General features: G+C 70.8%; 52 protein-coding genes (1 of these 52 only partly in view). 19 read left to right on the forward strand and 33 right to left on the reverse strand.

Going from position 1 to position 56,718, the window contains the following annotated elements; all coding sequences use genetic code 11:
* Positions 1-194 precede the first annotated feature (194 nt).
* The 3 genes from ACWGDB_RS11205 to ACWGDB_RS11215 all read left to right on the forward strand — a co-directional run bounded on the left by ACWGDB_RS11205 (position 195) and on the right by ACWGDB_RS11215 (position 4,815).
* Positions 195-1,580: a class II fumarate hydratase gene (locus ACWGDB_RS11205; protein ID WP_453822190.1), complete on the forward strand. Its 1,386-nt coding sequence runs from the start codon at positions 195-197 to the stop codon at positions 1,578-1,580.
* A gap of 72 nt (positions 1,581-1,652) precedes the next feature.
* Positions 1,653-2,348 (forward strand): cytidylyl-2-hydroxypropylphosphonate hydrolase, encoded by a 696-nt coding sequence (gene fomD / locus ACWGDB_RS11210; protein WP_453822191.1) that lies wholly within the window; start codon positions 1,653-1,655, stop codon positions 2,346-2,348.
* A gap of 310 nt (positions 2,349-2,658) precedes the next feature.
* Positions 2,659-4,815, forward strand: coding sequence for a SpoIIE family protein phosphatase (locus ACWGDB_RS11215; protein ID WP_453822192.1), 2,157 nt, complete (start codon positions 2,659-2,661; stop codon positions 4,813-4,815).
* 112 nt (positions 4,816-4,927) lie between these two features.
* Here the strand turns inward: ACWGDB_RS11215 and ACWGDB_RS11220 are convergent, their stop codons facing one another.
* Positions 4,928-7,324, reverse strand: coding sequence for a transglycosylase domain-containing protein (locus tag ACWGDB_RS11220; protein WP_453822193.1), 2,397 nt, complete (start codon positions 7,322-7,324; stop codon positions 4,928-4,930).
* Between the two features lie 277 nt (positions 7,325-7,601).
* Here ACWGDB_RS11220 and ACWGDB_RS11225 point away from each other — a divergent pair, with 277 nt between their 5' ends.
* The 5 genes from ACWGDB_RS11225 to ACWGDB_RS11245 all read left to right on the forward strand — a co-directional run bounded on the left by ACWGDB_RS11225 (position 7,602) and on the right by ACWGDB_RS11245 (position 12,603).
* Positions 7,602-8,537, forward strand: coding sequence for an SPFH domain-containing protein (locus ACWGDB_RS11225; protein WP_453822194.1), 936 nt, complete (start codon positions 7,602-7,604; stop codon positions 8,535-8,537).
* Positions 8,534-8,791, forward strand: a complete 258-nt coding sequence (locus ACWGDB_RS11230) for a hypothetical protein (RefSeq protein ID WP_328879572.1) — start codon at positions 8,534-8,536, stop codon at positions 8,789-8,791. The genes ACWGDB_RS11225 and ACWGDB_RS11230 overlap by 4 nt, the downstream gene beginning before the upstream one ends.
* A gap of 268 nt (positions 8,792-9,059) precedes the next feature.
* The gene (locus tag ACWGDB_RS11235; protein WP_453822195.1) at positions 9,060-9,584 is read left to right on the forward strand and encodes a PadR family transcriptional regulator; all 525 of its coding nucleotides are present in this window, start codon (positions 9,060-9,062) and stop codon (positions 9,582-9,584) included.
* Positions 9,581-10,270, forward strand: a complete 690-nt coding sequence (locus ACWGDB_RS11240; RefSeq protein WP_453822196.1) for an ABC transporter ATP-binding protein — start codon at positions 9,581-9,583, stop codon at positions 10,268-10,270. The genes ACWGDB_RS11235 and ACWGDB_RS11240 overlap by 4 nt, the downstream gene beginning before the upstream one ends.
* A complete protein-coding gene (locus ACWGDB_RS11245) occupies positions 10,267-12,603 on the forward strand; it encodes an ABC transporter permease (RefSeq protein WP_453822197.1) in 2,337 nt (778 codons plus the stop codon). Before ACWGDB_RS11240 ends, ACWGDB_RS11245 begins: the two co-directional genes overlap by 4 nt.
* A 258-nt stretch (positions 12,604-12,861) precedes the next feature.
* On the opposite strand, the gene ACWGDB_RS11250 is transcribed toward ACWGDB_RS11245, so the two are convergent.
* Positions 12,862-13,812, reverse strand: a complete 951-nt coding sequence (locus tag ACWGDB_RS11250) for a LysR substrate-binding domain-containing protein (RefSeq protein ID WP_453822198.1) — start codon at positions 13,810-13,812, stop codon at positions 12,862-12,864.
* Between the two features lie 170 nt (positions 13,813-13,982).
* Between ACWGDB_RS11250 and ACWGDB_RS11255 the strand changes: the two genes are divergently transcribed.
* Positions 13,983-14,537 (forward strand): peroxiredoxin, encoded by a 555-nt coding sequence (locus ACWGDB_RS11255; protein ID WP_370264283.1) that lies wholly within the window; start codon positions 13,983-13,985, stop codon positions 14,535-14,537.
* Between the two features lie 5 nt (positions 14,538-14,542).
* Positions 14,543-15,082 (forward strand): alkyl hydroperoxide reductase, encoded by a 540-nt coding sequence (locus ACWGDB_RS11260; protein WP_383603432.1) that lies wholly within the window; start codon positions 14,543-14,545, stop codon positions 15,080-15,082.
* 24 nt (positions 15,083-15,106) lie between these two features.
* Here ACWGDB_RS11260 and ACWGDB_RS11265 read toward each other — a convergent pair whose 3' ends face one another.
* From ACWGDB_RS11265 to ACWGDB_RS11280, 4 genes are all read right to left on the reverse strand, one after another.
* A complete protein-coding gene (locus ACWGDB_RS11265; protein WP_453822199.1) occupies positions 15,107-16,528 on the reverse strand; it encodes an AI-2E family transporter in 1,422 nt (473 codons plus the stop codon).
* 147 nt (positions 16,529-16,675) lie between these two features.
* On the reverse strand, positions 16,676-17,368 hold the full coding sequence (locus ACWGDB_RS11270; RefSeq protein WP_369273147.1) for an aggregation-promoting factor C-terminal-like domain-containing protein: 693 nt from the start codon (positions 17,366-17,368) through the stop codon (positions 16,676-16,678).
* A gap of 417 nt (positions 17,369-17,785) precedes the next feature.
* Positions 17,786-19,111, reverse strand: a complete 1,326-nt coding sequence (locus ACWGDB_RS11275) for a PhoH family protein (protein WP_369273146.1) — start codon at positions 19,109-19,111, stop codon at positions 17,786-17,788.
* A gap of 304 nt (positions 19,112-19,415) precedes the next feature.
* Complete coding sequence (locus ACWGDB_RS11280; protein ID WP_328879582.1) at positions 19,416-20,189, reverse strand: isoprenyl transferase; 774 nt, start codon at positions 20,187-20,189, stop codon at positions 19,416-19,418.
* Between the two features lie 929 nt (positions 20,190-21,118).
* On the opposite strand from ACWGDB_RS11280, the gene ACWGDB_RS11285 reads away from it, so the two are divergent.
* Complete coding sequence (locus ACWGDB_RS11285; RefSeq protein WP_453822200.1) at positions 21,119-22,306, forward strand: winged helix DNA-binding domain-containing protein; 1,188 nt, start codon at positions 21,119-21,121, stop codon at positions 22,304-22,306.
* Positions 22,307-22,323: 17 nt separating this feature from the next.
* Here ACWGDB_RS11285 and ACWGDB_RS11290 read toward each other — a convergent pair whose 3' ends face one another.
* Positions 22,324-23,109 (reverse strand): class I SAM-dependent methyltransferase, encoded by a 786-nt coding sequence (locus ACWGDB_RS11290; protein WP_453822201.1) that lies wholly within the window; start codon positions 23,107-23,109, stop codon positions 22,324-22,326.
* Positions 23,110-23,160: 51 nt separating this feature from the next.
* On the opposite strand from ACWGDB_RS11290, the gene ACWGDB_RS11295 reads away from it, so the two are divergent.
* Complete coding sequence (locus tag ACWGDB_RS11295; protein WP_453822202.1) at positions 23,161-23,658, forward strand: DinB family protein; 498 nt, start codon at positions 23,161-23,163, stop codon at positions 23,656-23,658.
* 31 nt (positions 23,659-23,689) lie between these two features.
* On the opposite strand, the gene ACWGDB_RS11300 is transcribed toward ACWGDB_RS11295, so the two are convergent.
* Positions 23,690-24,568 (reverse strand): LLM class flavin-dependent oxidoreductase, encoded by an 879-nt coding sequence (locus ACWGDB_RS11300; RefSeq protein ID WP_453822203.1) that lies wholly within the window; start codon positions 24,566-24,568, stop codon positions 23,690-23,692.
* A gap of 60 nt (positions 24,569-24,628) precedes the next feature.
* Between ACWGDB_RS11300 and ACWGDB_RS11305 the strand changes: the two genes are divergently transcribed.
* Positions 24,629-24,991: a DUF192 domain-containing protein gene (locus tag ACWGDB_RS11305; protein WP_453822204.1), complete on the forward strand. Its 363-nt coding sequence runs from the start codon at positions 24,629-24,631 to the stop codon at positions 24,989-24,991.
* A gap of 28 nt (positions 24,992-25,019) precedes the next feature.
* Here ACWGDB_RS11305 and ACWGDB_RS11310 read toward each other — a convergent pair whose 3' ends face one another.
* The 14 genes from ACWGDB_RS11310 to ACWGDB_RS11375 all read right to left on the reverse strand — a co-directional run bounded on the left by ACWGDB_RS11310 (position 25,020) and on the right by ACWGDB_RS11375 (position 36,220).
* Entirely contained in the window at positions 25,020-25,643 is a 624-nt protein-coding gene (locus ACWGDB_RS11310) for an OmpA family protein (protein ID WP_453822205.1), read from the reverse strand.
* 7 nt (positions 25,644-25,650) lie between these two features.
* Complete coding sequence (locus ACWGDB_RS11315; protein ID WP_453822394.1) at positions 25,651-26,229, reverse strand: hypothetical protein; 579 nt, start codon at positions 26,227-26,229, stop codon at positions 25,651-25,653.
* Positions 26,230-26,245: 16 nt separating this feature from the next.
* The gene (locus ACWGDB_RS11320; RefSeq protein ID WP_453822206.1) at positions 26,246-26,878 is read right to left on the reverse strand and encodes a pilus assembly protein TadG-related protein; all 633 of its coding nucleotides are present in this window, start codon (positions 26,876-26,878) and stop codon (positions 26,246-26,248) included.
* Entirely contained in the window at positions 26,875-27,069 is a 195-nt protein-coding gene (locus ACWGDB_RS11325; RefSeq protein ID WP_451169122.1) for a Flp family type IVb pilin, read from the reverse strand. The genes ACWGDB_RS11320 and ACWGDB_RS11325 overlap by 4 nt, the downstream gene beginning before the upstream one ends.
* A 133-nt stretch (positions 27,070-27,202) precedes the next feature.
* Complete coding sequence (locus ACWGDB_RS11330; protein WP_453822207.1) at positions 27,203-27,928, reverse strand: response regulator; 726 nt, start codon at positions 27,926-27,928, stop codon at positions 27,203-27,205.
* Positions 27,925-29,319, reverse strand: a complete 1,395-nt coding sequence (locus tag ACWGDB_RS11335) for a sensor histidine kinase (RefSeq protein WP_453822395.1) — start codon at positions 29,317-29,319, stop codon at positions 27,925-27,927. The genes ACWGDB_RS11330 and ACWGDB_RS11335 overlap by 4 nt, the downstream gene beginning before the upstream one ends.
* 21 nt (positions 29,320-29,340) lie before the next feature.
* Positions 29,341-30,243: a DUF5936 domain-containing protein gene (locus ACWGDB_RS11340; RefSeq protein WP_427840149.1), complete on the reverse strand. Its 903-nt coding sequence runs from the start codon at positions 30,241-30,243 to the stop codon at positions 29,341-29,343.
* 34 nt (positions 30,244-30,277) lie between these two features.
* A complete protein-coding gene (locus ACWGDB_RS11345) occupies positions 30,278-31,222 on the reverse strand; it encodes a type II secretion system F family protein (protein WP_383603478.1) in 945 nt (314 codons plus the stop codon).
* A gap of 10 nt (positions 31,223-31,232) precedes the next feature.
* Entirely contained in the window at positions 31,233-32,570 is a 1,338-nt protein-coding gene (locus tag ACWGDB_RS11350) for a CpaF family protein (RefSeq protein WP_453822208.1), read from the reverse strand.
* Between the two features lie 12 nt (positions 32,571-32,582).
* Positions 32,583-32,954 (reverse strand): TadE/TadG family type IV pilus assembly protein, encoded by a 372-nt coding sequence (locus ACWGDB_RS11355; RefSeq protein ID WP_453822209.1) that lies wholly within the window; start codon positions 32,952-32,954, stop codon positions 32,583-32,585.
* A 1-nt stretch (position 32,955) separates the two neighbouring features.
* Positions 32,956-33,276 carry a pilus assembly protein gene (locus ACWGDB_RS11360; RefSeq protein WP_363037962.1) on the reverse strand — a complete coding sequence of 107 codons (321 nt, stop codon included), beginning with the start codon at positions 33,274-33,276 and terminating at the stop codon, positions 32,956-32,958.
* A gap of 65 nt (positions 33,277-33,341) precedes the next feature.
* Positions 33,342-34,604, reverse strand: coding sequence for an AAA family ATPase (locus ACWGDB_RS11365; protein WP_453822210.1), 1,263 nt, complete (start codon positions 34,602-34,604; stop codon positions 33,342-33,344).
* Positions 34,605-34,613: 9 nt separating this feature from the next.
* Entirely contained in the window at positions 34,614-35,321 is a 708-nt protein-coding gene (cpaB, locus tag ACWGDB_RS11370; protein ID WP_453822211.1) for a Flp pilus assembly protein CpaB, read from the reverse strand.
* Positions 35,322-35,410: 89 nt separating this feature from the next.
* Positions 35,411-36,220, reverse strand: coding sequence for a hypothetical protein (locus ACWGDB_RS11375; protein ID WP_453822396.1), 810 nt, complete (start codon positions 36,218-36,220; stop codon positions 35,411-35,413).
* Between the two features lie 276 nt (positions 36,221-36,496).
* On the opposite strand from ACWGDB_RS11375, the gene ACWGDB_RS11380 reads away from it, so the two are divergent.
* Positions 36,497-38,230, forward strand: coding sequence for a chitinase (locus tag ACWGDB_RS11380; protein ID WP_453822212.1), 1,734 nt, complete (start codon positions 36,497-36,499; stop codon positions 38,228-38,230).
* Positions 38,231-38,245: 15 nt separating this feature from the next.
* Here the strand turns inward: ACWGDB_RS11380 and ACWGDB_RS11385 are convergent, their stop codons facing one another.
* Entirely contained in the window at positions 38,246-38,677 is a 432-nt protein-coding gene (locus ACWGDB_RS11385) for a hypothetical protein (protein ID WP_453822213.1), read from the reverse strand.
* Between the two features lie 132 nt (positions 38,678-38,809).
* Here ACWGDB_RS11385 and ACWGDB_RS11390 point away from each other — a divergent pair, with 132 nt between their 5' ends.
* Complete coding sequence (locus ACWGDB_RS11390; RefSeq protein WP_453822214.1) at positions 38,810-39,325, forward strand: SigE family RNA polymerase sigma factor; 516 nt, start codon at positions 38,810-38,812, stop codon at positions 39,323-39,325.
* 50 nt (positions 39,326-39,375) lie between these two features.
* Positions 39,376-40,620: a hypothetical protein gene (locus ACWGDB_RS11395; protein WP_453822215.1), complete on the forward strand. Its 1,245-nt coding sequence runs from the start codon at positions 39,376-39,378 to the stop codon at positions 40,618-40,620.
* Positions 40,621-40,630: 10 nt separating this feature from the next.
* Here the strand turns inward: ACWGDB_RS11395 and ACWGDB_RS11400 are convergent, their stop codons facing one another.
* The 4 genes from ACWGDB_RS11400 to ACWGDB_RS11415 form a co-directional block, all read right to left on the reverse strand.
* Entirely contained in the window at positions 40,631-41,950 is a 1,320-nt protein-coding gene (locus ACWGDB_RS11400) for an Nramp family divalent metal transporter (protein ID WP_453822216.1), read from the reverse strand.
* 66 nt (positions 41,951-42,016) lie between these two features.
* Positions 42,017-42,508, reverse strand: coding sequence for an ATP-binding protein (locus tag ACWGDB_RS11405; protein ID WP_453822217.1), 492 nt, complete (start codon positions 42,506-42,508; stop codon positions 42,017-42,019).
* Between the two features lie 99 nt (positions 42,509-42,607).
* Positions 42,608-43,522 (reverse strand): anti-sigma factor RsbA family regulatory protein, encoded by a 915-nt coding sequence (locus tag ACWGDB_RS11410; protein ID WP_453822218.1) that lies wholly within the window; start codon positions 43,520-43,522, stop codon positions 42,608-42,610.
* Positions 43,523-43,587: 65 nt separating this feature from the next.
* A complete protein-coding gene (locus tag ACWGDB_RS11415; RefSeq protein ID WP_453822219.1) occupies positions 43,588-46,545 on the reverse strand; it encodes a LuxR C-terminal-related transcriptional regulator in 2,958 nt (985 codons plus the stop codon).
* Between the two features lie 384 nt (positions 46,546-46,929).
* On the opposite strand from ACWGDB_RS11415, the gene ACWGDB_RS11420 reads away from it, so the two are divergent.
* Positions 46,930-48,279, forward strand: coding sequence for a M14 family metallopeptidase (locus ACWGDB_RS11420; protein ID WP_453822220.1), 1,350 nt, complete (start codon positions 46,930-46,932; stop codon positions 48,277-48,279).
* Here ACWGDB_RS11420 and ACWGDB_RS11425 read toward each other — a convergent pair whose 3' ends face one another.
* From ACWGDB_RS11425 to ACWGDB_RS11445, 5 genes are all read right to left on the reverse strand, one after another.
* Positions 48,280-48,933, reverse strand: coding sequence for a hypothetical protein (locus ACWGDB_RS11425; RefSeq protein WP_453822221.1), 654 nt, complete (start codon positions 48,931-48,933; stop codon positions 48,280-48,282). It lies immediately after the preceding gene.
* Between the two features lie 137 nt (positions 48,934-49,070).
* Positions 49,071-50,549 (reverse strand): GntP family permease, encoded by a 1,479-nt coding sequence (locus tag ACWGDB_RS11430; protein ID WP_369276314.1) that lies wholly within the window; start codon positions 50,547-50,549, stop codon positions 49,071-49,073.
* Between the two features lie 124 nt (positions 50,550-50,673).
* Complete coding sequence (locus ACWGDB_RS11435) at positions 50,674-51,084, reverse strand: RidA family protein (protein WP_453822222.1); 411 nt, start codon at positions 51,082-51,084, stop codon at positions 50,674-50,676.
* 9 nt (positions 51,085-51,093) lie between these two features.
* Positions 51,094-51,870, reverse strand: a complete 777-nt coding sequence (locus tag ACWGDB_RS11440; protein ID WP_328879610.1) for an IclR family transcriptional regulator — start codon at positions 51,868-51,870, stop codon at positions 51,094-51,096.
* Positions 51,867-52,943: a sugar kinase gene (locus tag ACWGDB_RS11445; RefSeq protein WP_453822223.1), complete on the reverse strand. Its 1,077-nt coding sequence runs from the start codon at positions 52,941-52,943 to the stop codon at positions 51,867-51,869. The genes ACWGDB_RS11440 and ACWGDB_RS11445 overlap by 4 nt, the downstream gene beginning before the upstream one ends.
* A gap of 136 nt (positions 52,944-53,079) precedes the next feature.
* Between ACWGDB_RS11445 and ACWGDB_RS11450 the strand changes: the two genes are divergently transcribed.
* Both ACWGDB_RS11450 and ACWGDB_RS11455 read left to right on the forward strand, forming a co-directional pair.
* On the forward strand, positions 53,080-54,351 hold the full coding sequence (locus ACWGDB_RS11450) for an amino acid deaminase (protein WP_453822224.1): 1,272 nt from the start codon (positions 53,080-53,082) through the stop codon (positions 54,349-54,351).
* Between the two features lie 21 nt (positions 54,352-54,372).
* Positions 54,373-55,995 carry an N-acyl-D-amino-acid deacylase family protein gene (locus tag ACWGDB_RS11455; protein ID WP_453822225.1) on the forward strand — a complete coding sequence of 541 codons (1,623 nt, stop codon included), beginning with the start codon at positions 54,373-54,375 and terminating at the stop codon, positions 55,993-55,995.
* Between the two features lie 43 nt (positions 55,996-56,038).
* Here ACWGDB_RS11455 and ACWGDB_RS11460 read toward each other — a convergent pair whose 3' ends face one another.
* On the reverse strand, positions 56,039-56,718 hold the 3' portion of the coding sequence (locus ACWGDB_RS11460; RefSeq protein ID WP_453822226.1) for a S1 family peptidase. Its footprint extends 250 nt past the window's final position; 680 of the gene's 930 nt are visible here — the last part of the coding sequence; its start codon lies off the right edge, out of view; the stop codon is at positions 56,039-56,041.

Consider the following 56,718-nt stretch of genomic DNA (forward strand, 5'->3'; position numbering starts at 1 on the left):
CCCGGGTGGTTGGTTTTCTTCCGTCGCGCGTCCGCCCCGCCCGCGCCCGGGGGGGGGGGGGGGGGGGGGGGGCCCCCCCCCCCCCCCCCCCCCCAGGACGGGAAGGGTAGGGGCGGCGGGGGCGAAACCCTTCGGTGGAACCCGGATGGGCCACGCGCAGGAACAACCCCGCCGCCCCGCACGCTTACTCAGGCATGAGCGACTACCGCATCGAGCACGACTCCATGGGCGAGATCCGGGTGCCCGCCGACGCCAAGTGGCGGGCCCAGACCCAGCGTGCCGTCGAGAACTTCCCCATCTCCGGGCAGCGCATCGAGCGGGCCCATATCGAGGCCCTGGCCAGGATCAAGGGCGCAGCCGCAAAGGTGAACGCCGAATTGGGCGTGCTCGACAAGGACATCGCCGAGGCCGTCCAGGACGCCGCCGCGGAGGTCGCCGAGGGGCGGTGGGACGAGCACTTCCCGGTCGACGTGTTCCAGACCGGTTCCGGGACCTCGTCCAACATGAACACCAACGAGGTCGTCGCCACCCTCGCCACCGAGCGGCTCGGGCGTGACGTGCATCCCAACGACCACGTCAACGCCTCGCAGTCCTCCAACGACGTCTTCCCCTCCTCCATCCACATCGCCGCCACCGCCGCCGTCACCCGCGACCTGATCCCGGCGCTGGAGCACCTCGCCGGGTCGCTGGAGCGCAAGGCCGAGGAGTTCGCCGATGTCGTCAAGTCGGGGCGGACCCACCTCATGGACGCCACGCCCGTGACGCTGGGGCAGGAGTTCGGCGGTTACGCCGCCCAGGTGCGGTACGGCGTCGAGCGGTTGCATGCCTCCCTCCCCCGGCTCGCCGAACTCCCCCTCGGCGGCACGGCCGTGGGCACCGGCATCAACACGCCCCCCGGGTTCTCCGCCGCCGTCATCGCGGAGGTGGCCCGCGCCACCGGGCTGCCGCTCACCGAGGCGCGCGACCACTTCGAGGCACAGGGCGCCCGCGACGGGATCGTCGAGACCAGCGGGCAGCTGCGGACCATCGCCGTCGGACTGACCAAGATCGCCAATGATCTGCGGTGGATGTCCTCCGGGCCGCGTACCGGCCTTGCCGAGATCAGCCTCCCCGACCTCCAGCCGGGGTCCTCGATCATGCCCGGCAAGGTCAATCCGGTCATTCCGGAGGCCGTCCTCATGGTCGCCGCGCAGGTCGTCGGCAACGACGCCACCGTGGCCACCGCCGGCGCCGCGGGCAATTTCGAGCTGAACGTGATGCTTCCGGTCATCGCGAAGAACGTCCTGGAATCCATCCGCCTGCTCGCCAACGCGTCCCGGCTGCTGGCCGACCGCACCGTCGACGGCATCGTCGCCCACCGCGAACGGGCCCTGGAGTACGCCGAGTCGTCACCCTCCGTCGTCACGCCGCTCAACAAGTACATCGGGTACGAGGAGGCGGCGAGGGTCGCCAAGAAGGCCCTCGCGGAGCGGAAGACCATCCGCCAAGTCGTCGTGGAGGGCGGGTACGTGGAGCGTGGTGACCTCACCGTCGAGGAGTTGGACGAGGCCCTCGATGTCCTGCGGATGACACGGCCGTAACCGTTGGGCACGACGGTGTGAACCGTGACGGACACCGCAGCGTCGTATGCCTGCGGCACCTAATATCTGTCCATGGAAGACGGTGGAGCGGTGACGACGGAAGTGGAAGCAGGTGGGTCGACCCGCTTCTGGGCGCCCGGGACCCAGATCCTGTGGCGGTACCGGGAGAACGCGGGCCGGCGCTTCCACATCGCGCGTCCCGTCACCGTCGTACGGGACGACGACGAGATCCTCGCCGTATGGCTGGCTCCGGGCACCGAGTGTGTGAAGCCCGTGCTCGCCGACGGGACGGCCGTGCACCTGGAACCCCTGGAGACGCGGTACACCAAGCCGCGCGCCGTCCAGCGCGACCGGTGGTTCGGGACCGGTGTGCTGAAGCTCGCGCGGCCCGGCGAGCCGTGGTCGGTGTGGCTGTTCTGGGAGCCGGGATGGCTGTTCAAGAACTGGTACGTGAACCTCGAGCAGCCGCTGGCCCGTTGGGCGGGCGGGGTGGACTCCGAGGACCACTTCCTCGACATCTCGGTGCACCCGGACCGCAGTTGGCACTGGCGGGACGAGGACGAGTTCGCGCAGGCCCAGCGGGACGGACTGGTGGACGACCGGCTCGCCGCGCGGGTGCGCGAAGCGGGGCGCGGCGCGGTCGAGGTGATCCGCGCCTGGGGACCGCCGTTCTCGGACGACTGGCAGCACTGGCGCCCGGATCCCACCTGGGCTGTACCTTCTTTGCCTGAGGACTGGGATCGCACGCCCGCGCACATGTCCTCATGAGACCCTTGATGCGCCCCCGGGCAACAAACGTAGGATCGTCCTCCGCAAGGGCGCACTTGGGCGGCAACTACCGGAGTGCGCGCCGGGCTTGACCGATCGTCACCGAGGGGCGGCAGGACGTGAGCGAGGGTTACCAGGGCAACGCCGCCAGGGCCGGCGGGGCTTTCGACGCCGGTCCTGGGAGCAGACGCCCCACCGGCGGCACAGGAACCGCCCCTGGCCACGCGGGAATTCCGTTCCTGGGGCACGTATTGCGGGTATCGGAGTTTCGGCGGGACGAACTGCACGCGCGGCGCGCAGCCCCGGACGGATGGATTCGAAAGGCGTGACGGAGCAGCCGACCTCCTTCGAACGCCCCGAGACGGGCGTCGACCCCGCGGAGTCCCGCGGGGCGCTCGTGCGTACCTCGACACAGTCGACACCGCACCCCACGCCTGGGCCCTCCACGCCGTCGCACAGCCCTGCCGGCGGCGCAGGCGCAGGCACCCCCTTACCCGCGCAGGCACGCACCGGAGAGACCCCCTCCACGCCGGGCACCACCGCACCGTCCGGCCCGAGCAAGGAGCCCTCAGACATCGCCGGCAACGGCCCCGAGCACTCGCAGCCCTCCGTCGCCGCCGAGCCCGACACGCACCGGCCGCGGCCCGTTCCGGAGGCCATTCCGCCACAGCCCGGCGCCGAGCCGCCGAAGTCGTCCGCCGAACGGCGCACCGGACAGGGCGTGGTGCCCGGCCGGCCCACGCCCATGCGGCGGGACGGTGACCGGCTGCGCTTCGTGGGCGCCGCCACCCGGCGGATCGCCCGCGGCATCGACCTGGACGAGATCGTGATGGGGCTGTGCCGGGCGACCGTGCCGACCTTCTCCGACGCGATCCTGGTCTATCTGCGCGACCCGCTGCCGGTCGGCGACGAGCGGCCCACGGGGCCCGTCGTGCTGCGGTTGCGCCGCACCGACCGGATCCCGGAGGAGCGGGACACCGAAGGCAGCTTCCTGCCCTCGGGGGCGCAGCAGCCGGAGCCGACCGAGCTGTCGGAACTGTCCGCCCTCACCGCCGAACTGTGCGAGGTGCGACCCGGCGGCGCGCTCGCCGAGGTGCTGCGCGGTGTGCGTCCCGTCTTCGCCGACGCGCCCGCCGCCCGCGCCGCCCTGCCCGAACTGCTCGGCGACGACGGCGAGTTGATCATCCCCGACGGTCAGCGCGCGATCCTCGCCCCGCTGCGCGGCCGGCGCCGTGTCATCGGCGCCGCGGTGTTCCTGCGCCGCCCGGAGCGCCTCGCCTTCGAGCCCGACGACCTCCTCGTCGCCGCCCAGCTCGCCACGCACAGCGCGCTCGGCATCGACAAGGCGGTGCTGTACGGCCGTGAGGCGTACATCGCCGACGAGCTCCAGCGCACCATGCTGCCCGAGACGCTCCCCCGCCCGACCGGCGTACGGCTGGCGTCCCGCTACCTCCCGGCGGCCGAGACGGCCCGGGTGGGCGGCGACTGGTACGACGCGATCCCGCTGCCCGGCAGCCGCGTCGCCCTCGTGGTCGGTGACGTCATGGGCCACTCCATGACCTCGGCCGCGATCATGGGCCAGCTGCGGACCACGGCCCAGACCCTCGCCGGTCTCGACCTGCCCCCGCAGGAGGTCCTGCACCACCTCGACGAGCAGGCCCAGCGGCTGGGCACCGACCGCATGGCGACGTGCCTGTACGCCGTCTACGACCCGGTATCGCACCGCATCACCATCGCCAACGCGGGCCATCCGCCGCCCGTACTGCTGCACCTGGGCGGCCGCGCGGAGGTGCTGCGGGTGCCGGCGGGCGCCCCGATCGGCGTCGGCGGTGTCGACTTCGAGGCCGTGGAACTGGACGCACCGGCCGGAGCGACCCTGCTCCTCTACACCGACGGCCTGGTCGAGTCCCGCCTGCGTGACGTGTGGACCGGCATAGAGCAGCTGCGCGAGAAGCTCGCCGCGACCGCGCAGCTCACCGGGCCCGACCATCCGCCGCCCCTCGAGGCCCTGTGCGACGAGGTCCTCGACATGCTCGGCCCGGGCGACCGCGACGACGACATCGCACTGCTCGCCGCCCGCTTCGACGGGATCGCACCCAGCGACGTGGCGTACTGGTTCCTGGAGCCGGAGGACGCCGCCCCCGGGCGCGCCCGGCGCCTGGCCCGCCGCGCCCTCGCGCGCTGGGGCATGGAGGAACTCACCGACTCGGTCGAGCTGTTGGTCAGCGAGGTCGTGACCAACGCGGTGCGCTATGCCTCTCGGCCGGTGACCTTGCGCCTGCTGCGGACCGATGTGCTGCGCTGCGAGGTCGGGGACGACGTGCCGCAGTTGCCACGGCTGCGGCAGGCCCGGGCCACGGACGAAGGCGGCCGGGGGCTCTACCTGGTCAATCGGCTGGCCCGGCGCTGGGGCGCGACCCGGTTGAGTACCGGCAAGGTCGTGTGGTTCGAGTTGAATCGCGGCTAGCCGCCGCAGGCGGGACCGCGCGGTCCCGCCTGCGGGTTCGTCGTGGCTTGTCGCGCCCGCGCGGCGGAACCGCATGTCAAACGCAGCCCCGCGCCCCTTTCGGGGCGCTGCACTACCGATCGTCGTTGGGTCTGGCCGGGTCCAGGGTGATGTCGCCCGTCGGCTCGTCCGTGGGCTCGTCCGTCGGCTCGTCCGTCGTCGGCTCGTCCGTCGGCTCCTGCGTCGTCGGCTCGTCCGTCGGCTCCTGCGTCGTCGGCTCGTCCGTCGGCTCCTGCGTCGTCGGCTCGTCCGTCGGCTCCTCGGTCGTCGGCTCCTCGGTCGGAGTCGGGGTCCAGGTCGGCTGGACGGCCGCGCCCTGGTCGGTGTCGAGGTCGAACCTCGCGTCCGTGTCCGTCACGCCGAACATGTACGCCGCCCAGACCTGCGCGGGGAACCCACCGCCATTGACGCGGTCCTCGCCGCCCGCGCCGTACATCTTGGTCTGGGCGTGGGTCTTGGCGTCCTCGCCGAACAGGCCCACCGAGGTGACCAGGTCGGGCGTGTAACCGGTGAACCAGGCCGACTTGTTGTCGTCGGACGTACCGGTCTTGCCGGCGACCTTCTGGCCGTCGCGCTTGGGGTTGTTCGCCACGGACGTGCGGGCCGTACCGTCGTCGACCACGCCCGTCAGCACCGAGGTCACCGTGTCGGCGGCCTGTGGGCTGATGACCTGCTCGCCGATCGGGTCCGGGAGCTCGACCGCGCGGCTGTTGTGCTCGGCCGACTTGAGAATGCTCGGCGTGACCTTCTTGCCGTGGTTGTCGAGGGTGGCGTAGACCCCGGCCATCTGCAGCGGGCTCGCGCCCATGGTGCCCAGGGTCTGGGCGGGCACGGCCTGCTCGTTGGTGGTGTCCATGCCGAGCTTGCCGGCCACGTCCATGACGTTCTCCATGCCGACGTCGACGCCCATCTGCGCGAAGACGGAGTTGACGGACTTGTTCATCGCCGTCTGGACGGTGACGTCGCCGTAGTCCTGGTCGTCCTCGTTCTCGGGCGCGAAGCCGACCTTGCTGCCGCCCTTGACGACCGGCCGCTTGCTGGTGCCGTCGTAGATCGTGTTCGCGGTGATCGGGTCGCCGTCCTGGGTCTCGGCGCTCTCCTCCAGGGCGGCCGCCAGGATCACCGGCTTGAACGTCGAGGCGGGCTGGTAGTCGGTGCGGGTGGCGTTGCTGGTGTAGTGCTTGAAGTAGTCGACGCCGCCGTACAGGGCGACGACCTTCCCCGTCTTGGGGTCGACGGAGACCGCGCCGGCCTGGACGTTCCCGTCGACCTTGCGCTTCTTCGGGTCCAGCTTGCTCGTCAGCTGCGCCTTGGCGGCCTTCTCCAGCTCGGCCTGCTTCTTCTTGTCGATGTTCAGGGTGATGGTCCAGCCCTGGTCGACGACCTCGGCCTCGGCCTGGGAGCGGGTGATGCCCTCCTGCTTCATCAGCCGGCTCACCAACTGCTGGTTGGCGAGCTCGATCAGATAGCCCTTCTGGCCCTCACGGCCGGCGGTGGGCTTCGGCTCCTTCGGCTCCTCGAACGTCATGCCCTGCCGCTCGGACTGCTCGAGCCAGCCCTCCTCGACCATGTTGTCCAGGACGTAGTCCCAGCGGGCCGTGACCAGCTTCTTGCCGGTTTCGGACGCGGCCGACCAGTCGTACTGACTCGGCGCCTGGAGCAACGCGGCGAGGTACGCGCCCTGTGCGGGGCTGAGCTTCTCGGCGTCGACGCGGTAGTAGGCCTGGGCGGCGGCCTGGATGCCGTAGGCGCCGCGGCCGTAGTAGCTGGTGTTGATGTAGCCGGCGAGGATCTCGTCCTTGGTCAGCTGGCGGTCGACCTTCAGGGAGATGACCATCTCCTTGAGCTTGCGGCTGACCGTCTGTTCCTGGCTGAGGTAGTAGTTCTTGACGTACTGCTGGGTGATCGTCGAACCACCCTGCGCGCCCTTGCCCATCACGGTGTTCAGCAGACCGCGGGCCGTGCCCTTGAGGTCGATGCCGTTGTCCTTGTAGAAGGACTTGTTCTCCGCTGCGACGAAGGCGCGCTGGACCTTCTTCGGCACCTTGGCCAGGTCCACGATCTCGCGGTTGACCTCGCCGTCGCGGGCCAGGGTGCTGCCGTCGCTGTACTTGTAGACGTTGCTCTGGCGCTGGGCGGCCTGGGCGGCCGCGTTGTCCTTGGGGATGTCGACGGCCAGATAGAGCGCGATGAAGGCGCCGATGCCGAGCAGGCACGCGCCGAGGAAGGTGCCGAGGATCTTCTTCCAGGTGAAGAGCCGGCGTATTCGGCCCTTGCCACCACCCGGGCCGCCCTTGCCGGCGCTCTTGGCCGCCCGGCGGGCCGCGGCCCGGCCGCCCTGGACGGCCGGCGGGCCCACCACGGTGGCCGACTCGCCTCCCACAGGGGCCGAGGGCATCCCGGACGGGCGCCGGGGCGCGGCGCGGCGCCCGCTTTGCTGACGCGCTCGTCTGTCTTCCGCTCGTCCCATGGGTGTGTTCCGCTCCGCTTCGCTCTTGTGTGCACTCCTGCCACACAGGTTCGCCGCTCAGGTCAGCTCAGAAAGCTAACACCGGAAGTTGTGACAAAGAGCTGTCGATCCGGTCTTTTGCGGACGTGACAATCAGCACCTGTCCCACCGGAACCGACGGCTCAGGGATGCATAGGGTTGCTCGCGCGGGGTAAAGTGATATCACTTAGCTAGTTCGAAGCTAGACGAAGCCCTCGAGGCTTCATGGATGAATGCGAACGAAACGGGGGAATCACCCATGCCCACCGACACCACACCCGTCACCGCCGACGTGCCCGAGATGCCCGCCCCACGCGTACGTGAGTTCACGGCGCACAGCATCGGCGGCGGGCTCGCCCTGCTGCTGGGTCTCGTCGGGCTGCTGGCCGGCGCGGGGTTGATCGTCAGCACCGCGGCGGTGTCCGGAGGCGGCGCCAAGGCGGCGCTGATCATCGCCGGAGTCCTGGTCGCGATCGCCGCGGTCCTCGCGATGTGCGGGCTCAACATGGTCGCGCCGGGCGAGGCGCGGGTCGTCCAGCTCTTCGGGCGGTACCGCGGGACGATCCGGGAGGACGGGCTGCGCTGGGTGAACCCCTTCACCTCCCGCACGAAGATCTCGACCCGGGTCCGCAACCACGAGACGGCCGTCCTCAAGGTCAACGACGCCTACGGAAACCCGATCGAGCTCGCCGCGGTCGTGGTGTGGAAGGTCGAGGACACCGCGCAGGCCACGTTCGAGGTCGACGACTTCCTGGAGTTCGTCTCCACCCAGACCGAGGCGGCGGTGCGGCACATCGCCATCGAGTACCCGTACGACGCCCATGACGAGGGCGGCCTCTCCCTGCGCGGGAACGCCGAGGAGATCACCGAGAAGCTCGCCGCCGAACTGCACGCGCGCGTGGAGGCGGCCGGGGTGCAGATCATCGAGTCGCGCTTCACGCATCTCGCATACGCTCCCGAGATCGCCTCCGCGATGCTCCAGCGGCAGCAGGCCGGTGCGGTGGTCGCGGCGCGGCGGCAGATCGTCGACGGGGCGGTCGGCATGGTCGAGGCGGCGCTCGCGCGGATCTCCGAGCGGGACATCGTGGAGCTGGACGACGAGCGGAAGGCGGCGATGGTGTCCAACCTGATGGTGGTGCTGTGCGGCGACAGGTCCCCGCAGCCGGTCCTCAACACCGGGACGCTCTACCAGTGACGGTTCCCTCCGAGGGCTCGGCCCCTCAGCGTCGGCCGCAGCAGCGCAAGCAGGTGCTGCTGCGGTTGGATCCGTCCGTGTACGAGGCGCTGGCGCGGTGGGCGGGGGACGAGCTGCGCTCGGCCAACGCGCAGATCGAGTTTCTGCTGCGGAAGGCATTGGCCGACGCGGGCCGGCTTCCGCGGGACACGGGGCCTCTTCCCCGTCGGGGCCGGCCCCCCGGGGGCTCCGCCCCCAGGCCCCCGTCGGCCTGAACGGCCTCGTCCTCAAACGCCGGACGGGCTGGATGTGGCCGAGCCGGTCTCGCCCGTGCACGCCGGCCGGGCCGGATGCGGCCAAGCCCGTCCCGTCCGTGCACTCCGACCGGGCCGGACGGGCGCGGGCCCATGGGGTCTCCCCCCTGCCATCGCCATGTAGCAGAACCGTGACAATCGCGTCCCACCTGCACCTTCACACCCCCCGCCATGATCTACACACTCCGCGTATACATAGGGCGTATACACCCCATGTAGTGTCCTGGTCATGTCCATCGGTCACACCCTCCTGGGGCTCCTGGAGTCCGGCCCGTGTCACGGCTACGACCTGAAGCGGGCCTTCGACGAGAAGTTCGGTCACGACCGGCCGCTGCACTACGGCCAGGTCTACTCGACGATGTCCCGGCTGCTGAAGAACGGCCTCGTCGAGGTCGACGGGATCGAGCCCGGCGGCGGGCCCGAGCGCAAGCGGTACGCCATCACGGACGCCGGGATCACCGACGTACAGACGTGGCTCGCGACGCCCGAGAAGCCGGAGCCGTACCTCCAGTCGACGCTCTACACCAAGGTCGTCCTCGCACTGCTCACCCGGCGCAACGCGGCCGACATCCTCGACACCCAGCGCGCCGAGCACCTGCGGATGATGCGGATCCTCACCGACCGCAAGCGCAAGGGGGACCTCGCCGATCAGCTGATCTGCGACCACGCCCTGTTCCACCTCGAGGCCGACCTGCGCTGGCTGGAACTCACCGCCGCGCGTCTCGACAAGCTGGCCGAGGTGGTGACCAAGTGACCCCTCCTCCCGGTTCCCTGCTCGCGGCCCAGGAGCTGCGCAAGGCCTACGGCCCGACCCTCGCGCTCGACGGGGCCGAGTTCTCGATCCACCCCGGCGAGGTCGTCGCCGTCATGGGGCCGTCCGGCTCCGGCAAGTCGACGTTGCTGCACTGTCTCGCCGGGATCGTGCCGCCCGACTCGGGGTCCATCACGTACAACGGCCGCGAACTGGCCACCATGGGCGACGCCCAGCGCAGCGCCCTGCGGCGCTCGGAGTTCGGGTTCGTCTTCCAGTTCGGGCAGTTGGTGCCGGAGCTGACCTGTGTCGAGAACGTCGCCCTTCCGCTGCGGCTGAACGGAATCTCCCGCAAGGAGGCCGAGAAGGCGGCACTGACCTGGATGGAGCGGCTGGAGGTCGACGACCTGGGCAAGAAGCGGCCCGGTGAGGTCTCCGGCGGTCAGGGGCAGCGCGTCGCCGTCGCCCGGGCCCTGGTCACCAAACCGCGCGTGCTGTTCGCCGACGAGCCGACCGGCGCGCTCGACTCCCTCAACGGCGAGCGCGTGATGGAGCTGCTGACGGACGCCGCCCGCTCGACCAACGCCGCCGTCGTCCTCGTCACGCACGAGGCGCGCGTCGCCGCCTACTCCGACCGCGAGATCGTCGTACGGGACGGCAAGTCCCGGGACATGGAGCGCGTCGTATGAGTGCCGCGTCCCAGTGGGCCAAGGATCTGGGCATGGGCGTGCGGTTCGCCTTCGCCGGCGGACGCGAGGGATGGGTCCGGGCCCTGCTGACGGCCGTCGGCGTGGGGCTCGGGGTGGCGTTGCTGCTGCTGACGACCGCGATCCCGAGCGCGCTGTCCGAGCGTGACCGCCGCGGGAGCGCCCGGGACGACTTCACGTACAGCGGGACGGTGCTGCCGAAGGCGGTTGACACGCTGATCATCGCCAACGTCGGCACGGAGTACCGCGGTGACGACGTACGGGGCCGGCTCCTGGAGCCCGAGGGGGCGCTGGCGCCGCTGCCGCCGGGCGTGGACAAGTTTCCCGCGAAGGGCGAGATGATCGCCTCGCCCGCGCTGCAGAAGCTGCTGAACTCCGACTCCGGCAAGCTGCTGCGCGAACGCATCCCCTACCGGGTCACCGGCACCATCGACCAGCCCGGCCTGATCGGGCCCACCGAACTCGCCTACTACGCGGGCGGGGCGGGGCTCGAGAACCAGCTGTCCGGAGGCACCGTCGAGCGGATCGACTACTTCGGCCCCTCCTCCAAGATGGCGGACGACCCGCTGGACCCGATCCTGATCCTGCTCATTATGATCATCTTCGTGGTGCTGCTGCTGCCCGTCGGCGTCTTCATCGCGGCGGCCGTACGCTTCGGCGGCGAGCGCCGCGACCGTCGGCTCGCGGCGCTGAGGCTGGTCGGCGCGGACGGGCGGATGGCGCGCCGGGTCGCGGGCGGCGAGGCGCTCGCCGGAGCGTTGCTCGGTCTCGTCCTCGGCACCGGCTTCTTCCTGGCGGGGCGTCACCTGGCGACCCTGCTGAAGGTGCGGGACATCAGTGTGTTCCCGAGCGACCTCAACCCGTCGATCGCGCTCGCCCTGCTGGTCGCCGTCGCCGTACCGGCCGCGGCGGTCCTGGTGACGCTGTTCGCGCTGCGCGGGGTCGTCATCGAGCCGCTCGGTGTGGTCCGTACGACGAAGCCCCCGCGCCGTCGGCTGTGGTGGCGGCTGCTGCTGCCGGTGGGCGGTCTCGCGCTGCTCTACCCGATGGTGGGGCAGGGCAACGACAACGGGAACTTCAACGAGTGGATGGTCATCGGCGGCACCGTGCTGCTGCTGGTCGGCGTCACCACACTGCTGCCCTGGCTGGTCGAGGCCGTGGTGGCCCGGCTGAACTCCGGGTCGGTCTCCTGGCAACTGGCGATCCGCAGGCTGCAGTTGAGCAGTGGCTCGGCCGCCCGCATGGTCAACGGCATCGCGGTCGCGGTGGCCGGGGCGATCGCGCTGCAGATGCTGTTCTCCGGGGTCGAGGGCGACTACAGCAAGCAGACGGACAACGACCTGAACCGCGCCCAGATGACGATCTCCGTGCACGGCGACGTCCCGCTGAACGACGTCGCCCGGCAGTTGGGGGAGACCGAGGGCGTGCGCCGGGCGTCGGCCCTCTCGCTGGGCACGCTCGGCTCGACGGCGAAGGAACCGGAAAACTCGCTCGAGGCGGCCGTCGGCAGCTGCGCCGAGCTGCGCGAGGTGGCGCGTCTGAAGTCCTGCCGGGACGGGGACATCTTCCGGATCGTCGGCGGCGAGTACGACGACGGCTCGGAGAAACTCGTCAAGGCGGGCGGCACCCTGTACTTCGACCCCGGCTACAGCGGGATGACGAGTCACACGGTGGCGTGGAAGGTGCCGGGCGGCGTCAAGACGGCGGCGACGCGCGAGGATCCGACCGGCTACGAGCGCGGCGGCCTGCTGCTCACGCCGGGCGCGCTGCCCGAGGGGGCCGAGGCCGGCCTCGTGCAGCGGGTGTTCCTCTCGCTGGACTCGTCGGTGCCGGACGCCGCGGACTACGCGCGCAACACCGCCGCGCGGATGGACCCCCTGGCCGACGTGTTCACGATGGCCGCCACCCGGGAGTCCCTGGAGTTCCGCTCCATCCGCAACGGGCTGTTCGTCGGCGCCACCTGCGTCCTGCTGCTGATCGGCGCGAGCCTGCTGGTCTCCCAGCTGGAGCAGCTGCGCGAGCGCAAGAAGTTGCTGTCGTCCCTGGTCGCCTTCGGCACCCGGCGCCGCACGCTCAGCCTGTCGGTGCTCTGGCAGACGGCGATCCCCATCGCGCTGGGCCTGGTGCTGGCGTCGACCGTCGGGCTGACGCTGGGGGCCGTCCTGCTGAAGATGGCCGGGGCCTCGGTGACCGTGGACTGGGCGAGCGTCCTGGCAATGACGGGCATCGGCGCCGGAGTCGTCCTCGCGGTGACCCTCCTCAGCCTGCCTCCGCTGCTGCGACTGATGCGCCCGGACGGCCTGCGCACGGAGTGATCAACGGGGTGTCAACGAGGTGATCAAGGGGGCCGGGTCTCAGAACCCGGCCCCCAAAGCCGTACGCGCAACGGTCACAGCACCTCGCACGGATCAGGCCCGCCCCCGACCGCAGGCTGCGCGAGCCGCGTGCCGGAGCACCCCGGCACGACCGCCGCCCCCACATCGCCCGCGATGACCCTCCTCGGCTCCCCACAGCGCCGCACCCGACGCGGGCCCGCGAGCCCGCACACCGAGTGGGCACCCGCGCCCGGGAAGTCAGCCGCCTCCGGCCCCCAACACCCGCACCGGCAACGGCCGCAACGCATCCCGCAGTGCCGACGCCAGTTCCTCGTACTCCGCCGCGCGTGCCGCTCCCGTTCGCATGGCGAGGGCGACGCGGCGGGTGGGGGCCGGGTCGGCGAAGTAGCCGGTGAGGAGTTGGCTGCTGCGGGTCGTCTCCAGCTTGAGGGCGGTGCGCGGCAGCAGGGTCACGCCCATTCCGCCGGCAACCAGCTGGACCAGCGTGGACAGCCCGGCCGCGGTCGTGGTCACCGGTGCGTCCTCACGGCCCGCCTCCCGGCAGATGTCGAGGGCCTGGTCGCGCAGGCAGTGGCCCTCGTCGAGCAGCAGCAGGTTCAGCTCGCGCAGCGCCTCCCGGGGAATCCCCTCCCGGCCGCCGAGCCAGTGGTCGAGCGGGGTGACGAGCGCGAAGTCCTCGTCGAAGAGCGGGAGTTCGGCAACACCGGGCACCCCGAGCGGGACGGCGAGCAGGAGCAGGTCCAAACGGCCGGTGGTGAGGCCGTCGACCAGGCTTGCGGTCTGCTCCTCGTGCACCTGGAGGTCGAGGTGCGGATACCGCTCGTGGACGAGCCGCAGCACCGTCGGCAGCAGGTACGGCGCCACGGTGGGGATCACACCGAGGCGGAGCGCACCGGTGAACGGCGCCCGGACCGCCTCCGCCTCCTCCATCAGCGCCCCGACCTCCACCAGCACCGCCTTGGCCCGCACGGCGAGCCGCTCGCCGGCCGGTGAGAGCAGCACCTTGCGGGTCGTACGCTCCAGGAGCGTGACCCCGAGGGTCTCCTCCAGCGCGGACACGGCACCCGAGAGCGCGGGCTGGCTCATCCCGATCGCGGCCGCGGCGTCCCGGAAGTGGAGGTGCTCGGCGACGGCGGCGAACGCCCGCAGCTGGGCGAGGCTCGGCTGGCGCCTCTTGCCCACGGTCATGTCCTGCTCCCCGTCATCCCTTACCCACGGCCATCGATAGGCACCTTCGATCAACCCGACCGAGTGTAGCTATTTCCCGTATCAATGCACGTTGTGCCAGGATCGGTAAGGTCCAACCCCATGGGAGACCCCTGTACCGAACGGGTGTCTCCTCGCTGCAAGGAGAGCGTGTGCTCACTGTCGGTGACAAGTTCCCCGAGTTCGAACTGACCGCCTGCGTCTCGCTGGAGAAGGGCTCGGAGTTCGAGACGATCAACCACAAGACCTACGAGGGCAAGTGGAAGATCGTCTTCGCGTGGCCGAAGGACTTCACGTTCGTCTGCCCGACCGAGATCGCGGCTTTCGGCAAGCTGAACGAGGAGTTCGCCGACCGCGACGCCCAGGTCCTGGGCTTCTCCGGTGACTCGGAGTTCGTCCACCACGCCTGGCGCAAGGACCACGACGACCTGCGCGACCTGCCGTTCCCCATGATGGCCGACTCCAAGCACGAGCTGATGCGCGACCTCGGCATCGAGGGCGAGGACGGCTTCGCCAAGCGCGCCGTCTTCATCGTCGACCAGAACAACGAGATCCAGTTCTCCATGGTGACCGCCGGCTCCGTCGGCCGTAACCCCAAGGAGGTCCTGCGGGTCCTGGACGCCCTCCAGACCGACGAGCTGTGCCCGTGCAACTGGAGCAAGGGCGAGGACACCCTGGACCCGGTCAAGCTGCTCGCGGGAGAGTGACCCCCATGGCCCTCGACTCCCTCAAGTCCCGCATACCGGACTACGCCAAGGACCTGAAGCTCAACCTGGGCTCGGTCATCGGCAATTCGGACCTCCCGGCGCAGCAGCTGTGGGGCACGGTGCTCGCGACGGCGATCGCCTCGCGCTCCCCGATCGTGCTGCGCGAACTGGCGCCGGAGGCCAAGGCGAACCTCTCGCCGGAGGCCTACACCGCGGCGAAGTCCGCGGCCGCGGTGATGGCGATGAACAACGTCTTCTACCGGACCCGGCATCTGCTGTCCGACCACGAGTACGGCACCCTGCGCGCGGGGCTGCGGATGAACGTCATCGGCAACCCCGGTGTCGACAAGGTCGACTTCGAGCTGTGGTCGTTCGCCGTGTCCGCCATCAACGGCTGCGGCCTGTGCCTCGACTCGCACGAGCAGGTGCTGCGCAAGGCGGGCGTGGACCGCGAGACGGTTCAGGAGGCGTTCAAGATCGCTTCCGTCATCCAGGCCGTGGGTGCCACCCTGGACGCCGAGGCTGTGCTGGCCGACGTCGAGTAGGCGCGATTGCTCCGCGGACCCCGCTCACCTTTCGTGGGCGGGGTCCAGTGCGTTGTCGTGGCCGCCGTCCCCGGGGGCCGCGCCCCCGGATCCCCCTTCGGCTTGAACGGCCTCGTCCTCGATCGCCGGACGGGCCGGTTCCTGCCCACCGGTGCTCGTCGGCATCGCCTCCTGCGAATACCGCCGCAGATACCCCACGATCGTGTTCGACACGGCCACCAGCGGTACGGCCACCACCGCGCCGCCGATCCCCGCGACCATGCCGCCGGCCGCCACCGACAGCACGACCGCCAGCGGATGCACGCGGACCGCGCGGCCGAGGATGAACGGCTGCAGGATGTGGCCCTCGATCTGCTGGACGGCCAGGACCACGGCGAGAGTCATCACCGCCGTGAAGACGCCCTGCGTCACCAGCGCCACGACCACGGCCAGGGCGCCGGAGGCCACCGCGCCGACGAGCGGGATGAAGGAGAACAGGAAGATGAAGACGGCCAGCGGCACGGCCATCGGCACATCGAGGAAGTAGATGCCGATGCCGATGAAGACGGCGTCGATCAGGGCGACCAGGACGGTGCCGCGCACATACGCGGTGAGCGTCGCCCACGCGCGCGGGCCGGCGCCGGCGACACCCGGGCGGGCCGCGGCGGGCACCAGCTTCAGCGTCCACTGCCAGATGCGCTTGCCGTCGTAGAGCAGGAAGAGCGTCGAGAAGGCGGCCAGCAGAATGCCGGTGAGGGCCTCGACGACGACCGTGACGCCTTCGAGCCCGGCCGAGGTGATCTCGTCGGTGTTGGCGCCGATCGCCTCCCGGAGGTTCTCGGCGATCTCGTTGACCTGCTTGTCGGTGACGTGGAAGGGGCTGTTGAGCAGCCAGTTGCGCAGCTCGTCGATACCGTCCTGGACCTGGTCGGAGAGATTGTCGATGTTCTCCATGACCTGCCAGGTCACGAACCAGCCCATCAGCCCGATGACGACGAACCCGAGGATCGCGGTCAGGGCGGTGGCGAGCCCGCGCGGCACGCCACGCCGGGTCAGCCACACCACCGAGGGCTGCATCAGCGCGGTGAGGAGCAGGGCGATGACGAAGGCCAGCACGACGAGTTGTACGGCGCTGATGACCCGCATCAGCACCCAGACCGTGCCGGCGAGCACCAGCAGCCGCCAGCCGGCCTCCGCGGCGACCCGTACGCCCCATGGCACGACCTGCGCCGGGTCGGGCCGGGGCGGCGGTGCGGTGGGCGCGTAGTCGGGGGGCCGTGGGACGTGGTCGGAGCGCGGCGGGGCGTCCTCGACGGCCGGGTCGAGCGCTACGGCCGTGGCGGACCGCCGCTCGGGCCGGGGCTCGGTGTCCTCCCGCTCCACCGCGGCGCGGCGCTCGTCCAACCGCTCACTCATCTCGGTCAGTCCGGCGCCGAGCCGGCCGAGCCACCCTGGCACTCGCGACATGATCCGTCCTCTTCCCCCGTCTCTCCTCACCACTCCCCCTGGAGTCGCTGCGTCCGACCGTACATGGCATGTCACGGGGGAACGCGAAAGCCCCTCACCAAGAGACGGTGAGGGGCTGCGCGAAGGTTGAGCTGCGGCGGTGCCGGCTCAGTACCAGTTGTTGGCCTGCCAGAAGGACCAGGCGTCGCAGGGGCTGCCGTAGCGGTCGTTCATGTAGTTGAGGCCCCACTTGATCTGGGTGGCCGGGTTCGTCTGCCAGTCCGAGCCGACGGACGACATCTTCGAACCGGGCAGGGCCTGGAAGAGGCCGTAGGCACCCGAGGAGGGGTTGACGGCCTTGTAGTTCCAGTCGGACTCGTGGTCCACGATGTTGCTGAAGCACTGGAACTGGCCGCTCGGCACCATCTGGCGCGCCATCGACTGGATCTGCGCGATGCTGTACGAGCCCTGTACGGGGAAGTCGGAGGAGGATCGGGAGGCCTTCGCCTCGGCCTCTTCGCGCTCCTTGGCTTCCTGCGCCGCCTTCTCTGCCTTCTCGGCGGCTTCCTTCTTCTCGATCGCGGTCTGGGCGGCAGCCTTGCGGGCGGCTTCCTCAGCACCCTTCTTGGCGCTCGCGTCCGCGGCGATGGCCTGGACGTCGGCCTGCGCCGACATGGACTCGATCTGCACCTGGGCCTGCTGGCCCGCGGGTATGTCCGCGAGGAGCGTCGAATCGGCAGCCGTCGCTTCGGCGTCGTTGTTCTGCGCGGTGCTGCCCGAGGCAACGCCGACGACGCTTCCGACAGCGGTGACCGCGGTGGCCGACGCCACTGCGAATCCCCTGACCGAAATCGGACTCACACGGTTTCCTTCCAGCATCGCCCGCTTCGGTGACCCTGGCGGACGCAATCGTGCCCCTGGCTCTGGCCTCCCAACTGCGGGGTCACGGGAGGCTCGGACCCGGTGGGCAACTCCTTTGAGAGGAGCGCCGCGTGAAGACTCGGGCGGCATACGACGACGCTATGGAGTTGGCTTGGTGTTGCTGTGGTGCCGTACCGCTGGGGGTACAGATGTGTCGTATGCGGGGCCTGACAGGAGTGAGACTCTGCCGCACCCCGACGCCGCAAGGCAATTCTGTGTTGCGTGTGAAAGCTCACACCTCGTTTGTCCCAGGGGTTTTACGGAAAGCCGCACACGCCGAGGCGCCGCCCGGATAGGCTCACTGCCTTTCCGAACGGCGCCAACCAACGAGTAGCTACCGCAAGTTGAGCACTTGGGTCAGATCTGCCCGTCCTCCAGCATTTCGGTCACAAGGGCGGCAATCTGGGACCTCTCGGACCGCGTCAGCGTGACGTGGGCGAAGAGCGGATGCCCCTTCAGCTTCTCCACGACGGCGACGACACCGTCGTAGCGCCCGACCCGCAGATTGTCCCGCTGGGCCACGTCATGGGTCAGAACGACCCGTGAATTGGCTCCAATTCGGGACAGAACCGTCAGCAGGACATTCCTTTCCAGTGACTGCGCCTCGTCCACGATCACGAACGCGTCGTGCAGCGAGCGTCCGCGGATGTGGGTGAGAGGAAGCACCTCGAGCATTCCGCGCGCGGTGACCTCTTCGATGACCTCGCGGCTGGTGACCGCCGACAGCGTGTCGAAGACCGCCTGCGCCCAGGGGCTCATCTTCTCGGCCTCGCTGCCGGGCAGATAGCCGAGCTCCTGCCCGCCCACCGCGTACAGCGGCCGGAAGACCATCACCTTCTGGTGCTGACGGCGCTCCAGCACCGCCTCCAGACCGGCGCACAGTGCCAGCGCCGACTTGCCGGTGCCGGCCCGGCCGCCCATGGACACGATCCCGACGTCCGGGTCGAGCAGCAGGTCCAGCGCGATCCGCTGCTCGGCGCTGCGGCCCTTGATGCCGAACGCCTCCCGGTCGCCGCGCACCAGCCTGACGTTGCCCTCGGGCGTGATCCGGCCCAGCGCGTTGCCGCGCTCGGAGTGGATCGTCAGACCGGTGTGCACGGGCATGTCGGCGGCCTCGGGGACGAAGACGTGCCCCTCCTCGAAGAGGATGTCCACCTGTTCGCCCGGCAGGGTCAGTTCGGACATTCCGGTCCAGCCGGAGGAGTCCGTGATGGCGAGTTCGGCGCGGTACTCCTCGGCGAGGAGACCGACGGACGATGCCTTGATCCTGAGCGGCAGGTCCTTCGACACGACGGTGACGTCGAACCCCTCGGCCTGCAGATTGCGGGCGACCGCGAGGATGCGGGAGTCGTTGTCCCCCAGGCGGTAGCCGGTCGGCAGAACGCTGGGGTCCGAGTGGTTGAGCTCGACACGGACGGTCCCGCCGAGGTCCCCGATCGGGATGGGGGCGTCGAGACGGCCATGCTTCACCCGGAACTCGTCGAGCAGGCGCAGGGCCTGCCGGGCGAAGTAGCCGAGTTCGGGATGGTGCCTCTTGGCCTCCAGTTCCGTCACCACGACGATGGGGAGCACGACCTCGTGCTCGTCGAAGCGGTTCAGGGCGTTCGGGTCGGCCAGCAGGACGCTGGTGTCGAGAACGTAGGTGCGCCGGTCGGGCTTGTGGCGCTTTGTGCTGGTCACCACGGAAGGACGTACCCCCTCGGATGAGGTCGGGGAGCGACGGAGTGGAGCTGGACCGGTCGTCGGCCGCTCTGCACGGGCCGAAAACCGGCCCCCCGCGTCTTCTTCCGTGCCGTGACCGCACGGTGGGGCTGGTGCAAAGGGCCTCCCGGGCGGACGGCCCCGTGCCGTCCGCTGAGATACGACACCCGTGGTTCGGGTGTCGACCTGCTTGCCTTATGCCCTCGAACGTGCGATGCCATGCCGACGCATATGACGGCGCGCTGGTGAACTCCTTGTTACTTCTGTCCCGTGGGGGTGAGTTCGCTCAGCCGCCGTAGCGCCGGTGACGGGCCGCGTAGTCGCGCAGAGCGCGCAGGAAGTCCACCTTGCGGAAGGCCGGCCAGAAGACTTCACAGAAGTAGTACTCGGAATGGGCCGTCTGCCACAGCATGAAACCGGACAACCGCTGCTCGCCGCTGGTGCGGATCACGAGGTCGGGGTCCGGCTGGTCGCCGGTGTAGAGGTGGCTGCCGATCAGGTCGACGCTGACGGACTCGGCGAGGTTCTCCATCGAGGTGCCCTTGTCGTGGGCGTCGACGATCATCGAGCGCACGGCGTCGGCGATCTCCTGGCGGCCGCCGTAGCCGATGGCGACGTTGACCAGTATCCCGTCGATGTGCGCGGTGGCCTCCTCGGCCTCCTTGAGGCTGGTCTGCATCCCGGACGGCAGCAGGTCGGGCGTGCCCACGTGGTGCACGCGCCAGCGCCCGTCGGCGGCGAGGGTGCGGACCACGTCCTCGATGATCCCGAGGAGGGGGCCGAGCTCGTCCTGGGGCCGGTCGAAGTTGTCCGTCGACAGCAGCCAGAGGGTGACGACCTCGACGTCCGTCTCACTGCACCAGCCGAGGAACTCCTCGATCTTCTCGGCACCGGCCCGGTGCCCGTGCACGGTGGAGGAGCCCGCCGCCTTCGCCCAGCGACGGTTGCCGTCCATGATCACGCCGATGTGCTTGGGCACCTGAGCGTGGTCCAGGTGGCCCTCCACCCGGCGTGCGTACAGCCTGACCAGCAGGCCGCGCAGCTTGTCGCGCAGGTTCACGTGATTGTCAGCCCCTCCGTACGGATCGGACAGGCGCGCGGGCGCTGCGCGCGGCGCAGGCGAGGGCGGTTCCTGTCCGTATGGCGGTCCCCTACCGGCGAAGCGTACCCCTGCGGGGCTTGGGCCGTGCTTACGGGTGCGGGTGCGTTGGGGGCGCCTTGGGTGGGGGTGTCCGGCGGCCGTCGGCGGCTGCGGGTGAATGGGGGCTGGTCGCGCAGTTCCCCGCGCCCCTTGGGTGGGGACGGTCGCCGACACTCAGAGGCTTCGCCCCTTGAGCGAGCAAAAAACGGGCCGGTCCGTGGGGGGAGACGGACCGGCCCGAGGGGGGGTTTCCACCATAACCCTTCGTAAGTGATGCTGCGTGCATCGGCGTGCCACAACTACTCTCCGAAATCGCTCGGCGACGGCCCGGTAGCCGCGAGAGGGCCTCTTCGTGGCCGATTCATGGCCCGGCAGGAGTGGATTCCCAGGGGAAACGGGTGGGATGTGGCCGGATCCAGAGGGTTTGACGCATCTTGAGCCTCGGCGCGCGACTTGTCCTCGCTTCCCCCGCCCGGGTGACCCGGCCGCGAACGTCGGCTTGACGGCACCCATGGCCGCGGGAAGGAGGTGCGACTCCGACGCGACACGCGTCCAGCAGGAGCGCTTGCGGGGGCACGGCACCGCGCAGCCCCCTCCGCTGCGCGGTGCCGCCGCGCAGCTTTGCTTACGCGAATTACCTTGGTCTGAACTTACGTGAGAGGTGTGAGGAAAATCGAGTCGGTCGCCATAACAATGTGGAGAAGGTGTGGGTTCCTTGGATGCGCAGGGGGCAGCGCCCCTTCGCGCACGGATGCGTGGTTTGCACCACACGGGCCACGAGTGCCCTCGGACGACCTCAGGTGCCTCAGCGGACAGTCCCTGGCCTACATCCGGCCTAACGTCGCGCCATGACGGCGAACGCGAGCAGGTTGATCACGTGGGGCGAGGCGAGCGCACGGCGTACGGAGCGGCAGTTCCTGTCCCGTCCCGCCGCGCGCGGCACGCCGGTCGCGGATGTGGTGGGGGCGATGCTGGGCGCGCACGCGCAGGTGCTGTCCGCGGCCGAGGTGTCGGTGGGGGTACGGGCCACCGGGGTGACGCGGGCGGACGTACGGGCCGCGCTCTGGGAGGACCACTCACTGGTGAAGACGTTCGGCCCGCGCGGAACCGTGCATCTGCTTCCCGCCGCCGAGCTGCCGCTGTGGTGCGGCGCGCTGACCGCGATTTCGACGGGCCCGAGTCCGTTTCCGCCGGACATCGCCGTTACGGAGGAGCAGGCGGAGCAGATCGTGGCGGCGATCGGGGACGCCCTCGACGGGGTCTGCCTGACGGTGGAGGAACTGGGCGAGGAGGTCGTGGCACGCACCGGCCCGTGGGCCGGGGACCGCGTGATGCCCGCCTTCCAGGACCTGTGGCCGCGCTGGCGGCAGGTGATGCACCGGGCCGGCCAGTCGGGCGCCCTGTGCTTCGGCCCGAACCGGGGGCGGAAAGTGACGTACACCCGGCCGCAGGGGGTCGACCCGGTACCGGCGCCCCGGTCGGGAACGGCGGGCGAGGGGGCCCTGCGGGAGCTCGTGCGGCGGTATCTGCGTGCGTACGGCCCGGCGACTCCCCAGCACTTCGCCAAGTGGCTGGCGGCGCCCGCCGGTTGGGCGGTGGCGCTGTTTCGGGAGCTGGCGGGGTCCGGGGAGGTCGAGGAGGTGTCGTTCGAGGGGGCCGCGGCCTGGGTGGCGGCGGGTGACGCGGAGTTCCCGGCGGGGAAGGTCCGTGGCGTGCGGTTGCTGCCGTACTTCGACGCGTACGCCATCGCCGCGCAGCCGCGGCAGACGCTGTTCCCCGGGGAGGCGTACCAGCGGGCGTTGGCGGGTGGGCAGGCGGGGAACTTTCCGGTGCTGCTGGTGGACGGGGTGGTGGCGGGGGTCTGGCATCAGCGGCGCCAGGGACGTCGTACGACGGTGACGGTGGAGCTGATCGGGCGGCGCCTGACGGCGCGGCAGGAGCGGGAGCTGGGCGAGCAGGTGGAGCGGGTGGGGGAAGTGCTGGAGGCGAAGGCGGAGTTGGTGGTCGGGAAGGTGACCGTCGGACCGCATGCGTGAGTGCCCCGCCGGGCGGCTCACGTCCCGGGCTTGCGGGCCTCGAAGAGGTGGCGGGTGCTGTGCGCGACGAAGGGACCCTCGGACTCGATCTGTTCGTGCAGGGCGCGCAGTTGCGGCCGGTACGCCTCGGCGGTGAAGCCGGGGACCATCCACACGACCTTCCGCAGAAAATGCACGACGGCCGCGATGTCGTGGAACTCCATGCGCAGTTCCTCGGCGCGCAGGTCGACGATCTCCAGGCCGGCGGCCTCGGCATCGGCGCGTTCGCGGTCGGGGTGGCGGCCGCTGCGGACCTCGTCGGGCTGCGGCCCGAGGAAGTACTCGACGAGTTCGAAGACGCTGTGGGGTCCGACGTGCTGGGCGAAGTACGTGCCGCCGGGCCGGAGCACGCGGGAGATCTCCGGCCAGGGCGCCCGCACCGGGTGCCGGCTCGTGACCAGGTCGAAGGCCCCGTCGGCGAACGGGAGCGGGGCGTCCTCGGGCGAGGCGACGACCGCGACACCACGAGCGGCCAGCAGGGCGGTGGCCTTGGCGACGTTCGGCGGCCAGCCCTCGGTGGCGACGGTCAGCGGCGGGGCCTTCGGGGCCCGGCCCAGGGCGAAGTCCAGCACCTCCCCTCCCCCGGTCTGGAGGTCGAGCGCGGCGGTCGCGCCGGCCAGCCGGTCGGCCAGGGAGACGGCATACCCCCAGCTGGGCCGCGCCTCGGTGGCCCGCCCCTCGAACCAGGAGAAGTCCCAGCCCTCGGTGGGCACGGCCGCGCCCTCGGCGACGAGTTCCTCGAACGGCCTGCTGTCCTTTCCCATGCGGTGATGATCGCAGGGCACTGTCAGTGGCCGCTGCTAGTTTTCGGCGCCATGACGAACTCGACGTACACGGCGGGCGAGAAGGACACGCTCCGGGCGAGCCTCGACCACCACCGGGACGCGGTGCTGTGGAAGCTGGAGGGCCTGGACGACGAGCAGCTGCGCCGCCCGATGACCCCGACCGGCACCAGCCTGCTGGGCCTGGTCAAACACCTCGGCTCGGTGGAGTACGGCTGGTTCGTCTCGACCTTCGGCGGCGAGGTGGAGCCCCTGTGGTTCAACCCCTACAGCGCCGAGGACATGGCGGCCGACCAGGGCGAGACGACGCAGCAGATCATCGACTTCTACGGCCGTGCGCGCGCCGCGGCCGACCGAGTGATCGCCGAGCGGCCGCTGACGGACCTGGGGCAGCCGGCGTGGCGTGGCGAGGCGGTGTCCCTGCGGTGGGTGCTGGTTCACATGATCGAGGAGACGGCACGGCACGCGGGCCACATGGACATCGTGCGGGAGCTGATCGACGGGGCGACGGGGGCTCACCAGCCGGGCTGAGCCCCTCGCGTGCCGTCGCTCACGTGGTCCCTCACGGCACCAACGGCCGCACTTCCTCCGCCGCGAACCGCACGAACCCCTCCGGGTCGGGCTCGTCCCCCGTCGGCTGCAGGACCACGGTGTCCGCACCGGCGTCCGCGAGCCGCTGAACGGCCTTCGCGACGGCGCCGGCGTCTCCGGCGACGCCGAGGCCGGGGACGTCACCGACCCCCTCGGCGTCGAGCTCTGCCTTGAGCCGTGCGGGCCCGTCGGGGCCGGTGGCGGTCAGGAGGTAGACGACGACCTCGTGCGGTTCGCCTCCGGTACGTCCCGCCGCGGCCCTCCCCTCCTCGATGAGTTGCCGTGCCTTGCGCACCCCGTCGGGCGAGGTCGAGGCGGTGAGCAGGGTCCCGTCGGCCGCCTCACCGGCGAGCCGCAGCGAACGGGGCCCGGTGACGCCGGCGATGACGGGCACCGGCCCGGCGGGCGGCCAGTCGAGGGCGACGTCGTCGAGCTTGACGTATCGCCCCTCGGTGGTGACCGTCTCCCCGCCGAGCAGGGCGCGCAGGGCGACGAGATGCTCGCGCAACAGCGTCACCGGCGACTCGGCCCGCGCCCCGACCTGCCCCATCCAGTCCTGCACACCGTGCCCGAGGGCGAGGATCGGCCGTCCGGGGAACATCCGGTACAGCGTGGCGGCTTCCATCGCGGTGATGGCGACGTTCCGCAACGGGACGGGCAGCAGCCCGACGCCGACCCGCACGCGCTCGGTCCACGCCAGTGCGGCGGCAGCGGTGGAGATCCCTCCCTCCCGGAAGCAGTCCTCCCAGAGCCAGAGTTCCTCGAGGCCTGCCTCGTCCGCGATGCGGGCGACGGAACGGAGTCGCTCGGGGGCGAGTTGGGGACGGAAGATTGCGCCTAGTCCGGTCATGGGCCTTTCCTACCCGGGTGGCACTCGCCGGACAACAGGAAATCCAGGAGGTGGCTGGGGATGGGGCGGCGGTGGCGGGGCGGTCGGGGGACGCTGGTCGTGCACGGGGAGCGGGGGGACGTCTCGGTGCCCCTGGAGGTCGCCGCGTCCTATCGGGCCCGTACGAAGGGGCTGCTGGGGCGGGACTCCATCGCCGGGGCGATGCTGCTCACGCCGGCCGGCAGCGTGCACACCTTCCGGATGCGCATGCCCATCGACGTCGCCTATCTCGACCGACGGCTGAAGGTCATCGCCGTACGCACCATGGCACCGGGGCGGCTGGGCCTGCCCCGGCTTCGGTCGCGGCATGTGCTGGAGGCCGAGGCCGGGGCCATGGCCGGGTGGGGGGTGCGGGCCGGGGTACGGATGACTGTCGAGGCGTAGCCGTGGACGGGGTGACTCCCACGGCCGGTCAGTTGTCCGTGCGCGGGAAGGACACCTCCACCCGTCGGTTCTTCTTGCGGCCCGACTCGGTCGCGTTCGAGGAGATCGGGTACTGCTCGCCGTAGCCGCGTACCTCGTAGGTGACCGTGGAGTCGGTCAGCTCCGACTCCAGGACGCCCTGTACGGCGTTCGCGCGCTTCCTCGACAGGACGTCGCCGTGGGCGGAGGAGCCCAGGTTGTCGGTGAAGCCGAAGACGCGGATGCGTGTGGCGTTCTGGGTCTTGATCTCCTCGGCGATGTCCGAGATACGGGCCTTCGCCTCGCCGGTCAGCTTCGCGCTGTCCTTGGGGAAGAGAACCTCGGCCTGCAGCGCGAACTTCACGTCCGAGTTCGTGTCCTCCCGGCGTTCCTCACCGGCCTGATCCTCGACCACCTGCTTGATGTCCAGCACCTTGGCCTCCGCGAGCGTCGCCCCTTCGGGGAGCTTGAGATCGGGGTCGTTGGCGTCGACCTCCACGGGGGCGGTGGCGGTGGCTTCGGTACCGGGCGGGACGCTGGGGTCGTCGGCGGCGTGGGCTGTTGTGGCACCCAGGAGATTGGTGGCGACCATGAGGGTGGCTGCGGTGAGGGGGAGGCGGGGGGTGCGGGTCATTTTGGCCTCACCCGGAGATCTGGAGGGTGGCGGAGGCAAAGGTCGGCAGCTGGAAGCTGACCTCGTTTGTACTTGTCGGCGGGGCGGGGAACTGCATGAAAACAGGAATGGAGTCGCCGGGCTTGATTCGCGGCATGCTGGTCGTCGTCAGGGGACGACCGTCCGTGTCGCGCAGCACGTAGTACCGCTTCTTGCTCGCCGAATCGACGAGAGTCGCTCCGCCCAGCGATGTTCCGTGCCTGACGATCTCCGTCTCGTCACCCGAAGTGCGCGCCGACACGCGGGCCGCCTCGTCACCGTCGTTCTTCATTTCGCCGCTCACGGTGACGAACCCACCGGAGTCGCGCTGAGCAGAGGTGATCCTGAGGATCAGACCGTCCTCGCCCTTGAGTTCGGCAAGGAGATCATCGGTTCCCTCTTGAGCACTCGGATTGGACCCGCCGCCCTTGGAGGCTGACGCAGACGTCTCCGGCTTCTTGTCGTCGTCGCCTCCTCCTCCGCAGCCGGCCACGCCGAGGGCCAGTCCGGCCACGGCGGTCAACGCGACCATCCCCCTGCGGGCCTTCGTCGTGAACCGAATGCTCATGCCTCTGCTTCCTTCGTCACTCGTCGTTCGCTTGTGAGTCGGCCAGATGGACATCGAAGAGGTCCTCGGGGGCCGGAAGAGTGGTCGGGTCCTCCGGGTCCAGGTCCCAGTCCGTGTCGTCGCACTTGAGTTGCGGCAAGGGCAGTGTGTCGTTCCCGTCACCGTCGTCGCCGCCCTCTCCGGGAAGATCGAACGTGCAGCGAGGCTCGATCACGGCGGTGGCTGACGCCTTCGACTTGAAATCCTCCGTGCCGGGGACGATGGAGTCGCCCACGGACTTGTTGGTTTCGACATCCACCGTGTAGCCCAACGGCTCTGCCGACCCGCAGCCTTGGACATCGGCGTCGTTCTGGGCCGCCAGTTCGTAGGCCCGCCAGCATCCGTCGACCAGTTCAGTATCGCCGTCAAGGATGTCCTGCCACTTTGTCGGGTCGCCCACAACCTCCAACCAGTCCCCGGCGAGTTGGTCCCGGGACTCCTGGGCTGCCGCCAGCGCCGCCGCATCGGCGGCCGTTTGGGCACCGTTCCGATTCGCTGCGGCCTGGCCGACCGCAAGGTAGGCGAACGCGAGAAAGAGCAGGCCCCCCACCACCGTGATGTAGATGGGGAAGGCCTGCCCAGCGTCGCCGAAGGTACGGCGCTTGATCATCCGGTGAGTTCGTCGATCTGCTCCACAATCGCGTCGTAGATCGTCTGGCCGATGTCCGTCCCAGTAATCGCCAACACAATCGCCACCACCACCGCGATGATCCCCAGATACTCCACCGCCGTCTGCCCCTTGTCGTCGCGCTCGGCGCGGGAGCGCAAGTACTCGACGGTGGTGTTGATCCAGTTGCTCATGGTGTTCCCCTCTGGGCACGCAAGTCCTGTGAGAAGTCTCAGGAGAAAAGTAAGCGCGAACACCCCGAACACCAGAGGGTCCCAGGACCCAATTCCAGGCCTCGGCCGAAAACCGCCGTCGCAGCATCGCCGCTCATCCCCGTCCTGGGTGTGAACCCGGCGCCGTCCCCAGCCACTTGGCCGCGGCCTCCCCGCGGCTGCTGCTGTGGAGTTTGGCGAAGATGCGGTTGATGTGGTTCTTGACCGTCTTCTCGCTGATGAAGCAGGCGGCGGCGATCTGCTGGTTGTTCATGCCGGATGCGATGAGGTCCATGATCTCCGCCTCCCTCCTGCTCAGCCGGAACCGTGACCGATACGACGACGACTGTCCCACAGTTGGTTGCACTTGCGAAAGCGGTTCTGCGGAATTGCCTGTCGCAGTTGGGAGTTCGGCGTTTGCTTGCGCGAGTGATGCCGCTGCCGTGGGGGTGAGCCGGGGCTCCGCCGACCCCCTGCCTCGCTCGATGTCCCGCACCGCCGCCACCAGTTCGTCCGTCGTGAACTCACCGTGGACCAGATAGCCGGCGGCGCCGAGACGCAGTGCTTCGCGGACCGTCTCCGACTCCCCGCTGTAGGTGAGCATCATCACCGGGGCGATGCCGACCAGGTGCGGGAGGGCCGTGATGCCGTCCGTGCCTGGCATGCGGACGTCCAGGAGGATCACGTCGGGGCGGTGGCGGCGGGCCGCTTCCTGGGCCTCCAGGCCGTTCGCCGCCTCGGCCACCACCGTTATGTCCACGTGGGTGGAGAGGAGGGCCGTCAGGCCCGCTCGGACCACCGGGTTGTCGTCTGCCACCACTAGCCGGAGGGGGGTGTTCATGGGGTCGCCTTCGTCGTCGTCAGGGCCGCCAGCGGGAGTTCGAGGCGGACCTCCGTGCCGCGAGCGTGGGTGCCCTTGCCGATGTGGATGCCTGCGCCTATCGAGGCGGCTCGTTCGGCCATACCGATCAGGCCGAAGTGGCCCGACCGGCGGAGGTGTTCGAGGGTCGCGTCGGGGGGCATGCCCCGGCCGTCGTCCTGGACCGTCAGGCACAGCACCTCGCCCCGCGCACCCGCCCGCACGCCCGCGCGTACGTCCACCCGGGTCGCGGCCGCGTGGCGGTGGGCGTTCTCCATGGCCTCCTCGGTGATGGTGAGGAGGTGGCGGGCGACCGCCGGTGGGACCAGGAGGGCCCGCAGGGGCGCGTGGGCGGCCTCGCCCGGAGTGGTGTCGTACGTGGCTGTCATGCCCGTGCGTTTCGTGAAGGCCGCGGTACGGGCGGCCAGTTCCGGCGTGATGTCCGTCGCGTGGTCCGGGTCCGACTCGCGGCGCAGGTCCGCCAGGAGTTCGCGGGACTCGGCGGCGGCTCGGCGGGCCGCGCGAGCCACCAGTTCGGCCTGCTGGCTGACGCGGGCCGGGTCCATCGACGCCGACCCCGCGGAGAGCGCCAGGCCGTCCGCCGCCAGCGCCACGCCGTGCAGCGTCTTCGCCACCGAGTCGTGCATCTCGCGGGCCAGGCGGGCCCGTTCCGCGCCGACCGCCTCGGTCACCGCAAGCCGCGCCTGGATCGTCGTCAGTGCCTGCGTGGCCGTACCGAAGCGGAGCATGAGGTTGCGCAGGGAGGAGCCGAGCGCGCCCGTGATGACGCACAGGCCCGGGAGCAGGAGTTTCTCCGCCAGGCCGCTGCCCGCCTGCGCCTCCTTGTTGATCGCGTAGGCCAGCAGCAGGATCAGGGACTGCACGCTCGCGAACACCGCCGCGCCCCGGTAGCCGTAGACGATGCCGGCGAGCAGGGGCGTGCAGACGCTGACGTAGGCCAGCGTGGTGTCGGGGCCCGCGGAGATGAGGAGGAGGGCGGTGAAGAGGGTGTCCAGCGCCAGGAGGGTGGGGTGGCGCAGGAGGAGCGGGCCGAAGCGTTCCCAGTCGCGGAACAGGGCGTAGGAGCCCATGAACGTGACCACGACCGCCGCGCCCATCAGCCGGGTTCCCAGGCCGGGCGTCGCGTTGAGCAGGGCCGCGGGCGCGGCGAGGGCGATCATGGCGAGGCGGAAGCCGAAGACCTGCCGGCACATCGCCTGGAGGGCGTTTATCTGCAGCGGTATCGCGGCGGCTTGTCCGGCTGCCCGGGACGGCCGCAGGCGCCGCAGCAGAAGCGCCATGCCTGCCGTCGCACCCGGCGCCGAGGTCCCCCCTGCGCCTGCGCCCGTACCCGCGCGCATCCTCACCGGCATGCCTGCCATGCGGTCCTCCCCCTACTCCCCCGTCAGCGAACCGAAGTCCGTCCCGGACCCCAGCAGCAGTCCCGCCCCCAGCAGGATCATCGTGGCCGGCACCATGAACGTCGTGATCATCAGCGTGGCGCGTGGCACCGCCCTGGCCGCCTTCCGGCGGGCGTTCTGGGCGTCGGTGCGGCGCATGTCCTTGGCGAGGGCGACCAGGGTGTCGACGATCGGCGCGCCCAGTTCCTCGCCCTGCTGGAGCGCCGTCACGAACATCGCCACCTGTTCGGAGTCGTTGCGGCGGCGGAGTTCCGCGAAGGCCTGGCGGCGGCTCATGCCGAGGTCCATCTGGCGCAGGGTGATGCGGAGTTCGTCGGCCCAGGGGCCCTCGTACTTCGAGGCGACCCGGTCGAGGGCCTGACGGAAGCCAAGGCCCGCGCTCACCACGACCGCCAGGACGTCCAGGAAGTCGGGCAGGGTGCGCTCGATCTCGTCCTTCCTGATCCGGATCGCCGACCAGATGCCGACCTCCGTCCAGAAGGCGCCGAAGGCCAGCAGCAGCAAGGCCACCAGTACCTGGCCCCGGAGCAGGAACACCAGGAAGCCCAGCGCGCCCAGGAAGCCGTACACCGCGCGCCTGGCCGCGTAACGGTCGATGGTCAGGCCGCCGGGGTTCCCCGCGAGGTCGATCTTGCGGCGGTACCTGGCGACCAGCTTCGGGCCCATCAGGCGCAGTACGGCGGGGGCGTAGCGCATGCCCATGCGGTCGATGAGCGAGTCCACGGCGCCGGTGCGGGTCGCGCCGATCTCCAGGGCCAGCGCGAGATCGCTGGGCAGTTTGGCGTCCGCGCGGTACATGCGGATGCCGGCGAAGATCCCCCACACGCTGAGGGCCATCACCAGGGCCAGTACAAGTCCCAGTTGTCCGAGTCCCATGGTCCGTCGTCCTCCCTTCCTGCGCCTCGGCGCCTCAGACGTCGATCCGCGAGAGGCGGCGGATCAGGACGAAGCCCACGGCGTACAGCCCGAACGCGATCAGCACCGCCACCTGGCCGACCGGGGAGGCCGTCATACGGTCCAGGGCCCCGTCCTTCACTCCGTTCATGAGGAAGAGCGACCCCACGCCCAGCGCCGGAACGGCGTACGACGTCATGCTCACCTGGGACAGTTGTGTACGGACCTCGCGTCGCGTCTCCTTGCGCTCCTCCAGCGTCTCCGTCAGGTTCCGCAGGGCGCTCACCACCTGGCCGCCGGCCCGGTTGGACAGCACCAGCGTGGTCACCAGGACGACGAGTTCGCGGGACGGGAGGCGTTCCGCGAGCTCGCCGAGGGCGTCGTCCATCGAGGCGCCCAGCGCCAACTGGTTGGACACCTTGGCCAGTTCCTCGCCCGCCGGGGCCTCCAGCTCCTCCGCCGCCAGGCCGATGGCGGTGCGCAGGGCGAGGCCCGCGTGGGCCGCGTTCGCCAGGATGCGGGCCAGTTCGGGGAGTTGGTTGATGAACCGCTCGATGCGCTTCTGGCGTTGCCAGTTCAGGAACTGCATCGCCGCCCAGACGCCCAGCAGGCCCGCGATCGGGCCGAAGAAGGGGGCCAAGGTCGCCTGGCCGACCAGCCACAGGCCCGCCACCGTCGCCAGCATGTAGACGAAGAACTCGCCCGGCGTGACGTCCAGGCCCGTCGCCACCAGCCGCAACTCCAGCCGCTTGCCCAGCTTCGTGCGGCGCAGGCGGCGGTCCAGGTCGGCGAAGCGGCGCCGGCGCCCGGCTCCGGTGATCTGGCCGGCGGAGGTCAGACGCTCGACCAGGGCCTGGCGCTGTGCCCGGCCGGCGGCGTGGACGTGTACGCCCGCCACGGCCAGGGCGCAGGTCAGCAGGGCGACGCCGGTCGTGAGCGTGATGCGGGTCTGGAGGTCCATCAGCGGGGTCCTACCTGGCTTCTCGGGTGGCGAGCTCGAGCGGGGACTGGGCGACGCCGAAGGCCTGGGGTATCGGCTGGCTCGCCATGTAGAGGCGGTCGGCGGTGCGGCGCGGGAGGGGGAAGTACGCGAAGGCGCCGTGGACGCGGCCGTCCGGCGTCATGGGCTGGGCGTGGAAGCGGGCCACCGTGGCCAGCCGGTACGGCTCCGCCCCGTGGCTGTCCAGGATCGCGATCTCGGTGATCCTGCGGGCGCCGTCCGGGAACCGGGTCAGCTGGATGATCACGTCGACCGCGCTGTTGATCTGGTCGTGCAGCGCCTCGAAGGGGACCGACACGTCGGACATGGAGGCGAGGGTCTTCAGCCGCATCAGGGCGTCCTCCGCGCTGTTGGCGTGCACAGTGGCGAGGGAGCCGTCGTGGCCGGTGGACATCGCCTGGAGCATGTCGAGGGACTCGCCGCCGCGGACCTCACCGACGACGATGCGGTCGGGGCGCATCCGCAGGGAGTTGCGGACCAGGTCCCGGATGCTGACCTGGCCCTTGCCCTCGACGTTCGGCGGCCGCGACTCCAGCCGGATGACGTGGGACTGCTGCAGCTGGAGTTCGGCCGAGTCCTCGATGGTGATGATGCGCTCGGCCTCGGGGATCAGGCCCGACAGCGCGTTGAGCAGCGTCGTCTTGCCCGTGCCCGTCGCTCCCGAGACGATGATGTTGAACTTCGCCTGCACCAGTCCGGCCAGCAGATACACCATCGGCTCGTCGAGCGAGCCGAGGCCGGTCATCTCGTGCAGGGTGAAGGAGCGCGGGAAGCGGCGGATCGTCAGGGTCGCGCCGGTGAGCGACAGGGGCGGGATGATGACGTTCACGCGCTCGCCGGACGGCAGGCGCGCGTCCACCATCGGGTTCGACTCGTCCACGCGCCGGTTCACCGTCGAGACGATCCGCTCGATGGTCTGCATCAGCTGGTCGTGGGAGGGGAAGCGGAGCGGCAACTGCTCGACGCGGCCACCTCGTTCGACGAAGATCGCGTCCGGGCCGTTCACCATGATCTCGGTGATCGACGCGTCTTCGAGCAGCGGCTCCAGGATGCCCAGGCCGAGTGCCTCGTCGACGACCCTGCGGATCAGCTGCGAGCGCTCGACGGTCGACAGCACCGGGCCCTCGCGGCTGATGATGTGGCCGAGCACCCGCTCGAGGCGGGCCCGGCGCTCGGCCGCGGCCAGCGAACTCATCTCCGCGAGGTCGATCTCCTCCAGGAGCTTGGCCCGGTACGAGGCGACCAGGTGGCCGTCCTCGCCCCGGCCGGCGTTCTCCTCCGGGGCGTTGATGCGTGACCTCAGGCTCATGTGGATCCTCGTTCAGTGGTCGAGCGGCATGGTCGCGGTCTTCTGGGCGGCGTCGAAGTTCCAGCCGGGGACGATCGACGGGATCTCGACGGTGGCCGTGACGGTGACCGTGTCGCCGCCGGCCGCCTCCGAGCAGGCGGTCCCGTCGGCGAGCCAGCCGCTGACCGCGTTCTGGCACCCTTCCTGGGCGGCACCGGGTTCGAGCGAGGCGGCCCGCGCCCCCGCCCTGGCCGCCGTACCGGCCTGCTGGGCGGTGTAGGCGATGAGCCCGACCTGGATGCCGGCCATGGCGACGAGGATCAGGATCGGGATGAACCCGAGGTACTCGATGGCGACCTGACCGCGGTCGCGGCCCGCACGGCGGGGGAAGAGCCGGTACGACATCTCAGTCCTTCTCCTCCTGCACGGCCCCCGCGTGCCCCTCCACCGTGAACGGGAAGCCGATGGAGCCGGGGAAGAGGACGGGCACCTGGAGGGTCACGTCGGCGGTGACGAAGTCGCCGTTCGCGTCGCACTCCACGGTGGCGCCCCCCTGCCATGAATCCGGAAGGTGTTGGAGCCCTGCTTCCGCGCAGGCCGACTGCCCCTCCGACGCCGTCGCCGCCCGGGCCGCCTCGTCCGCAGCATTCCCCGCGAGCGTGAACGTGTACCCCAGCAGCACGCACTGCCACAGCAGCACCAGCGTCAGGATGATCAGCGGCGTCATGCCGAGGAACTCGATGGTCACCTGGCCCCGGTCGTCCCTGAGCCGGCCCTTGTCCCCCCGCCCCCTCACCTCCCGATCTCCTTCCGGCGCCGGAAGGTCAGCGCGGCCCGGTCCCCGCCCCGCGCCCGTCCGTTGCGGCGCGGTGAGGCCCCCTCGGTGCCCTTGACCAGGCCCAGTTCCCCCGCGAGCGCCCACAGGGCCTGCTTGACCGTCCCCCGGTTGTCCAGCTCGTGCACCCGGCCGGCGTCGACGGCGCCCTGGAGTTCCTTGAAGTTGGCGGGGATCGCGGTGGCCGCGACCGACGTGCCGGTGATCCGCTGGATCAGGGCGGGCTGGATCTCCGTGCCGCGCGAGTGGCGGTTGACGACGATCATGGTTTCCTCCGCCTTGCGGATCTGCAGGCGGTCCCACATCCGGACCGTGCGCTTGGCGCCGCGCACCGCGACCACATCCGGGGTGGTGACGAGGAGGGCCGTGTCGGCCATCTCCACGGCCGCCGCGCTCGCACCGCTCAGTTGGGCGCCGCAGTCGACGACCACGACCTCGTAGCGGGAGCGCAGGGCGGTGACGACATGGCGGGCGGCGCGGTCGGTGACCTCCTCGCCGCGTTCGCCGTCGCCGGGAGCGAGGAGCAGTGCCACCCCCGTGTCGTGCCGGAACACCGCGTCCGCCAGCACGCGCGGCGTGATGTCGCTGATGGCGGCGAGGTCGACGACCGAGCGGCGGAACTGGATGTCCAGGTAGGACGCGATGTCGCCGGTTTGGAGGTCCATGTCGAGCAGGGCGGTGCTGCGGCCCGACGCCTGGGCCGCGAGCGCCAGTTGGATGGCCGTGAGGGTGGCGCCCACGCCGCCCTTCGCGCCGCTCACCGTCACGACGGTGCCGCCGACGCCGCTGAACACGTCGCCGCCGGAGCCCAGATGCCGCCGTACCCCCACCGACCACTGGGCGACCGCGTGGACGCGGCTGGCCAGTTCCTCGTAGTGCAGCGGCAGGGCGACCAGGCCCCGGGCGCCGTAGTCCATGGCGGCCTGGAAGAGGCCGGGGCTCGCGTCGGACGTCACGAGGATGACGCCCACCGCCGGGAAGCGCAGGGCGACCTCGCGGATGAGCTCCAGGGCCGGGACGGGGCCGATGCGCTCGTGGACGACGACGACCTCGGGCAGTTCGTCGATGGACTCGGCGGCCAGGCGGGCGAGGGTGTCGACGAGTTGGGTGGAGTCGGTGACCGGGGCCACCGGCTCGGCGTCGGGGAGCTGGCTGAGCAGCGTCGTGAGGGACCGGACCGCGTCCGCGTCGCCGACGGCCGGGAGGATCCTCGTGGGCATGGGGGCCTCTCACTTGTCCTTGGCGAGTTCGTAGGTGCGGTCCGTCGCGGAGATGTCGGAGTCGGCGCCGGGTGCCACCAGGGCGAGCCGGACCTCGTCGGCGAAGGACTCGGCGTAGGTGATGCGCTGGGCGTCGACGGTGCGCAGGGCGAAGGTGATCGGGACGGCCTCGGTGGGCTGCCGGTCCCGGTCGTCCGCGTCGGGGCGCAGGGAGGTCAGCTCGCCCACGTCGATGACGCGGGCGTTCTCGACGATGAGCTTGGACTGGTCGGGATCTCCGTCGCGCTGTCCCTCGAAGGTGGCGTAGACGTTGACCGTGGAACCCGGGGTGATCTTGCCGGCCACACCTGTCGCCGCGTCGATCATGATGGCGAGTTCCTGCTCGCCCTGCTGGAGGGCGGGCTGGTCGACGATCATGTCGCTCTGCAGCAGGGAGCCCTCGAGCAGTCGGGTGACGGCGATCTTGCCCTGGATCTCACGGAGGTCGGTGACCGCGTTCTCGGACAGCCACCGCTCGGGCATCTCGATCTTCTCGAACTGGGCTGCGCTGAGCGGGGTGTAGGGATCCACGTTCCGCTTGAGCCGGTACGCGGTGACCTCTGGCCCGACCTTGGACTTCACGTCGTTGATGACGGACAGGACACCGGCGAAGGCGCCGAGGGCGCAGACGACCGACAGGAGCAGGAGTATGACGCCGCGGCGCTGACGGGAGTTCATGAACCGTGCAACCTCATTGGGGGAATCGGTCGGGTGCGTTCGGAGTGGGTCGGGCGGGGTCGGGGCTGCCGTGACGGCCGGGGTCCGGGTCAGCCCGCGCGGGCCGGTTGCTCGTGGGTGGGCGGGGTGGCGGAGCAGAAGACGCAGCGATCGCCGATGACGTCGATGCCGCACCAGTGACAGGAGTTCTGCCGTACCGAGGTGACGAGCTGGTAGAGCACCGAGAGGTCGGGCAGGAAGGAGCAGAACTCGATCAGCCGGGGCGTCCCCCACCAGGTCGTCGACTCGGCGGGCAGGACCACCTCGCGCAGGCCCTGCGCGTTCCAGGACTTGGCCAGGCCGGTGGTGACCCAGTCGGACTGGAGCTGCCCCTGGGCGACCAGCATCGAGGTGCCGAACTCCGGGCCGGGGAGGGTGACTCCGGGAGCGATGCGGACGAGTTGCGGGGCCGGGTGGGCGAGGACGCCGAACTGACTGCCGGGCATCCAGGACTTGGCGTGCGACTTGAGGTCCACGGGGATGCGGTCCAGCTTGGCGACCGAGCCGAGGAGGGCTCCGGCGTGGATGTAGTGGGTGAGCAGCCGGCCGGCGGAGGCGAGCACGCCGGGGCTGAGGTCGCAGGAGGCCAGCTGCCGCAACTGCCGGGCCAGGACGGCCAGTCCGAGCGGGGGCAGTCCGGGCCGGAACACGGCGATACGGTCGCTCTCCAGCAGGGACCGTACGGTGTGCAGTCGCTGCTGGACGCCACGGGGAACGGCCTGCGAGCAGACGACCACGACATGCCCGTGCTGCTCGATCAGCGTCTGCATGCCCGCCAACGACCGCTCCAGGGGCTCCCGGTCGAGGTCCTGGAGCACGACGGCGGGCACGGTTCGCTCGTCCTGCGCCGGTAGCGCCATGTCGGCGCTGGTCACGGCAATGGCAGTTGGCACGCGCAGCTCCCCGCTTCCCGCCCGGTCCGGTGCACGGGTGTTACTCCGGTGCACCGAGATGACTTCATTGCGTGACTATCTCAGCACTGTATCCACGGCTTGATGACCGGAGAACAGCGTTTCTGTAGCCGGGAGGGAACTCACCTCGCACAACTCACGGCAAAACGGGGCAGGTTGCGCACATCAATCCTCCATGGCCGGAATCCCTTGACAGCCGGATTGGTCTGGACCAACTTGGTTGACATGTTCATACACAGAGCACACGGGCGTCGCGGACGAGCGGCGTCCCGCACCGGCGGACCGGCCCGACTGTGGGCGGCAGCCGTCACCTCCGCCCTCTCCCTCACCCTCACCCTCATCGGCGCGGGCCACGCGTCCGCCGCGGACGTCAACAACGCCAAGAACGCCGGCTTCGAGTCCGGCCTGAGCAACTGGACGTGTTCCGTGAACAGCGGGACGACCGTCTCCTCACCGGTGCACGGCGGCTCGAGTGCACTGAAGGCGACACCGGCCGGGCAGGACAACGCCCGGTGCAGCCAGACGGTGGCCGTGAAGCCCAACTCGACGTACACGCTGAGCGCCTGGGTCCAGGGCGGCTACACCTACCTCGGCGTCACCGGCACGGGCACGACGGACGTCTCGACCTGGACGCCGGACTCGGCGTCGTGGAAGCAGTTGTCGACGACCTTCAGCACCGGCGCCTCGACGACCTCCGTGACCCTCTACACGCACGGCTGGTACGGGCAGGCCGCGTACCACGCGGACGACGTGTCGGTGTACGGCCCCGACGGCGGCGGGGGCACCGACCCCTCCCCCACGATCCCCGGCGCGCCGAGCGGGCTGGCGGTGTCGGGCACGACCTCCTCGTCCGTCTCGCTCGCCTGGAACACCGTCTCGGGCGCGACCGGCTACAACGTCTACCGCAGCGGCACCAAGGTCACCGCGGTCACCGGCACCTCCGCGACCGTGACCGGGCTCGCGGCCTCGACGTCGTACTCCTTCCAGGTCACGGCGACCAACGCGGCCGGTGAGTCGCCGAAGTCGGCGGCGGTGACGGGCACGACGAACAACCCGACCGGGCCGGGCCCCGCCCTGCCCAAGCACGCGGTGACCGGCTACTGGCAGAACTTCAACAACGGCGCCGCGGTCCAGAAGCTCGCCGACGTGCAGTCCCAGTACGACATCATCGCCGTCGCCTTCGCGGACGCGACCTCGACGCCGGGCGCGGTGACGTTCAACCTGGACTCGGCCGGGCTGGGCGGCTACACCGTCGACCAGTTCAAGGCGGACGTCCGGGCGAAGCAGGCGGCCGGGAAGAAGGTCATCGTCTCGGTGGGCGGCGAGCGCGGCACGGTCGCGGTCAACGACGCCGCGTCGGCGACGAACTTCGCGAACTCCGTGCACTCGCTGATGCAGACGTACGGCTTCGACGGCGTCGACATCGACCTGGAGAACGGCCTCAACGCCACCTACATGACGCAGGCCCTGCGGTCCCTGTCGGCCAAGGCGGGCTCGTCGCTGATCATCACGATGGCGCCGCAGACCATCGACATGCAGTCGACGTCGAACTCGTACTTCCAGACGGCCCTGAACATCAAGGACATCCTCACGGTCGTCAACATGCAGTACTACAACAGCGGTTCGATGCTGGGCTGCGACGGCAAGGTCTACAGCCAGGGCTCGGTGGACTTCCTGACCGCCCTGGCCTGCATCCAGCTGGAGGGCGGCCTCGCCCCGTCCCAGGTGGGTCTGGGCCTGCCGGCGTCGACGCGGGGCGCGGGCAGCGGGTACGTGGCGCCGTCCGTCGTGAACAACGCCCTGGACTGCCTGACCAAGGGCACGGGGTGCGGTTCCTTCAAGCCGTCCAGGACCTATCCCGACCTGCGCGGCGCGATGACCTGGTCGACGAACTGGGACGCCACGGCGGGCAACGCCTGGTCGAACGCGGTCGGGCCGCACGTCCACGGGCTGCCGTAGCGGCGCCGGACGCCGTCACCCCATCGGTCGGTACTGGCCAAGTACCCAGGCCAGCTGCGGGAACCACTCCTGCAGCCGCGTCCTGGGCTTGGCCTCCACCACGCACTCGTAGAACCGCCCGTCCAGGTGGACCACGGCGACCATCAGGGCCTTGCCGTCGGGGCTCGCCTTGTAGTGGACGCCGCCGATCTCGGGCCAGCGGAACTCGATCGTGAGCCCGGACATCTCGAAGACGACACCGGAGGCGTCGACGACGACGGCGTTGCGCTTGTCCACGGCCAGAAACTCCGGGCCGGCCGGAACCGGCTGGGGCGGCACCGCATGAGGCGGCACCGGCGGGCCCGGGACCGGGGCGTACGGGGGCTGCGCGGGCGGGTACTGCGGCGCGTACTGCGGCGGGGGCGGACCGAAGCCCGGCACGGGCGGTGGGGGTGGCTGCTCAGTCATCCGTGGTGTCCTCGGTCCTGTCCTTGCCCTGGCTGTGAACTTCTCGGCACTGCGGTGAAACATTCTCCCTGCCCCGCCGCATCAGTGAAGTGAGGGCCTCACCGACGGCCGGCACAGCAGCAGGGGGACGGAATGAGACAGGCCCGCGCCGACGACTACGCGGAGTTCGCGGTGGCCAGGGCCGGGCATCTGTACCGGTCCGCCTGTCTGCTGACCGCCGGGGACACCCACCTCGCCGAGGACCTCGTCCAGGAGACCCTCGGCCGGATCTACGTCCGCTGGGGACGGGTCTCCCGGGTGGACAACCCGGCCGGGTACGCGCAGACGGTCCTCACCCGCACCTTCCTCGCCCACCAGCGCCGGCGCAGCAGCAGCGAGCGCGCCACGGACACGTTCCCCGACCGGCCGGCGGACAGCGGCGGCCACGGTGACCTGTCGCTGCGGCTGACCCTGCTGCAGGCGCTCGCCCGGCTGCCCGCCAAGGACCGGGCCGTGGTCGTCCTGCGGTACTGGGAGGACCGGTCCGTGCAGGAGACCGCCGACACGCTGAACGCCAGTTCCGCGGCGGTGCGGACGCGGTGCACCAGGGCGCTCGGCCGGCTGCGGGAGCTGCTGGGCGAGGACCTCGGCGAGTACGCGGCTCCCTGACCCACGGCCCTCTCCTTCCCGACGCAACCCTGAGAAACGGTGGTTTCGCCATGCCTGTGGAACACGACGAGGAGCAGTTCGAGGGGCGACTCGGTCACGCCCTGCACGACGCCGGTGACCGCTTCGACGCCGACCGGACCGCGCTCGTCGCCGCCGGTCTGACGCGGGGCCGCCGGCTGCTGCTGAGGCGGCGGGCCGCGATGGCGGGCGGCGTGGCCGGGATCGCCCTCGTGGGGACGGGCGGGGCGCTGCTGGTGCCGTGGGGCGGCACTCCCGCCCCCCAGCCGTCGAGCTCCGACGTGGCCGAGCAGCCGTCCGGCAGGCCGTCCCCCGCTCCCGTGACGGCCCGCGACCTCATCGCGACCCTCGAAGAGCTGCTTCCCGAGGGCAAGGTCAGCGCGCAGGAGGCGCGGGGCGCCGCGGACGAGTTGCTGCCGCCGTACGTCCGTCTCGTCCACGACGACGGCAAGGGGCCCGCGGCCATCGGCGTCAGCCTGAATCGGATCGAGCCCGGCAGCGACCAGGCCCGGCAGACCACCGACTGCCCGGACAAGGCGCTCGTCCCGCACGACAGTTGCGTCTCCACCCGGCTCTCCGACGGCTCCCTGCTCAAGCTGTTCCAGGGCTACGAGTATCCCGACCGGCGCGTCGACACCAAGCTGTGGTCGGCCGACCTGCTCACCCCGACCGGCCGGCACATCTCGGTCAGCGAATGGAACGCGGCCGCCGAGAAGGACGCGCCGGTCAGCAGGAGCGAACCGCCCCTGTCCACCGACCGGTTGAAGGCCCTGGTGACGGCCGAGGTCTGGCGCGGGTACGTCGACTCGATCCCCGAGGATTCCAGGAAGCCGACGGCCACGCCGAGCGCCCCCGCCGAACCGACGGTCGAGGCGGTCCTGGGCACGCTCGTGCCGCTGTTGCCCAAGGACGCGAAGGTCGTCGAGAAGGGCAGCGACTACTCGTACGTCGTGGTCGACGACGGCAATGGCAGGAGCTACGTCCAGATCGACGCCCAGCACGGCATGGGAGACGTGGCCGGCGAGCTCTTCGGCGACGACGCCGAGGAGCTGCCGGACGGCACGTTGGTCTCCTTCCGGCCGAGCGGCGGCGACAAGGGCGTCGAAGGCGCCGTGATGTGGACCGTCGACACGCTGCGCACGGACGGCTTCCGCGTCGTCGTCAGCGCCTTCAACGCCGGGACCCAGCACGACGCCCCCAGCCGCGAGACCCCTGCCCTGACCGAGAAGCAGCTACGGGAGATCGCCCTCAGCCCGCGGTGGGACACGTTCCGTTAGAAGGGGTCCGCTAGAAGAAGTCCGCCCATGGCTGGTCCCAGACCTGCTTCACGCACAGCACCAGGAACAGCAGGCCGGCGACGGCCAGCATGACGTTGCTGATCGGCCCGTTGCGCCACTGGGCCGGGGTGCGGGAGGAGTTGAGGAGCCAGATCAGCGTGCCGGCGAGGAAGGGCAGGAAGGCCGCGCCCAGCACGCCGTAGATGATGATCAGGCGGAAGGGCTCGCCCTGGAAGAGCAGGACCATGGGCGGGAAGGTCAGCCACAGCAGGTAGGCGCGGAAGGACCAGGAGCGCTCCCGCTCGCCGGAGGCGACCTCCTCGCCCTTCAGCGCCTCACCGGTGCGGTAGCGGGCCACGAAGTCCGCGAACATCAGGCTCACGCCGTGCCAGACGCCGATGAGGGAGGTGAAGGAGGTGGCGAAGAAGCCGATCAGGAAGAACTTGGCCGTCGCCGTGCCGTATTCGTCCTCCAGGATGTCGCCGAGCTGGATCAGCCCCTTGTCGCCGCCGGCGATGGCGACGTTCGCGGAGTGCAGCAGCTCGGCGCCGACGAACAGCATCGAAATGACGAAGATGCCGGTGGTGGCGTAGGCGACGCGGTTGTCCAGCCGCATGACCTTCATCCAGCCGGTGTTCGTCCAGCCCTTGGCGTTGACCCAGTAGCCGTACGCGGCAAGGGTGATGGTGCCGCCGACGCCGCCGATGAGGCCGAGGGTGTTGAGGATCGAGTCCTTCTCGTCGGGCAGGACGGGCAGCAGGCCCGCGAAGGCGTCGCCGAGATTGGGCGTGACGCGGATCGCCAGGTACACCGTCACCACGAACATGACGCCCACCAGGACCGTCATGACCTTCTCGAAGACGGAGTACTTGTTGAACCAGACGAAGACCAGGCCGACCAGACCGCAGGCGATGGCCCACCATTCGAGGTCCATCACGTTCGGGAACAGCGCCTGCAGTGGCAGCGCACTCGACGACATCGCCGCCGCGCCGTAGACGAAGCCCCAGATCACGACGTAGGCCGCGAAGAACCAGGTGGTCCAGCGGCCCAGGCTCGCCCAGCCGTCGAAGAGGGTGCGGCCGGTGGACAGGTGCCAGCGGCCCGCCGCCTCGGCGAGGGAGATCTTGACCAGGCAGCCGATGATCGCGGCCCAGAGCAGGGTGTAGCCGAAGTTGCTGCCCGCGATGAGGGTGGCGACCAGGTCGCCGGCGCCGACGCCGGTCGCGGCGACGACGATGCCGGGGCCGATGTACCGCCAACTGGACTTACGTGGCCGGGATTCCGCTTCGCCGACCTGTGATGCCGCTGTGTTTCCCGTGGTGTCCGCCATGAGGGTCAAGAAATCTCAAAGGCGCCGGGGGGACAAGAGGGCGTACGCGATCTCCACCCAATGTGCTCACCAGGGTTTGAAACCGCAGTCGTCCGACCCGCAGGTGCCGAGCTCGAACCACACCGTCTTGCCCGGCCCGTCCTGATGACAGCCCCAGCGCCGGGAGAGCGCATCCACCAGGAACATGCCCCGGCCGCTCTCCGAGGCCCCCGCGTCCAGCACCACCGGAACGCGGCAGCCGCCGTCGCGGACCTCGCAGCGCAGGATCCCGTGCGCGGCGGACAGGGTGAGCCCAAAGCGGCTCGCCGAGTGCCGTACGGCGTTCGTGGCCAGCTCGCTCACCAGCAGCTCGGCCACGTCCACCAGTTCGTCACGGTCCGCGAGCCCCCACCCCTCCAGCTGCCGGCGGACCTCCGCGCGGGCCTCACGGACGGCGGCGGGACGGGGGTCGTACTCGACGCTCAGATGCCCTGCCCCCAGGGGCGGTTGGGGATAGGAGCCGAACGGGCCGTACGGGTGACCGGGATCAGGGAAGCGCGCCCCGTGGAGGTGCAGCATGGGTCCACAGTGGCTCGCGCGCGGGTGCCGCGCACGGGGAGGAATACCCGATTCCATACCTGTATCCGTGCGCCGCCATGGGGGCCGCGCCAGGCTCCGCTACCCGTACTGCAGCCGTACGCTCGTCCCCTCCCCCTCGTCGCGTACGTCCACGTACGCGCACACCTGCCGGGCGAACCACAGCCCCTGCCCGGGTTCCAGTTCCGCGCTCGGCGGCGGTACGAAGCCGGCCAGCGGGTCGTCCACGCGGCGGGCCGTGCGCAGTTCGCACACGCACGCCGGGGCCTCGCCCCACAGCAGGGCGCCGTCGAGCGGGCCGAGCGCGGCGGCAGCCTCGGTGACGGCCAGGGCGAACAGCTCCGCGTCCGCGGCGGTCAGCCCCTGCGCGGCCGCCCAGCCGCGGACCGCGTCGGCCGTGGGCGCCGGGCCGGGAAGCCGCTCCGCGTCGGCGGGAAGCGGTGGCAGCGGTACGGCGTCGAGTTCGGCGGCGAGCCGTACCGGGTCCTCGTACACGTCGGTGTCGGGGTGGGCGCGGCGGGCGGCGGCGACGATGGCGGGGCCCGCGACGCGGGCGTCGTAGGCGCACAGGGCCGTCGTCGCGAGCGGGGCGAAGAGCAGGTTGGCGAGGGCCTCGTAGCGGATCCACTCGGCGGTCTCCCGCGGGGAGCGGCCCGCTCGGCCGCCCCAGACGGGCTCCATGAGCAGATGGATACGGCCGCCGGGGCCGGCGTTCGCCGCGAGGTAACCGGCGCCCTGGGCGACCGCGTTGGCGGCGGAGCCGGTGTACCACTCGGTGTGCGGGACGAGGCCGACGCCTTTGACGTCGCTGCCGAGGGCGTCGCGCAGGAGGTCCAGGTTGTCGGGGGCGGCGATGGCGACGGGCGGCGGTTCGGCGGGGTCGGCGAGGGCTTCGGTGAGGAAGGGCAGGGCCGTGGCGAGGAACTCGTCGTCGGAGGCGAAGACGGCCATGCGGTGGTCGAAGTGGTTGTGGGGTGGGGCCGGTTGGATGGTCATGGGGTGCGCTCTCCTCGGGGCTGCTTGTCGGGGCGAAGGTGCCGAGGGCCCGATGGCCGGGCGGCTCAGCGTTGGGCCGCCACCCAGGCCGCGATCTGGCTGCGGTTGCTGAAGCCGAGCTTGCCGAGGATGCGTTCCACATGGCCCTCGGCGGTACGGCGGGCGATGACCAGACGGTCGGCGATCTGCTGGTTGGCGAGTCCCTGGGCGACGAGTTCGGCGACCTCGGTCTCGCGGCGGGTGAGGCGGATGCCGGCCGTGGCGTGGGGGGAGCCGGGGCGGCCGGTGTTCGGTTTGCGCGGGTGGGCGGGCCGGTGCGGATGTCTGCGGTCGTGCACGGCGTAGTCGACGGTCTGCGCGAGGTCGAGGCCGAGGCCGCGTTCGTACGCCCGTCGGAAGCCGGGCTGCCCCAGGGCCTCGCGGGCCCTCATCTCGCTGTCCCGGCGGGTGGACTTCAGGGCCGCCGAGCCCCAGCGGTCGCGGTCGATGCCGGCCCAGGTGTGGTCGGCGGCGCCCAGCAGGACGGCGGCCCGCTCGTGGGTGCCCGTCTCCGCGGCGGCGCGTGCCAGCAGGTCGAGGGTGAGGGCGATGCCGATGACGTCGTGGACGGCGAGTTTGAGGCGCAGGGCGTGGCGGGCGTGGTGCTCGGCCCGGCGCCAGTCGCCCCGCACGGTGTGGGCCAGGGCGAGCATCCGCAGGACGTACGAGTGCACCCACTCCTCGCCGTGCAGTTCGCACATCCGCCGGGCCCGCTCGCAGACCTCGACGGCTCGGTCCGCCTCGCCCAGGAAGCCGAGCGCGCAGGCGAGTTCGACCTGGTCGAGGCCGTACATGCTGAGGTGCTGGCCGGGGACGGGGCCACGGGCGACGCTCGCCTCGAAGTGCTTCAGCGCGGTCGGCAGGTCGTCCATGAACAGGGTGATGACCCCGATGACGTACTCGGCGTGCGCCGCCTCCGCCTCGTCGTCGAGGTCTCGGGCCAGGGTGTGGGCGTCCTGGGCCAGGGCGAGGCCGGCGGTGAGGTTGTGGGTGGCGGCGGCGAGGAGGCCGGCGATCCACAGTCCGCGTGCGCGTTCCCGGGTCGGTTCCGGGTTGGCGGCGAGGGCGCGGTCGAGCCAGTGGCGGCCTTCGCGCGGGGCGCCGCAGGCGTGCCAGTAGAACCACAGGGTGCCGGCGAGGCGCAGGCCCGTGCGGCGTTCGCCGGGAGTGGTGAGGCTGAAGTCGAGGGCGGCGCGGAGGTTGTCCTGGTCGGCGCGGAGGCGGGCGACGATCTCACGCTGGCCCGGGCCGAACCAGGCCCGCTCGTAGGCGGTGGCGCGCCGCAGCATCCAGTCCCGCTGGCGGCGGCGGGCCGCGGGCTCCTCGCCGGGGAGTCGGCGCAGGCGGTCCAGGCCGTAGTGGCGAAGGGTGTCGAGGAGGCGGTAGCGGGTGCCGGTCGGGCCGGACTCGCGGGACAGTACGGACTTGTCGACGAGGCCGGTGATGGCGTCGAGGATGTCGTGAGGGTGTATGCGGGGGATGGTGGCGCCCCGGGGCTTCTCGCCCCCGCCAGGGGCTCCGCCCCGGCTCCCCGCCGGCCCCCCGACCTCGCCCGCCGGCCAAGCGATCCGGTCACCCAAGAGGCTCTCTTCGCCCCTCCCCCCGGCCACCCAGGAAGTGCGCCCCGCCCCGCCGGTAGACCCACTCCACCGGGCACCGGCCCCGTCCCGGCCCGCACCGCCGACGCCCGGCGTCATCGCTCCTACCCTGTCGCCCCACAACTCCGCCCGCCACGTCGCCGTGCCCGCCCCCTCGGCACACACCGCGGCCGGCCCTTCCTCACCCGTGCCCCCGTCACGGCCCTCCGCCACGCCCACCCCATCGCCACGCCCCACCCTCGGCCGCTCCGCACCGGCGCCCCCGACGCGGCCCGCCGAACCACCCCGCGCCGCCGCACCCACACCCGCCTCCTCCCCACCCACGCACCGCACCCCCGTCCCCTCCCCCGGGCCGCCCGCGAAGCACACCCCCCGGCCGGCCCCCTCCTCGCCCGAGGCAACCTCCTGTGCCGGCTCCAGCCGGCGTGCGGGCTCGTGGCTCGAGGCCGGGCCGTCCCGGTCCGCGCTCCCCTCCTCCGCCGCGCCCTCCGCACCCACCACCTCCGCCGTCTCCAGATCGAAACTCCCCGCCAGGACCGACAGCCGCGCCCACACCAACTGCTCCCGCTCGGTGCACAGTTCGTGGCTCCAGTCGACCGCTGCCCGCAGGGTCTGGTGGCGGGGCAGGGCCGCGGGGCTGCCGCCGGTGAGGAGGCGGTAGCGGTCGTCGAGGCGGTCCAGGAGCTGGTCGACGTCGAGGACGCGCATGCGGACGGCGGCGAGCTCGATGGCGAGGGGGAGGCCGTCGAGGCGTCGGCAGAGGCGGGCGACGGCCGTGCGGTTGGCGGCGGTCAGGCGGAAGCCGGGGACCACGGCTGCGGCCCGGTCGGCGAAGAGGGCCAGGGCCGGGCAGCCCTCGGGCGAGGACAGGTCGCCGTCCGGGTCGGGGAGCGGCAGGGGGCGTACCTCCAGGAGGTGTTCCTCGGTGAGGCCCAGGCGGTGGCGGCTGGTGGCGAGGATCCGTACGCCGGTCGTGCCGTGCAGCAGCGCCGCGGCGAGTTCGGCGCAGGCCGGCAGCAGGTGCTCGCAGTTGTCGACCAGCAGGAGCAGCCGACGGTCCCTCAGCTGTTCCACCAGCGCCCGAAGCGGTGGCTGCGCGGAGTGGTCGTGCAGGTCGAGCGCGTCGGCGGCGGCGAGCGGGACGAGCGCCGGGTCGTCCAGACCGGAGAGGTGCACGAAACGCACGCCGTCCGGGAAGGTGCGCCGTACCCCGGCCGCGATCCGTGCGGCGAGGCGGGTCTTGCCGACGCCGCCGGGCCCGGTCAGGGTGACCAGCCGGGTCCTGGCCAGCAGCTCGCGACCGGCCGCGAGTTCGCCGCGCCGGTCGACGAAGCTGGTCGTCTCGACCGGCAGATGGTGATCCCGTCGTGGCGCTGATCCGCCCATGATCAGCCGTTCCTGTGGGGGTGGTGCCGAAAGGAGCCGGGGAGCCCGGGAGTCGACGGCAAAGGAGTCGGGGAGCCGGAGGGTGCGCCGGTCCCCACCATGCCGCCGCACCCACCGGTCCCCCCTTGCGCGGAACCTCACCCTCCCCCGCCCCGACCCGGCATGCACACCCGGATCACACCCCCGGGTGGACTTCACGCGGGACCGCTCCCGACAGAACCGCCCCGCGTACACTGCGCGGCTGATTTTCGGGTGGTTCACGCCGACAACCAGAGTGTTGCCCTTGACCTGTGCATGCCACCGCCGGACGATGAGCGACGCCCCACCCGCACCACGTCCGTACGTCGCACTGAACCCCACCCCCCACTCCCACAAGGAGAATTCATGCGACTTCGCATCCGCGGCTCAGGCGGCCGCAGCGGCAGACGTTCCGCCGCTCTCGCCGCACTGCTCGCCCTCGCGCTCGCCGCGCCCCTTTCCGCCAACGTGTCCGCCAATGCCGACAGCGCTGCCAAGCCGGCCCCCACGGCCGACGACGTCCGGCAGTACGAGGTCCACATCCACTCGACCGCCAAGGACCGCACGGCGCTTCAGCAGGCCGGCGTGACCGTGGACGAGGCCGACTCCCACGGCGTCGTCGTCTCCGGCCGGGCGGACCAGATCAAGAAGCTGAAGTCCCTGGGCTACGAGGTCACCCCGCTCGGCGCGGTCCCCGACCGGTCCGCCGGCGAGGACGACGTCCGCCTGTTCGACTTCCCGTCCGGCGACTCGCGCTATCACAACTACGCGGAGATGACGAGCGAGATCAACTCGCTCGTCTCGGCCAACTCCTCCATCGCGAGCCAGCGCGTCATCGGCAAGTCGTACCAGGGCCGGAACATCGTCGCCATCAAGATCAGCGACAACGTGGCGAGCGACGAGGCCGAGCCCGAGGTGCTCTTCACGCACCATCAGCACGCCCGTGAGCACCTCACCGTCGAGATGGCGCTCTATCTGCTGCGCGAGCTGACCTCCGACTACGGCAGCGACTCCCGGGTCACCAGCATGGTGAACAACCGTGAGATCTGGATCGTGCCCGACCTCAACCCGGACGGCGGCGAGTACGACATCGCCACCGGCTCGTACCGGTCGTGGCGCAAGAACCGGCAGCCCAACTCCGGTTCGTCGTACGTCGGGACGGACATGAACCGGAACTGGGACTACCGCTGGGGCTGCTGCGGCGGTTCGTCCGGGTCGCCCTCCTCGGACACCTACCGGGGCAGGGCCCCCGAGTCGGCGCCGGAGGTCAAGGTCGTGGCCGACTTCGTACGCAGCCGGGTCGTCGGCGGCGTGCAGCAGATCAAGGCCGGGGTCGACTTCCACACGTACAGCGAGCTGGTGCTGTGGCCGTTCGGGTACACGTACTCCGACACCACGACCGGGATGACGGCCGACGACCGGAACGCCTTCGCGGCGGTCGGTCAGAAGATGGCCGCCAGCAACGGCTACACGCCGGAGCAGTCCAGTGATCTGTACATCACCGACGGCTCGATCGACGACTGGCTGTGGGGCAGCCAGAAGATCTTCGGGTACACCTTCGAGATGTACCCGCGCTCCGGTGGCGGCGGCTTCTACCCGCCCGACGAGGTGATCGAGCGGGAGACGTCCCGGAACCGGGACGCGGTGCTGCAGCTGCTGGAGAACTCCGACTGCATGTACCGGTCGATCGGGAAGGAAGCCCAGTACTGCAGCTAGCTACTTGGTGTCGGCTGCCTCGACGTCCGCATCCTCGACGTCCGATGCTTCGACGACGTCCGCCTCCTTGGCGTCCCCGTCCTCGAAGTAGGCGTCGAGGACCGCGTCGAGCTGCTCGTCCCACTCCTTGAAGCGGCTCCTGGCCGTCGCCTCGATCTCGATCGGGTACCAACGGCGGTCAGGAGTGTGCACCGTGACGGTGTAACGCTTCCCGAAGCGCGGGGACTCCGTCTCGATCGCGCCGATCTCGTCCCAGCGGAACTCGCACTGCTGGTCGTCCAGGGAGAGCCGTACGCCCTTGTGGTCGACGACGATACGGGCCCGGCGGTCGGCGGCCTCGAAGACGGGTCCGTCGACAGGGGCGTCCTCGTCGGCCCGTTCGGCGTCCGCGTCGTCCTCATCGCCGGCGTCATCGTCGTCGACGACGTCCGCCTCGTCCTCGTCGGTGGCTTCGAGATCCGTCTCCTCGGATTCCCTCACCTCGGCGTCCGTCTCCTCGGAGTCCGTCACGCCGGAAGTGGCCTCCTCGGCCACGTCCTTCTCCTTCACGCCTTCCGGCTTGGCGGACGCGGGTGACGTGAGCCCGGGGATGAAGGCCGGGTCGAACCCGGCGCCTTCCAGGGGCTGGCTGCCTGAACCTATGCGCTGCTCCACAGCGGAGCAGTATGGTCGACAACCCTGTGTCCCGCGCAACCAGCCCCCGCATCGTTACCGGAAGATTCACATGCGAGCGGCCCCCACCAGCGCAGCAGGGGCCGCCAACTTTTCCCGATCGCCGGGCGAACGCCCCGCTAGACGAACAGACTCAGCACCGCCGCCACCACGAACCCGGCGACCGACAGCACGCTCTCCAGCACCGTCCACGTCTTCAACGTGTCCCGCTCGCTGATGCCGAAGTACTTGGCGACGATCCAGAACCCTCCGTCGTTGACGTGGGAGGCGAAGATCGAGCCGGCCGAGATGGCCATGATGACGAGGGCGACGAAGGGCTGGGAGTGGTCGCCCTCGGTGAGCAGAGGGGCGACGATGCCGGCCGTCGTGACGATCGCGACCGTCGCCGAGCCCTGGGCCACCCGCAGGACCAGCGAGATCAGGTAGGCCAGGACGAGCACGGGGAGGCCGACGTCGTTGAAGGTGTCGGAGAGGGCCTGGGCGACGCCGCTGGCCTTGAGGATCGCGCCGAAGACACCGCCCGCGCCGACGACCAGGAGGATGTTGCCGACCGGCTTGAGCGAGGAAGTCGACACCGTCTCCAGGGACTTGCGCGACCAGCCGCGGCGGATGCCCAGCAGGTAGTAGGCCAGGAGCAGGGCGATCGTCAGGGCCACGAACGGGTTGCCGAAGAACTCGATCACCGAGCGGGTGGTGGAGGGGTCCAGGGCGATCGAGGAGAACGTGGCCGCCAGGATCAGCACCAGCGGCGTACCGATGATGCCGAGGACCGTGCCGAGCGGGACGGGCGTCTCCCGGGGCTCGACCCCGGACGCGCGCTGCTCGTCGATCACCGCCTGCTTCGCCTCGGCAGCCGCCTCGACCATGTCCTGCGGTACGGCGACGAAGATGCGCTTGCCGATCCACGCCGAGAACACCCACGCTGCCAGCACCGCCGGGATGCCGCAGACGATGCCCATGAGGATGACCCAGCCCAGCTGGACGTGGAGCAGACCGGCCGCCGCGACCGGGCCGGGGTGCGGGGGCAGGAAGGCGTGGGTCATCGACAGGCCTGCCAGCAGCGGCAGGCAGTAGAGGAGGATCGACTTCCCCGAGCGCTTGGCGGCGGCGTACACGATCGGTGCGAGCACGAAGATGCCGACGTCGAAGAAGACCGGTATGCCGAAGATCAGGCCGGTCAGGCCCATGGCGAGAGGGGCTCGTTTCTCGCCGAAGAGGTTGAGCAGCCGGGACGCCAGCACTTCCGCGCCGCCGCTGACTTCGAGGATCGCGCCGAGCATGGTGCCCAGGCCGATGATGATCGCGACATGGCCGAGGATGCCGCCCATGCCGGACTCGATGGTGGACACGGCGTCCGACCGCTGGACGGTGCCGAAGAGTTCGGTGACCGACAGACCCGCCATCAGGCCGACGGCTATGGAGACGGCGAGGAGGGCCACGAAGGGCTGCAGGCGCACCTTGATGATCAGGAAGAGCAGGAGCGCGATGCCGATGGCGGCGACCGTGAGCAGTCCGGCCGTACCGTCGATGAGCAGGAGCAGACCGCCGGTGTGGGGTGGGGTCTCGGCGGGGGCCGATGCGGCGAGCGGGAAGGATATCGGGGACAATTGGGGGTCCTCTGGGTAAGTACATACTGCTTTCGGGCAGGGAGGATCGCGGCACGGCGTCCCGGGGGATGACGGACGCCATGCCGTATGCGGCGTGCGGGAGGTTCTTAAGGCGTCAGCCGAGTACGGCCAGCGCGTCGATCTCGATGAGCAGCCCCGCCGGCAGGCCGACGTACACCGTGGTGCGGGCGGCGGGCGGCCGGGTCAGGCCCTGCTCCTCGAAGTAGGTGTTGTAGATCTCGTTCATCTCGGCGAAGTGGGCCACGTCCGTCAGATAGACGCGGATCATCATCACGTCGTCCCAGGAGGCGCCGCCCTCCTCCAGGATCGCCTTGACGTTGGCGAGGGTCTGGAGGGTCTGCTCGCGCAGGGTGGGGCCGGCGGGCGTCGGGGCCTGGCCCTCGACCGCGGGAAGGAATCCGACCTGGCCGGCGACCTGAAGGATGTTGCCCTTCTTCACGCCGTGCGAGAACTTCGCGGGCGGGGTGGTGTGGGTCTTCGGGGTGAGTGCGATCTTCTCGGTCATGCGGAGTCCTTACGGTCCTTGTCGGGGGGCTGCCGGGTGCACGGGGTTTCTGCCGGAGTACTCGCCGCTGATGCCGTCCGCCGTACGGCGCACCAGCGGGAGGAGGGTGAGGAGTTCGTCGGCGGTGACGACGACGTTCGGCGCGGAGACCGACATCGCCGCGACGACGCGGCCGTCGGCGCCGCGGATCGGTGCGGCGACGCAGTTGATGGACTCCTCGTGGCCACCGAGGTCGGTGGCCCAGCCCTGTTCGCGCACCTTCTCCAACTCCCGCAGGAAAGCGGGGGCGTTGGGAGTCGAACGGGCCGTGTACATGGGGTAGTCGAGCTTCTCCGCGAGAGCGCGGCGCTCGTGCTCGGGCCGGTCGGCGAGCAGCAGCTTCGCGACGGCGGCGACGGTGATGGCCACGGGCTTGCCGATCCGCGAGTACATCCGCACCGGGTACCGGCTCTCGACCTTGTCGATGTAGAGCACCTCGTCCTCCTCGTACACGGCGAGGTGGACGGTGTGCCCGCACTGCTCGTTGAGACGGGCGAGGTGGGGGTGGGCGATCTCGCGGATGTCGAGGTTCTCCATCGCCTCCTGCGCGAGGGCGATGAGTCGGGCGCCGAGGCGGTAGCGCTGGTCGGACTGGCGGTAGACGAGGCCGTGCTCGTGCAGGGTGCGCAGCAGCCGCAGCGCGGTGGACTTGTGCACCCCCAGCCGGTCGGCGACCTGACCGAGGTCGGCGGGACCCTCGGCGAGCAGCGGCAGGATGCTGAGCGCACGGTCGACGGTCTGGCTCATGGCGTACGTACCTCCTCGGCGGCCCGCTCAGTGGCTTGCGTCCAGCCGGGGCCGAGTCGAAGTTTCTCCCACTCGAGGTCGTCCAGGGCGACCAGCCGGTCGGCGTGGCCCCGGGAGGGCGGCGCGGCGAGGTCCCCGGAGACGGTGAGCGCGGCGGCGGCCATCAGATGCCCGTGCCGCAACCGCTCCCGAACGCCGAGCCCACGCAGCGTCCCGGACAGGAACCCGGCAGCGAAGGCGTCACCGGCACCGACCGCCGCGACGACGTCGACGTGGAGGGCGGGCACGAAGGTGGTCGTCGTTTCGGACCGCGCCGCGTTCCCCGCCGTGCGCTCGAACGCCGTGGCCCCCCGTGCCCCGTCCTTCACGACCAGCACGCCCGGCTCCGGCAGCAGTGCGCGGATCGCGTCCGGGCCGCCGGTGACACCCCAGGCCGCCTCGGCCTCGTCGGTGCCCACGAAGACCACGTCGCAGGCGCGGGCCAGGTCCAGGAGTACTCCTGGACCGTCGGTGTTCCGCCACAGTCCCGGGCGGTGGTTGACGTCGAAGGAGACGAGCGGGCCGTCGTCCGGCCGCCGGGCGACGAGGTCGCCCAGCAGCTCCAGGCAGGCGTCCGACAGTGCCGCCGTGATTCCCGACAGGTGCAGCACCCGTCCCGCCCGCACGGCCGCGAGGTCCACGTTCGCCGTGGACATCGCGGATGCCGCGGAGCCCGCCCGGTAGTACGCCACCTCGTGCGCGTCCGTGGCCCGGTCGCCCGCCGTGCGGAAGTACACGCCCGTCGGACGCAGCGGGTCCCGGCGCACGGCCGAGACGTCGACGCCGTACTCCCGGATGGCCTCGACGAGATGGTCGCCGAACCCGTCGGCGCCGACCCGGCTGACCCATCGCACGGCATGCCCCGCGGCAGCGAGCCCGCACGCGACGTTCGACTCCGCGCCCCCGATCGCCCGCTCGAACGACGGCACGTCGGCGAGGCGCCCCGGCCGCGTCGGCAGGAACGTGACCATGGACTCGCCGAGCGCGACAACGTCCACGACGTCGAGGGCATTGCAGGGTCCGGTGACAGTCACGATCGTCGTAGCTCCTCGGCGGTTTCGTGGGACGCGGTTTTCGTTGACCCGCGGTTCGCCGAGATGTTAGACAGCGGTTAGCGATATACGCAATGGATGTTGCAGAGAGTGCAACTCCCCAGATCAGGGAGGTTCCATGAGCACCGAGGCGCTCGCCCGCCTGGCCGAGGAACGCGTCGACCACCGCTTCAAGGGCCTCCCGCCGGACGCCGACGGACTCACCGTCGCCGAACTGGCCGCCCAGCGCCGCAACCTCTTCACCGACGGTTTCGCCACCCCCGTGCTCGCGCTGTCCGCCGAGCGCCTGGAGCACAACCTCGACCTCATGGAGACGTACGCCACCCGGCACGGCCTCGCGTTCGCCCCGCACGGCAAGACCTCCATGGCCCCTCAGCTGTTCCAGCGGCAGATCGAGCACGGGGCGTGGGGCATCACCCTCGCCGTACCGCACCAGGTGCGGGTGGCGCGGGCGTACGGCACCGAGCGGATCTTCCTGGCGAACGAGCTGGTGGACGCCGCCGCGCTGCGCTGGATCGCCGGTGAACTGACCGCCGATCCGGACTTCCGTCTCATCTGCTACGTCGACTCCGTGCGCGGCGTGGAGCAGATGGACGCGGCGCTGCGCGACGCCGGGGCCACCCGTCCGCTGGACGTCGTCGTCGAGCTGGCGGCCGGTGACGGCGCTCGTACCGGCGTCCGTACGGAGGCCGGGTGCGCGGCCGTCGCGGACGCGGTGGCCGCCGTGTCGACGCTGCGACTGGTCGGCGTCGCCGGGTACGAGGGCGAGGTGCCGGACGCGAACCCCGAGCGGGTGCACGCCTGGCTGCGGCGGCTCGTCTCCCTCGCGGCCGAGTTCGACAAGGCCGGCCGGTTCGCCGGCCTCGACGAGATCGTCGTCAGCGCGGGCGGCAGCGCCTGGTTCGACGCGGTGGCGGACGTCTTCGCCGGGATCCCCGAACTGTCGCTGCCCGTACTGAAGTTGCTGCGCTCGGGCGCGTACGTCTCGCACGACGACGGCCACTACCGCAAGCTCACCCCGTTCAACCGGGTCCCGCAGGAGGGCGCCCTCGAGCCCGCCTTCCGCCTGTGGGCCCAGGTCGTCTCCCGCCCCACCCCCGAGCAGGCCTTCGTCAACGCGGGCAAGCGCGACGCGGCGTACGACCTCGACCTGCCCTTCGCCCAGGTGGTCCGCCGCGACGGACCCGAGCGTCCGGCCACCGGCATCTCCGTGACCGGCCTGTCCGACCAGCACGCGTGGCTGCGCACGACCGAGGAGGCGGACCTGGAGGTCGGGGACTGGCTCGGCATGGGGCTGTCCCACCCGTGCACGTCGTTCGACAAGTGGCAGCTGATTCCGGTCGCCGAGGCGGACGGCACGGTCGTCGACTACATCCGCACGTTCTTCTAGGAGACAGGGGAGGCGTCAGCCATGGAAGAGCTGGTGATCCGCGACGCGGACGTCGTCGACGGCAGCGGCGGCCCGTCCTACCGCGCCGATGTGGTCGTGGACGGCGGCAGGATCGTGTCGATCGTCCAGGAGGCGGCAGCGGCCGGCTGCGGGCGGCCCAAGGCCCGCCGGGAGCTGGACGCGGAGGGCCTCGTCCTCTCCCCCGGCTTCATCGACATGCACGCCCACAGCGACCTGGCGCTGCTGCGGGACCCCGACCACAGCGCGAAGGCCGCGCAGGGGGTCACTCTCGAAGTCATCGGCCAGGACGGGCTGTCGTACGCCCCCGTCGACGACCGCACCCTCGCCGAGGTCCGCCGCGCGATCACCGGCTGGAACGGCTCCGGCGACGACATCGACTTCGACTGGCGCACGGTCGGCGAGTACCTGGACCGCCTCGACGCCGGTTTCGAGGGCCGGGGCATCGCCGTGAACGCGGCGTACCTGATCCCGCAGGGGACGGTCCGCGCGCTCGCCGTCGGCTGGGAGGACCGCGAGGCGACGCCGGACGAGCTGGACCGGATGCGGCAGCTGGTCGCGCAGGGCATGGAGCAGGGCGCGGTCGGCATGTCGTCCGGGCTGACGTACACGCCCGGCATGTACGCCAAGGACGCGGAACTGACGGAGCTGTGCCGGGTGGTGGCGTCGTACGGCGGCTACTACTGCCCGCACCACCGCTCCTACGGGGCCGGGGCCCTGGAGGCGTACGAGGAGATGGTGGCGCTGACGCGGGAGGCGGGCTGCGCGCTCCACCTCGCCCACGCCACGATGAACTTCGGCGTGAACGAGGGCCGGGCCCCGGAGCTGCTGAAGCTCCTGGACGAAGCGCTGTCGACCGGTGCCGACATCACGCTCGACACCTACCCCTACACCCCCGGCTGCACGACCCTCGTCGCCATGCTGCCGAGCTGGGCGAGCGAGGGCGGCCCCGAGGCGATCCTGGCCCGCCTGTCGGACGAGGAGACGGCCGGGCGCATCCGCCATCACATGGAGGTCATCGGCGCGGACGGCTGCCACGGCGTGCCCATCGAGTGGGACACGATCGAGATCTCGGGCGTGACCGACCCGGCGCTCGGGGACTTCGTCGGCCGTACGATCCGGCAGTCCGCCGACGCGCGGGGCGAGGCCCCTTGGGTGACCGCGCGCGGTCTGCTCCTCGGGGACCGGCTGGGCTCGACGATCCTCCAGCACGTCGGCCACGAGGAGAACGTCCGGGCGATCATGCGCCACCGGGTCCACACGGGCGGCTCGGACGGCATCCTGCAGGGCACGAAGCCGCATCCGCGGGCGTACGGCACTTTCCCGCACTATCTCGGCCACTACGTACGGGAGTTGGGGGTGCTGTCCCTGGAGGAGTGCGTGGCCCATCTGACCGCGCGCCCGGCGGCGCGGCTGCGGCTGCCGGACCGGGGGCTGGTCCGCGAGGGCCACCGGGCGGACCTGGTGCTGTTCGACCCGCGGACGGTGGCGGCGGGTTCGACGTTCGAGGAGCCGAGGAAGCTCCCGACGGGCATTCCGTACGTCCTCGTCGACGGCCGCTTCGTGATCGAGGACGGGCGCCGGACGGACGTACTGGCGGGGCGGGCGGTCCGCAGGACACCGTGAACCCTCTCAGTGACCTGGGGACCGCCCGCCCCGCGGGCCGTGGTTACGGCTTGGGCAGCACGCACCCGCTCGCGTTCAGGTCGAGCTTGTTGTCGACGCCGAAGCAGGCGGGGATCTGGTAGGTCTGCTGGGCGTAGTTGATGCCCTGGCGGACGGTGACGTTGCCGCTCTCGTCGACCTCGCACGGGTTGTTGACCGTGCAGCGCTGGCCGTCCTCGTTGCCGGTGTTGTTGACGGCGACGACCTTGTTGGTGGCCTGGTCGATGACGGGGGAGCCGGACGTGCCGCCGATGGTGTTGCAGGCGGAGGTGTAGCGGACCGAGTCCTTGAAGGTCCAGTCACCTTCCTTGAGGCGGTACGCGAACCCGTCGATGTTGCAGCTGTACAGCCGCTTCCAGTAGCCGGAGGCCACGGTGATGGCGGTGCCGGCGACGGGGTGGGTCTCCGCCATGGTGAGCGCGTCGATGCCGTACGAGCTCTTGATCTGCCCGTACGTGGTGGTGAGCTGATAGAACGACACGTCCGTGTCGGTCATCGTCCCGTACACGAGCTTGTTGGCGCGCAGGTTGGCGACCCTGCTCCCGGAGGCGTTGAGCAGACCGAACGTCCGGCTGGAGGCCCGGTCGACGACGACCTCGCCGGGTCCCGGCATGCCGGTCTCCAGACAGTGGCCGTTGGACATCACCAGCGCCGGGTCGTTGTCCTCCGAGTCGGAGAAGCGCA

This window comes from Streptomyces sp. NPDC055013, from assembly GCF_053608645.1.

Coding starts and splice junctions, on each gene's coding strand:
- ACWGDB_RS11215 (WP_453822192.1), top strand. CDS start 2,659: ATGGATTCGAAAGGCGTGACGGAGCAGCCGACCTCCTTCGAACGCCCC.
- ACWGDB_RS11265 (WP_453822199.1), bottom strand. CDS start 16,528: ATGTCGCGAGTGCCAGGGTGGCTCGGCCGGCTCGGCGCCGGACTGACC.
- ACWGDB_RS11455 (WP_453822225.1), top strand. CDS start 54,373: ATGGAAGAGCTGGTGATCCGCGACGCGGACGTCGTCGACGGCAGCGGC.
- ACWGDB_RS11415 (WP_453822219.1), bottom strand. CDS start 46,545: ATGGGCGGATCAGCGCCACGACGGGATCACCATCTGCCGGTCGAGACG.
- ACWGDB_RS11365 (WP_453822210.1), bottom strand. CDS start 34,604: ATGCCCACGAGGATCCTCCCGGCCGTCGGCGACGCGGACGCGGTCCGG.
- ACWGDB_RS11285 (WP_453822200.1), top strand. CDS start 21,119: ATGACGGCGAACGCGAGCAGGTTGATCACGTGGGGCGAGGCGAGCGCA.
- ACWGDB_RS11420 (WP_453822220.1), top strand. CDS start 46,930: ATGCGACTTCGCATCCGCGGCTCAGGCGGCCGCAGCGGCAGACGTTCC.
- ACWGDB_RS11350 (WP_453822208.1), bottom strand. CDS start 32,570: ATGAGCCTGAGGTCACGCATCAACGCCCCGGAGGAGAACGCCGGCCGG.
- ACWGDB_RS11345 (WP_383603478.1), bottom strand. CDS start 31,222: ATGGACCTCCAGACCCGCATCACGCTCACGACCGGCGTCGCCCTGCTG.
- cpaB (WP_453822211.1), bottom strand. CDS start 35,321: ATGAACTCCCGTCAGCGCCGCGGCGTCATACTCCTGCTCCTGTCGGTC.
- ACWGDB_RS11400 (WP_453822216.1), bottom strand. CDS start 41,950: ATGGCGGACACCACGGGAAACACAGCGGCATCACAGGTCGGCGAAGCG.
- ACWGDB_RS11410 (WP_453822218.1), bottom strand. CDS start 43,522: ATGACCATCCAACCGGCCCCACCCCACAACCACTTCGACCACCGCATG.
- ACWGDB_RS11405 (WP_453822217.1), bottom strand. CDS start 42,508: ATGCTGCACCTCCACGGGGCGCGCTTCCCTGATCCCGGTCACCCGTAC.
- ACWGDB_RS11360 (WP_363037962.1), bottom strand. CDS start 33,276: ATGACGCCGCTGATCATCCTGACGCTGGTGCTGCTGTGGCAGTGCGTG.
- ACWGDB_RS11205 (WP_453822190.1), top strand. CDS start 195: ATGAGCGACTACCGCATCGAGCACGACTCCATGGGCGAGATCCGGGTG.
- ACWGDB_RS11310 (WP_453822205.1), bottom strand. CDS start 25,643: ATGACCCGCACCCCCCGCCTCCCCCTCACCGCAGCCACCCTCATGGTC.
- ACWGDB_RS11395 (WP_453822215.1), top strand. CDS start 39,376: ATGCCTGTGGAACACGACGAGGAGCAGTTCGAGGGGCGACTCGGTCAC.
- ACWGDB_RS11260 (WP_383603432.1), top strand. CDS start 14,543: ATGGCCCTCGACTCCCTCAAGTCCCGCATACCGGACTACGCCAAGGAC.
- ACWGDB_RS11225 (WP_453822194.1), top strand. CDS start 7,602: ATGCCCACCGACACCACACCCGTCACCGCCGACGTGCCCGAGATGCCC.
- ACWGDB_RS11375 (WP_453822396.1), bottom strand. CDS start 36,220: ATGGCGCTACCGGCGCAGGACGAGCGAACCGTGCCCGCCGTCGTGCTC.
- ACWGDB_RS11335 (WP_453822395.1), bottom strand. CDS start 29,319: ATGCCGGTGAGGATGCGCGCGGGTACGGGCGCAGGCGCAGGGGGGACC.
- ACWGDB_RS11435 (WP_453822222.1), bottom strand. CDS start 51,084: ATGACCGAGAAGATCGCACTCACCCCGAAGACCCACACCACCCCGCCC.
- ACWGDB_RS11305 (WP_453822204.1), top strand. CDS start 24,629: ATGGGGCGGCGGTGGCGGGGCGGTCGGGGGACGCTGGTCGTGCACGGG.
- ACWGDB_RS11245 (WP_453822197.1), top strand. CDS start 10,267: ATGAGTGCCGCGTCCCAGTGGGCCAAGGATCTGGGCATGGGCGTGCGG.
- ACWGDB_RS11320 (WP_453822206.1), bottom strand. CDS start 26,878: ATGATCAAGCGCCGTACCTTCGGCGACGCTGGGCAGGCCTTCCCCATC.
- fomD (WP_453822191.1), top strand. CDS start 1,653: ATGGAAGACGGTGGAGCGGTGACGACGGAAGTGGAAGCAGGTGGGTCG.
- ACWGDB_RS11250 (WP_453822198.1), bottom strand. CDS start 13,812: ATGACCGTGGGCAAGAGGCGCCAGCCGAGCCTCGCCCAGCTGCGGGCG.
- ACWGDB_RS11355 (WP_453822209.1), bottom strand. CDS start 32,954: ATGTCGTACCGGCTCTTCCCCCGCCGTGCGGGCCGCGACCGCGGTCAG.
- ACWGDB_RS11315 (WP_453822394.1), bottom strand. CDS start 26,229: ATGAGCATTCGGTTCACGACGAAGGCCCGCAGGGGGATGGTCGCGTTG.
- ACWGDB_RS11235 (WP_453822195.1), top strand. CDS start 9,060: ATGTCCATCGGTCACACCCTCCTGGGGCTCCTGGAGTCCGGCCCGTGT.
- ACWGDB_RS11295 (WP_453822202.1), top strand. CDS start 23,161: ATGACGAACTCGACGTACACGGCGGGCGAGAAGGACACGCTCCGGGCG.
- ACWGDB_RS11390 (WP_453822214.1), top strand. CDS start 38,810: ATGAGACAGGCCCGCGCCGACGACTACGCGGAGTTCGCGGTGGCCAGG.
- ACWGDB_RS11290 (WP_453822201.1), bottom strand. CDS start 23,109: ATGGGAAAGGACAGCAGGCCGTTCGAGGAACTCGTCGCCGAGGGCGCG.
- ACWGDB_RS11330 (WP_453822207.1), bottom strand. CDS start 27,928: ATGAACACCCCCCTCCGGCTAGTGGTGGCAGACGACAACCCGGTGGTC.
- ACWGDB_RS11450 (WP_453822224.1), top strand. CDS start 53,080: ATGAGCACCGAGGCGCTCGCCCGCCTGGCCGAGGAACGCGTCGACCAC.
- ACWGDB_RS11385 (WP_453822213.1), bottom strand. CDS start 38,677: ATGACTGAGCAGCCACCCCCACCGCCCGTGCCGGGCTTCGGTCCGCCC.
- ACWGDB_RS11440 (WP_328879610.1), bottom strand. CDS start 51,870: ATGAGCCAGACCGTCGACCGTGCGCTCAGCATCCTGCCGCTGCTCGCC.
- ACWGDB_RS11340 (WP_427840149.1), bottom strand. CDS start 30,243: ATGGGACTCGGACAACTGGGACTTGTACTGGCCCTGGTGATGGCCCTC.
- ACWGDB_RS11300 (WP_453822203.1), bottom strand. CDS start 24,568: ATGACCGGACTAGGCGCAATCTTCCGTCCCCAACTCGCCCCCGAGCGA.
- ACWGDB_RS11380 (WP_453822212.1), top strand. CDS start 36,497: ATGTTCATACACAGAGCACACGGGCGTCGCGGACGAGCGGCGTCCCGC.
- ACWGDB_RS11325 (WP_451169122.1), bottom strand. CDS start 27,069: ATGAGCAACTGGATCAACACCACCGTCGAGTACTTGCGCTCCCGCGCC.
- ACWGDB_RS11220 (WP_453822193.1), bottom strand. CDS start 7,324: ATGGGACGAGCGGAAGACAGACGAGCGCGTCAGCAAAGCGGGCGCCGC.